Annotated in this window: 48 protein-coding genes and 1 tRNA gene (2 of these 49 cut by a window edge); 26 read left to right on the forward strand and 23 right to left on the reverse strand. The window is 64.0% G+C overall.

Annotation, left to right across the window (positions count from 1 at the left end; all coding sequences use genetic code 11):
* The 7 genes in view from ACE10W_RS40410 to ACE10W_RS40440 are tightly spaced (at most 32 nt apart) and all read left to right on the forward strand, a layout consistent with a single transcriptional unit that may run on beyond the window.
* Positions 1–1178 carry the 3' portion of a NosR/NirI family protein gene (locus tag ACE10W_RS40410; RefSeq protein ID WP_304549475.1) on the forward strand. The gene continues 1123 nt to the left of window position 1, outside the view, so the window shows 1178 of its 2301 coding nt (coding positions 1124–2301); the start codon falls outside the window, past its left edge; its stop codon occupies positions 1176–1178.
* A gap of 22 nt (positions 1179–1200) precedes the next feature.
* On the forward strand, positions 1201–3153 hold the full coding sequence (nosZ, locus tag ACE10W_RS40415; RefSeq protein ID WP_304549477.1) for a TAT-dependent nitrous-oxide reductase: 1953 nt from the start codon (positions 1201–1203) through the stop codon (positions 3151–3153).
* Between the two features lie 32 nt (positions 3154–3185).
* Complete coding sequence (locus ACE10W_RS40420) at positions 3186–4529, forward strand: nitrous oxide reductase family maturation protein NosD (RefSeq protein ID WP_039186341.1); 1344 nt, start codon at positions 3186–3188, stop codon at positions 4527–4529.
* Positions 4526–5434: an ABC transporter ATP-binding protein gene (locus ACE10W_RS40425; RefSeq protein ID WP_161532661.1), complete on the forward strand. Its 909-nt coding sequence runs from the start codon at positions 4526–4528 to the stop codon at positions 5432–5434. The genes ACE10W_RS40420 and ACE10W_RS40425 overlap by 4 nt, the downstream gene beginning before the upstream one ends.
* Entirely contained in the window at positions 5431–6258 is an 828-nt protein-coding gene (locus ACE10W_RS40430) for an ABC transporter permease subunit (protein WP_011083150.1), read from the forward strand. The genes ACE10W_RS40425 and ACE10W_RS40430 overlap by 4 nt, the downstream gene beginning before the upstream one ends.
* On the forward strand, positions 6255–6803 hold the full coding sequence (locus ACE10W_RS40435; RefSeq protein ID WP_304549481.1) for a nitrous oxide reductase accessory protein NosL: 549 nt from the start codon (positions 6255–6257) through the stop codon (positions 6801–6803). Before ACE10W_RS40430 ends, ACE10W_RS40435 begins: the two co-directional genes overlap by 4 nt.
* 11 nt (positions 6804–6814) lie before the next feature.
* On the forward strand, positions 6815–7813 hold the full coding sequence (locus ACE10W_RS40440) for an FAD:protein FMN transferase (RefSeq protein WP_370205008.1): 999 nt from the start codon (positions 6815–6817) through the stop codon (positions 7811–7813).
* 57 nt (positions 7814–7870) lie between these two features.
* On the opposite strand, the gene ACE10W_RS40445 is transcribed toward ACE10W_RS40440, so the two are convergent.
* From ACE10W_RS40445 to ACE10W_RS40455, 3 genes are read right to left on the reverse strand one after another with little or no spacing between them, the layout of a single operon-like run.
* Complete coding sequence (locus ACE10W_RS40445; protein WP_304549485.1) at positions 7871–8842, reverse strand: alpha/beta hydrolase; 972 nt, start codon at positions 8840–8842, stop codon at positions 7871–7873.
* Positions 8843–8858: 16 nt separating this feature from the next.
* The gene (locus tag ACE10W_RS40450; RefSeq protein ID WP_304549487.1) at positions 8859–9731 is read right to left on the reverse strand and encodes an MBL fold metallo-hydrolase; all 873 of its coding nucleotides are present in this window, start codon (positions 9729–9731) and stop codon (positions 8859–8861) included.
* A gap of 42 nt (positions 9732–9773) precedes the next feature.
* A complete protein-coding gene (locus ACE10W_RS40455; RefSeq protein ID WP_304553936.1) occupies positions 9774–11351 on the reverse strand; it encodes an MFS transporter in 1578 nt (525 codons plus the stop codon).
* Between ACE10W_RS40455 and ACE10W_RS40460 the strand changes: the two genes are divergently transcribed.
* Positions 11236–12465: a LysR family transcriptional regulator gene (locus ACE10W_RS40460; RefSeq protein WP_304549489.1), complete on the forward strand. Its 1230-nt coding sequence runs from the start codon at positions 11236–11238 to the stop codon at positions 12463–12465. The genes ACE10W_RS40455 and ACE10W_RS40460 overlap by 116 nt on opposite strands.
* A 224-nt stretch (positions 12466–12689) precedes the next feature.
* On the opposite strand, the gene ACE10W_RS40465 is transcribed toward ACE10W_RS40460, so the two are convergent.
* Positions 12690–12779, reverse strand: a tRNA-Ser gene (locus ACE10W_RS40465).
* 195 nt (positions 12780–12974) lie between these two features.
* Between ACE10W_RS40465 and ACE10W_RS40470 the strand changes: the two genes are divergently transcribed.
* Positions 12975–13316 (forward strand): hypothetical protein, encoded by a 342-nt coding sequence (locus ACE10W_RS40470; protein ID WP_038966690.1) that lies wholly within the window; start codon positions 12975–12977, stop codon positions 13314–13316.
* 58 nt (positions 13317–13374) lie between these two features.
* Here ACE10W_RS40470 and ACE10W_RS40475 read toward each other — a convergent pair whose 3' ends face one another.
* From ACE10W_RS40475 to ACE10W_RS40485, 3 genes are all read right to left on the reverse strand, one after another.
* Positions 13375–14838, reverse strand: coding sequence for a trehalose-6-phosphate synthase (locus ACE10W_RS40475; protein ID WP_028175323.1), 1464 nt, complete (start codon positions 14836–14838; stop codon positions 13375–13377).
* 232 nt (positions 14839–15070) lie between these two features.
* Positions 15071–15892, reverse strand: a complete 822-nt coding sequence (otsB, locus tag ACE10W_RS40480) for a trehalose-phosphatase (protein WP_161532666.1) — start codon at positions 15890–15892, stop codon at positions 15071–15073.
* Between the two features lie 3 nt (positions 15893–15895).
* A complete protein-coding gene (locus ACE10W_RS40485) occupies positions 15896–17380 on the reverse strand; it encodes an MFS transporter (protein WP_028175325.1) in 1485 nt (494 codons plus the stop codon).
* Positions 17381–17562: 182 nt separating this feature from the next.
* Here ACE10W_RS40485 and ACE10W_RS40490 point away from each other — a divergent pair, with 182 nt between their 5' ends.
* Positions 17563–17922 (forward strand): DUF3175 domain-containing protein, encoded by a 360-nt coding sequence (locus tag ACE10W_RS40490; RefSeq protein WP_304549494.1) that lies wholly within the window; start codon positions 17563–17565, stop codon positions 17920–17922.
* A 181-nt stretch (positions 17923–18103) separates the two neighbouring features.
* Here ACE10W_RS40490 and ACE10W_RS40495 read toward each other — a convergent pair whose 3' ends face one another.
* On the reverse strand, positions 18104–20137 hold the full coding sequence (locus ACE10W_RS40495; RefSeq protein ID WP_304549496.1) for a methyl-accepting chemotaxis protein: 2034 nt from the start codon (positions 20135–20137) through the stop codon (positions 18104–18106).
* Between the two features lie 364 nt (positions 20138–20501).
* Positions 20502–22541 (reverse strand): methyl-accepting chemotaxis protein, encoded by a 2040-nt coding sequence (locus tag ACE10W_RS40500; protein ID WP_304549498.1) that lies wholly within the window; start codon positions 22539–22541, stop codon positions 20502–20504.
* 283 nt (positions 22542–22824) lie between these two features.
* Between ACE10W_RS40500 and ACE10W_RS40505 the strand changes: the two genes are divergently transcribed.
* Positions 22825–23991, forward strand: a complete 1167-nt coding sequence (locus ACE10W_RS40505; RefSeq protein ID WP_304549499.1) for an FIST N-terminal domain-containing protein — start codon at positions 22825–22827, stop codon at positions 23989–23991.
* Positions 23992–23996: 5 nt separating this feature from the next.
* Positions 23997–25346, forward strand: a complete 1350-nt coding sequence (locus ACE10W_RS40510; protein ID WP_304553937.1) for a hybrid sensor histidine kinase/response regulator — start codon at positions 23997–23999, stop codon at positions 25344–25346.
* Positions 25347–25527: 181 nt separating this feature from the next.
* Here ACE10W_RS40510 and ACE10W_RS40515 read toward each other — a convergent pair whose 3' ends face one another.
* From ACE10W_RS40515 to ACE10W_RS40535, 5 genes are all read right to left on the reverse strand, one after another.
* A complete protein-coding gene (locus tag ACE10W_RS40515; protein ID WP_049832585.1) occupies positions 25528–26223 on the reverse strand; it encodes a response regulator transcription factor in 696 nt (231 codons plus the stop codon).
* A gap of 124 nt (positions 26224–26347) precedes the next feature.
* On the reverse strand, positions 26348–27031 hold the full coding sequence (locus ACE10W_RS40520; RefSeq protein WP_011083163.1) for a response regulator transcription factor: 684 nt from the start codon (positions 27029–27031) through the stop codon (positions 26348–26350).
* Positions 27032–27169: 138 nt separating this feature from the next.
* Entirely contained in the window at positions 27170–28342 is a 1173-nt protein-coding gene (locus ACE10W_RS40525; RefSeq protein ID WP_375762493.1) for a c-type cytochrome, read from the reverse strand.
* 131 nt (positions 28343–28473) lie between these two features.
* On the reverse strand, positions 28474–30189 hold the full coding sequence (locus ACE10W_RS40530) for a PQQ-dependent methanol/ethanol family dehydrogenase (protein ID WP_039186352.1): 1716 nt from the start codon (positions 30187–30189) through the stop codon (positions 28474–28476).
* A gap of 407 nt (positions 30190–30596) precedes the next feature.
* Positions 30597–30935, reverse strand: a complete 339-nt coding sequence (locus tag ACE10W_RS40535; RefSeq protein WP_375762494.1) for a carbon monoxide dehydrogenase subunit G — start codon at positions 30933–30935, stop codon at positions 30597–30599.
* Between the two features lie 663 nt (positions 30936–31598).
* Between ACE10W_RS40535 and ACE10W_RS40540 the strand changes: the two genes are divergently transcribed.
* The 4 genes from ACE10W_RS40540 (at position 31599) to ACE10W_RS40555 (ending at position 36768) form a co-directional block, all read left to right on the forward strand.
* On the forward strand, positions 31599–32084 hold the full coding sequence (locus ACE10W_RS40540) for a (2Fe-2S)-binding protein (RefSeq protein WP_028175651.1): 486 nt from the start codon (positions 31599–31601) through the stop codon (positions 32082–32084).
* 84 nt (positions 32085–32168) lie between these two features.
* Positions 32169–34511, forward strand: coding sequence for a xanthine dehydrogenase family protein molybdopterin-binding subunit (locus tag ACE10W_RS40545; RefSeq protein ID WP_304549505.1), 2343 nt, complete (start codon positions 32169–32171; stop codon positions 34509–34511).
* Between the two features lie 139 nt (positions 34512–34650).
* On the forward strand, positions 34651–35451 hold the full coding sequence (locus ACE10W_RS40550; RefSeq protein WP_011083169.1) for a xanthine dehydrogenase family protein subunit M: 801 nt from the start codon (positions 34651–34653) through the stop codon (positions 35449–35451).
* 204 nt (positions 35452–35655) lie between these two features.
* The gene (locus tag ACE10W_RS40555) at positions 35656–36768 is read left to right on the forward strand and encodes a CaiB/BaiF CoA-transferase family protein (RefSeq protein WP_304549507.1); all 1113 of its coding nucleotides are present in this window, start codon (positions 35656–35658) and stop codon (positions 36766–36768) included.
* Between the two features lie 244 nt (positions 36769–37012).
* Here the strand turns inward: ACE10W_RS40555 and hppD are convergent, their stop codons facing one another.
* Positions 37013–38131, reverse strand: coding sequence for a 4-hydroxyphenylpyruvate dioxygenase (gene hppD, locus ACE10W_RS40560; RefSeq protein WP_304549508.1), 1119 nt, complete (start codon positions 38129–38131; stop codon positions 37013–37015).
* 121 nt (positions 38132–38252) lie between these two features.
* On the opposite strand from hppD, the gene ACE10W_RS40565 reads away from it, so the two are divergent.
* Both ACE10W_RS40565 and ACE10W_RS40570 read left to right on the forward strand, forming a co-directional pair.
* Positions 38253–38732 (forward strand): Lrp/AsnC family transcriptional regulator, encoded by a 480-nt coding sequence (locus ACE10W_RS40565; protein WP_028175656.1) that lies wholly within the window; start codon positions 38253–38255, stop codon positions 38730–38732.
* A 71-nt stretch (positions 38733–38803) separates the two neighbouring features.
* Positions 38804–39115 carry a DUF1272 domain-containing protein gene (locus ACE10W_RS40570; RefSeq protein WP_304549511.1) on the forward strand — a complete coding sequence of 104 codons (312 nt, stop codon included), beginning with the start codon at positions 38804–38806 and terminating at the stop codon, positions 39113–39115.
* Positions 39116–39211: 96 nt separating this feature from the next.
* On the opposite strand, the gene fahA is transcribed toward ACE10W_RS40570, so the two are convergent.
* The 5 genes from fahA to ACE10W_RS40595 all read right to left on the reverse strand — a co-directional run bounded on the left by fahA (position 39212) and on the right by ACE10W_RS40595 (position 44818).
* Positions 39212–40483: a fumarylacetoacetase gene (gene fahA / locus ACE10W_RS40575; protein WP_304549513.1), complete on the reverse strand. Its 1272-nt coding sequence runs from the start codon at positions 40481–40483 to the stop codon at positions 39212–39214.
* 141 nt (positions 40484–40624) lie between these two features.
* The gene (gene hmgA / locus ACE10W_RS40580; RefSeq protein WP_304549514.1) at positions 40625–41971 is read right to left on the reverse strand and encodes a homogentisate 1,2-dioxygenase; all 1347 of its coding nucleotides are present in this window, start codon (positions 41969–41971) and stop codon (positions 40625–40627) included.
* 2 nt (positions 41972–41973) lie between these two features.
* Entirely contained in the window at positions 41974–42930 is a 957-nt protein-coding gene (locus ACE10W_RS40585; protein ID WP_011083176.1) for an MBL fold metallo-hydrolase, read from the reverse strand.
* A 23-nt stretch (positions 42931–42953) separates the two neighbouring features.
* Positions 42954–43181: a DUF2783 domain-containing protein gene (locus ACE10W_RS40590; RefSeq protein WP_060909790.1), complete on the reverse strand. Its 228-nt coding sequence runs from the start codon at positions 43179–43181 to the stop codon at positions 42954–42956.
* 8 nt (positions 43182–43189) lie between these two features.
* Entirely contained in the window at positions 43190–44818 is a 1629-nt protein-coding gene (locus tag ACE10W_RS40595) for an FAD-dependent oxidoreductase (RefSeq protein ID WP_110115747.1), read from the reverse strand.
* Positions 44819–44928: 110 nt separating this feature from the next.
* Between ACE10W_RS40595 and ACE10W_RS40600 the strand changes: the two genes are divergently transcribed.
* Complete coding sequence (locus ACE10W_RS40600) at positions 44929–45471, forward strand: MarR family winged helix-turn-helix transcriptional regulator (RefSeq protein ID WP_028175661.1); 543 nt, start codon at positions 44929–44931, stop codon at positions 45469–45471.
* Positions 45472–45688: 217 nt separating this feature from the next.
* Here ACE10W_RS40600 and ACE10W_RS40605 read toward each other — a convergent pair whose 3' ends face one another.
* Positions 45689–45988 (reverse strand): hypothetical protein, encoded by a 300-nt coding sequence (locus ACE10W_RS40605; protein ID WP_011083180.1) that lies wholly within the window; start codon positions 45986–45988, stop codon positions 45689–45691.
* A gap of 510 nt (positions 45989–46498) precedes the next feature.
* Here ACE10W_RS40605 and ACE10W_RS40610 point away from each other — a divergent pair.
* Positions 46499–46861 (forward strand): hypothetical protein, encoded by a 363-nt coding sequence (locus ACE10W_RS40610; protein ID WP_060909787.1) that lies wholly within the window; start codon positions 46499–46501, stop codon positions 46859–46861.
* A gap of 29 nt (positions 46862–46890) precedes the next feature.
* Positions 46891–47352, forward strand: coding sequence for a MaoC/PaaZ C-terminal domain-containing protein (locus ACE10W_RS40615; RefSeq protein ID WP_028175664.1), 462 nt, complete (start codon positions 46891–46893; stop codon positions 47350–47352).
* A 416-nt stretch (positions 47353–47768) separates the two neighbouring features.
* On the opposite strand, the gene ACE10W_RS40620 is transcribed toward ACE10W_RS40615, so the two are convergent.
* Positions 47769–48575: an N-acyl homoserine lactonase family protein gene (locus tag ACE10W_RS40620; RefSeq protein ID WP_304549519.1), complete on the reverse strand. Its 807-nt coding sequence runs from the start codon at positions 48573–48575 to the stop codon at positions 47769–47771.
* Positions 48576–48982: 407 nt separating this feature from the next.
* Here ACE10W_RS40620 and ACE10W_RS40625 point away from each other — a divergent pair, with 407 nt between their 5' ends.
* From ACE10W_RS40625 to ACE10W_RS40640, 4 genes are all read left to right on the forward strand, one after another.
* Positions 48983–50500 (forward strand): caspase family protein, encoded by a 1518-nt coding sequence (locus tag ACE10W_RS40625; RefSeq protein ID WP_304549520.1) that lies wholly within the window; start codon positions 48983–48985, stop codon positions 50498–50500.
* 146 nt (positions 50501–50646) lie between these two features.
* Positions 50647–51318: an OmpA family protein gene (locus tag ACE10W_RS40630; RefSeq protein WP_028175667.1), complete on the forward strand. Its 672-nt coding sequence runs from the start codon at positions 50647–50649 to the stop codon at positions 51316–51318.
* Between the two features lie 158 nt (positions 51319–51476).
* Positions 51477–52406: an efflux RND transporter periplasmic adaptor subunit gene (locus ACE10W_RS40635; protein WP_028175668.1), complete on the forward strand. Its 930-nt coding sequence runs from the start codon at positions 51477–51479 to the stop codon at positions 52404–52406.
* On the forward strand, positions 52406–55549 hold the full coding sequence (locus ACE10W_RS40640; protein ID WP_304549522.1) for an efflux RND transporter permease subunit: 3144 nt from the start codon (positions 52406–52408) through the stop codon (positions 55547–55549). The genes ACE10W_RS40635 and ACE10W_RS40640 overlap by 1 nt, the downstream gene beginning before the upstream one ends.
* Positions 55550–55564: 15 nt before the next feature.
* Here ACE10W_RS40640 and ACE10W_RS40645 read toward each other — a convergent pair whose 3' ends face one another.
* Entirely contained in the window at positions 55565–56239 is a 675-nt protein-coding gene (locus ACE10W_RS40645) for a Crp/Fnr family transcriptional regulator (protein ID WP_011083189.1), read from the reverse strand.
* A 236-nt stretch (positions 56240–56475) separates the two neighbouring features.
* Here ACE10W_RS40645 and ACE10W_RS40650 point away from each other — a divergent pair, with 236 nt between their 5' ends.
* Positions 56476–57500, forward strand: the 5' end (the start) of a protein-coding gene (locus tag ACE10W_RS40650; RefSeq protein WP_304549523.1) for an AsmA family protein. It continues 1039 nt past the right edge of the window; 1025 of the gene's 2064 nt are visible here — the first part of the coding sequence; its start codon is at positions 56476–56478; its stop codon lies beyond the right edge, outside the window.

The following is a 57500-nucleotide window of genomic DNA, read 5'->3' on the forward strand; positions in this document are numbered from 1 at the left end:
TGCAGCGCGTCGTCGGCGCACGGGACAAGGCCTGGGTCACCTTCGATCTTGGATACACACTTCCCGAAATCTATCTCAAGCGCGAAGCGCCGGCGCGGCCCGCTGCCGCGGCGCCGGTCGCCAAGTCGGCGCCCGCGGCCGCCCCGGAGGCCGGCGTACCAACGGCCGACGAGGACCCGTTGTGGATGCGGATATGGCGCGCGGACGCCCTCAAGATCGGCACAGCGATGCTGGCGCTCGGCGCGCTGACGCTGATCTTCTTCTTCCAGAATTTTCTGGTCCGTCGTCCGGCGGTGTACACGTGGGTCCGCCGCTTCTATCTGCTGTTCATTCTCGTCTGGCTGGGATGGTATGCGAACGCTCAGCTTTCAGTGGTCAACGTCCTGACCTTCACGAACTCCCTGCTGACCGGGTTCAGTTGGGAGTATTTCCTCTCCGCGCCGCTGATTTTCCTTCTCTGGGCCTCCATCGCGGCGGGACTTCTCTTCTGGGGGCGCGGACCGTTCTGCGGTTGGCTCTGCCCGTTCGGCGCCCTGCAGGAATTACTCAACAACGCCGCCAAGGCGCTCAAGGTCCCGCAGTATCGCGTCCCCTGGGGCCTTCACGAACGGCTGTGGCCGATCAAGTACATCATCTTTCTCGGCCTGTTCGGCATGTCGCTCTACTCGACCGCCTTCGCCGAGCAGCTCGCCGAGGTCGAACCGTTCAAGACTTCGATCGTCCTGAAGTTCGCGCGGGAATGGCCGTTCGTCGTCTACGCCCTGACCCTCCTCGCGGCGGGGTTGTTCGTCGAGCGCTTCTTCTGCCGCTACATGTGCCCGCTCGGCGCGGCGCTGGCGATTCCCGGCCGCATCCGGATGTTCGAATGGCTGCGACGCTGGCCGGAATGCGGCTCGCCCTGCCAGCGCTGCGCCAATGAATGCCCCGTGCAAGCGATCCATCCGGAAGGTCACATCAACGTCAACGAGTGCATCTACTGCATGCACTGCCAGGAACTCTATTTCGATGACCACCGCTGCCCGCACATGATCCAGGTGCGGCTGAAGCGCGAGAAGCGGATGGCCATGTCGTCGCCTTCGATGCGATCAGGCGGCAAAGGACCGAACACAATCATCACAGCCGGGGGAAAACCCGTCGGCGCGTCGCCAGTCGACGCCATCACGCCATCTGCAACCTGAACCGAAAGCCGAGGAGGCAATCATGAGCGACAGCGACAACATCAAGGGCGTCAGCCGGCGAACGCTGCTGGGGACCACGGCGGCCGCTGCGGGCGTGGGACTTGCCGGCGGGGCGGTGGTAACGAAGGACGGCGCGGGCTTCGTCTCGACCGCCGACGCGCAGACCAAATCTGCCGCACCCAAGGCACCGCCGGCACGTCCGGCCGTGCAGAAGACCGAAGTCGCGCCGGGCGAGCTCGACGAATATTACGTCTTCTTTTCGAGTGGCCAATCCGGCGAGATGCGGATCATCGGGCTCCCCTCGATGCGCGAACTGATGCGCGTTCCGGTCTTCAACCGCTGCAGCGCGACCGGCTGGGGCCAGACCAACGAAAGCCTGAAGGTTTTGACAGAAGGGATGCAGCCGGCAACCCGCGAATTCCTCAAGAACCGTGGTGGCACGTTCATGAACGGCGACCTCCACCATCCGCACGTCTCCTTCACGGATGGCACCTACGACGGCCGCTACGCCTTCATGAACGACAAGGCCAACAGCCGCGTGGCGCGGGTGCGGCTCGACGTCATGAAGTGCGACAAGATTATCGAACTGCCGAATCAGCACACCGTCCACGGCCTTCGGCTACAGAAGTATCCACGAACCGGATATGTGTTCTGCAACGGGGAAGACGGCGTTCCGCTGCCGAACGACGGCAAGGTTCTCGACAACCCGAAGGAATATCACTCCATCTTCACGGCGCTCGACGGCGATACCATGAAAGTGGCCTGGCAGGTGATGGTTAGCGGCAATCTCGACAACGTCGATTCCGACTACCAAGGCAAATACTGCTTCTCGACCTGTTACAACGCCGAAGAAGGCGTCACTCTGGCCGAGATGACCGCCAACGAGCAGGACTGGGTCGTCATCTTCAACCTCAAGCGGATCGAGGAGGCAGTGAAGAAGGGTGATTTCAAGGAAATGAACGGCGTGCCCGTGATCGACGGTCGCAAGGGCTCGCCCTACACGCGCTACGTTCCGGTGTCGAACAATCCGCATGGCATGAATACCGCGCCCGACGGCATCCACATCGTCGCGGCAGGCAAGCTGTCGCCGACGGTGACGGTGATGGACGTTCGGCTGTTCGACCAACTGTTCGACGACAAGATCAAACCGCGCGACGTCGTGGTCGCCGAGCCCGAACTCGGCCTCGGGCCGCTGCATACGGCCTACGACGGCAAGGGCAACGCCTACACGACGTTGTTCCTCGACAGCCAGGTCGTCAAATGGAACATCGATCTCGCCAAACGAGCCTTTAAGGGCGAGAAGGTCGATCCCATCATCCAAAAGCTCGACGTCCACTATCAGCCTGGCCACAATCACTCCTCGATGGGTCAGACCAAGGAGGCCGACGGAAAATGGCTGATCTCGCTGAACAAGTTTTCGAAGGACCGCTTCCTCAACGTCGGCCCGCTGAAGCCGGAGAACGATCAGTTGATCGACATCTCGGGCGACCAGATGAAACTGGTCCATGACGGTCCTAGCTTCGCCGAGCCGCATGACGCCACCATCGTACACCGTTCCAAGATCAACCCGATCTCGATCTGGGACCGCGCCGATCCGATGTTTGCCGATGCGGTCAAGCAAGCCAAGGCCGACGGGATCAACCTGGAAGCGGATTCCAAGCTCATCCGCGACGGCAACAAGGTGCGGGTCTATATGACCTCGACCGCTCCGGCGTTCGGGCTCGAGCAGTTCCAGGTCAAGCAGGGCGATCAGGTCACCGTCTACATCACCAACATCGATGCGGTCGAAGACCTGACGCACGGCTTCTGCATCGTGAACTACGGTATCCAGATGGAGGTCGCGCCGATGGCGACCGCGTCGGTGTCGTTCAGCGCCGACAAGGCGGGCGTCTACTGGTACTACTGCACCTGGTTCTGCCACGCCATGCACATGGAGATGAAGGGCCGCATGTTCGTCGAGCCGAAATCGGTCTGATCGGGAGCGACACCGTGCGTCTTCCGTCACGCATGCTTCCGGCGGCGCTCGTCGCCGCCGGATTGTCCGGCTTCGCCAGCGCGGAGACGCTGACTGCTGTGCCGGGGCAACCGCTGCAGGCGTTGCTGGATCGTGCCCGCGACGGTGACGTCGTCGAACTCGCTCCAGGGGACTACAACGGCTCGATCCGCATCGATCGCCCTCTTGCCCTGACCGGACGTCCCGGCGCCGTGCTGGACGGCGGGGGCTCCGGCAATGTCGTCACGGTGACCGCGCCCGATGTAACGGTCCGCGGCGTGACCATCCGGGGGTCGGGGCGCGACCTGCAGGCGATGAATTCCGGGGTCTTTCTCCAGAAGACCGCCGAACGCGCGACCATCGAGAACAACCGCCTGGTGGGAAACCTGTTCGGCGTCTACGTGCACGGAGCGACCGGATCGCGGGTGGCCAACAACTTGATCGAAGGGCTTCGCGGCCATCGCCTCAGCGAGGCCGGCAACGGCGTCTCGCTCTGGAACGCTCCCGAAGTCACCATTGCGGACAACACCTTCCGCTATGGCCGCGACGGTATCTTTACCATTTCCAGCCGCAAGGACCGCTTCGTCGGCAACCGCTTCGAACAGGTCCGCTTCGCGGTCCACTACATGTACACCAACGACAGCGAAGTCAGCGGCAACGTCTCGATCGGAAATCATGTCGGCTACGCCATCATGTACTCGAACCGGCTGATCATCCGCGACAACATCTCCGATCGCGATCGCGATCACGGCCTCCTGTTCAACTACGCCAACTACGCCGAGATCGACGGAAACAGGGTGACGGGCGGGCTATTGGATACGGTGTCCGTCGGGAGCGAAGAGGGGCCGGACGACGAGCGAGGCATGATCCCGGACACGAAGCGCGAGCAGAGCTTGCGAAGCGGCCCGGAGAAGTGCGTGTTCATCTACAACACGAACCACAACCGGTTCCGGAACAACTGGTTCGAACGCTGCGCCATCGGCGTTCATTTCACGGCCGGATCCGAAGGCAACGAGATCACCGGAAACGCCTTCGTCGGCAATCGGAACCAGGTCAAATATGTCGGTACGCGCAACCTCGACTGGTCCAAGGGCGGCCGCGGCAATTATTGGAGCGACAATCCCGCCTTCGATCTCGACGGTGACGGCATCGCCGACACCGCCTACCGACCCAACGATCTCGTCGATCGGGTGCTGTGGACGGCACCCTCCGCCAAGGTGCTGATCAACAGCCCTGCGGTGCAAGTGCTGCGGTGGGCCCAGGCTCAGTTTCCGGCGCTCTACCCGGGCGGCGTCATCGACAGCCACCCCTTGATCGCTCCACCGCCGCGGCCGTCGGGCAAGGAGGGCGGAAGATGAGCCCTACCGTTTCCGTGACTGGTGTCGTGAAGAACTACCGCACGGTGCGCGCACTGCGCGACGTCTCGTTCGATCTCGCCCCGGGACGGCTCAGCGCACTGGTCGGCCACAACGGCGCCGGCAAGACCACACTGATCAAGCTGATGCTGGGATTGATCCGTCCGGATCAGGGCTCCATCCGCGTGCTCGACGAGGATCCGGCCGCCGGTGAATTTTCGGCACGACGGCAGCTTGGATATCTTCCGGAAAACGTTGCCTTCAACGCAGCACTCACCGGGCGAGAAACGCTGACATTTTACGCGCGGCTGAAGCACGTCAAACCGTCGAAAGCGTGGGCCTTTCTCGATCGCGTCGGACTGACCGATGCGGCCGACCGCCGGGTCGGGACCTATTCGAAGGGCATGCGTCAGCGCCTCGGATTGGCGCAGGCGCTGCTCGGCCGGCCCCGGGTGCTCCTGCTCGACGAGCCGACGACGGGACTGGATCCCGCGCTACGGCAGACCTTCTATGAGATCCTGAACGAACTCCGCGACGACGGCGCCACTGTGCTGATCTCGTCCCACGCGCTGAACGAACTCGAGGATCGCGCCGAGCATGTCCTCATCATGAACCGCGGGCTCCTCGCCGCGCAGGGCACCCTGTCGGAACTGCGCTCGATCTCGCAACTCCCGATCCGCGTTTCGGTCGACTTTGCGCCGGGCGCCGGCGTTCCCGCAGCGTGGATGAACGGCGCAAGTGTCGCGACCCCGCGCGGACGCATGCTGCTGGTGCCCGACGAGGCGCGCAAAATGGACGTGCTGCGCGCTGCGGCCAGTGATCCCGGCGTCATCAACATCGAGATCGCGGCGCCGACCCTCGATGAGCTCTATGCGCATTTCCTAAATTCGCAGGAGAGTGCTGCGTGAGAACGATCGTCATCATAGCCGCCAAGGAGATCCAGGAAGGGTTGCGGAACCGCTGGGTCCTGGCAACCACGCTCCTTTTGGCCGCGCTGGCCTTGTCGCTGACGTTCCTGGGAAGCGCACCCACCGGCAATGTCGGCGCGGGGGCGCTCGACGTCGTCGTCGTCAGCCTGTCGAGCCTGACGATCTTCCTGCTTCCGCTGATCGCCCTCTTGATCTCGCACGACGCCGTGGTCGGCGAGATGGAACGCGGCACCATGACGCTGCTCCTGAGTTATCCGGTGGGCCGAGGCCAGGTGATCCTCGGCAAATTCTGCGGCCACGTCCTGATCCTCGCCTTCGCGACCGTGATCGGCTACGGCGCCGCGGCCGCCGCCCTCGCGACGACGGGCGCCTCCGTGCTCGCCGCGAGCTGGTATGCCTTCGCCTCGATGCTCGGAACCTCGGTCATGCTCGGGGCGGTCTTTGTCGCGGTCGGATATCTGATCAGCAGTCTGGTCCGGGACCGCGGCACCGCCGCCGGCATCTCGGTGGGAGTCTGGCTGCTGATGGTGCTGGTATTCGACATGGCACTGCTCGGCGTGCTGGTCGTCGATCAGGGGAACATCGTCTCCGCACCCGTTCTCGAAGCGCTGCTGTTCCTCAATCCGACGGACCTGTACCGGATGACGAACCTGACCGGCTTTAACGTCAGCCAGTTTTCCGGGATGGCAGGGCTCGCCGGCACCGCGACGACCAGCGTCGGCGCGCTGTTGACGGGACTGACCGCCTGGGTCGTCGCGCCGCTCGGGCTTGCGGCCGCCTTCTTCGCTCGGAGGGAGCTATGATCCTGCGGATTCTGTGCATGATCGTCGCGCTGGTCCTCGCCAGCTGCAATCGGGACGGAAGCGATGCCGTCATGCCGCCGCCCGCGGCGCTCAACAGCGATGCAATGGGGGTCTTCTGCGGCATGAACGTGCTCGAACACCCTGGCCCCAAAGGGCAGATCATCACGGCGAGCCGCATCGACCCGTACTGGTTCACCTCGGTGCGCGACACCGTGGCCTTCACTCTGATGCCGGATCAGCCCCGTGATATCCGCGCGATCTACGTGTCCGACATGGCGCGCGCGCCCAGTTGGGAGGAGCCGGGAGCGACCAACTGGATCGACGCCAAAAAGGCGTTCTTCGTCATCGAGAGCCGCAAGCAGGGCGGAATGGGGGCCGCCGAGGCTGTGCCTTTCGGCAATCGTGCCGCGGCGGACGCCTTCACCGCCGCCAATGGCGGCAAGGTCGTCACGTTTACGGACGTTCCGAGCGGCTACGTGCTCGGCAGCGACAGCGCCGCCGTCGATCAAACCGGGCATGAACGCCCCAGCGCCCGGACCAACTGACGAGGCTTCCGATGGCACCAGCAAATCTCACGCGCCGGCGCATGATCACCATCGCAGCCGCGACCGCAGGCTCGGCGTTTCTTTCCGGCGGCGGACACGCGTCCTCGACCGGGGCAGTACGTTGGCGCGGATCGGCGCTCGGCGCGCAGGTGTCGATCGATATCTTCCATCCCGATCGGGAGGAGGCGGAAAGGATCATTCAGGATTGCCTGGCTGAGGTAAGACGACTCGAAGGGCAGTTCAGCCTGTACCGGGCGGATTCCGCCATTTGTGCCCTCAACCGGAGTGGCATCCTTGTCGCACCGGAGCCCGACATGGTCGCGCTGCTCAAGGCCTCGCTGCAATTCTCCGACCTTACCGGCGGCACCTTCGATCCCACCGTCCAGCCGCTCTGGCAGCTCTATGCCGCACACTTTTCGTCGGAGAATCCGGATCCCGGCGGTCCGCCGGCCGGGAAGCTGGCGGAGGCGCTCGCGAAGGTGGGCAGCAGCGGCCTGCGCGTAAGCGAAAAGCTTGTGGCGCTCCTCAGACATGGCGCTGCGATCACCCTGAACGGCATCGCCCAAGGATACGCCACCGACCGTGTCGTGGATGTCTTGCGCGCCCGCGGGTTGTCGACGACCCTCGTCAACATGGGAGAGATACGCGCGCTCGGAGCGCGCGCGGACGGGACGCCGTGGCGCGTCGGCCTTTCCGATCCGGACCGAGCCGGCGCGCTCACGGAAACCATCGACCTCATTGATCGGGCGGTCGCGACCACCGCGGGCGCGGGCTTCCGCTTCGATCCGGCGGGCCGGTTCACGCATCTATTCGATCCGCGGACGGGACGGAGCCCTGCGCTCTATCGGACCGTCAGCGTCATTGCGCCGACCGCCACCGAGGCGGATGCGCTTTCGACCGCCTTTAGCCTGATGCCTGCGTCGCAGATTGGCGACATAGCGGCCACGCGGCCAGATGTGCAGGTCCGGCTGATCACCAATGATGGAAATTTGCGCCTTTACGGCGCCTGAGAGGACGAGTCGCCATGCTTGCCATTTCGGGAGCTGGGCAATCGCGGCATGCCCTCTTTAGGCTGCAGGCCGTTCCCCAAGAAAACCGTCGACAGCAGCGAAGACCTGCCAGCGATTTTTCTCCATGAATACCGAGTGCGTGCCCTCGCCGATCTCGATCCAGCGGCGATATGGCGCCGCCGAGAGCTTGCTGAACACCGTTTGCGCCATATCCATTGGGCAGTCGCGATCCAGGTCGGCATGGACGATCAGGACCGGCACCGTGAGCGAGGAAGGATCATAAAGCGGCTTGCCAGATGCCCAATATTCTCGGCTGTCCTGAACCGTTCCGTTCGGCGCCCGCAGCTTGTCCGGCCCGAGTCCTGTTTTGGCAAAAGTTGCCTCCGCCCACGCATCGAACCAGGCCGGCGGCAATATCGCGTCCTTCTTGTCATCGGGAACGCCGTTGAGCCAACGGCTCTTGGCCGCCGAGCGCTCGACGACGCGATAGGCGCCGAGGGCGCCGCCGGAATCAGCCGCGCTCGGGGTCGTCCGGAGCCACTGCGGTGCGATCAGAACAAGCTTGTTGACGTGCGCCAGGTTCTCCGAGGCGTAGCGTGACATCAGCGTCGTCCCCCACGACCACCCGATCAGGTTGATCTTGTCGACCCCTCGCCGCGACCGGATAAACGTAGCAGCACTGCCGACGTCACGCACAGCGACGGGTGTGCGCACGATTGGCTGATTGTTGGACGCCGGTTCTTCCATTTCAGGGGGACGGGTCGACCCACCATAGCCGCGGACATCGACGAGATAGACGTCATAGCCCTCCTGGGCCAGATGATCCATCCAGGACAAGCCGTCCAGGCGAAGGTCGAACGAAGTCGACGCCGGATAGGTCGATCCCGCGACGAACAAGACCGTCTTGTCGGCAGAGAACCGGACCAAGTCGGACCGTCGCTTGTTGCGAACGAAGAGTTCGATCCCTGCGGTGTCGCTCGGGATCATCATCTCTTCGCTGATGATGGCGTCGGTAATCGATTTATGCATCTCGGTATCCCCTCAGTTACACGAACCGCCAGTCGAACCTGTCGCCGCTACGTGTGACGTGTCCGGCTGACGTGTTGGCGAAATGAGCCGTGAAAACGGTCGAGCGATCTTCCGCAGCCCGTTCGAGAAGCCAGCGGCGCGATGCGCGTGCGCGCTCCGCGTCCTCACAAAACGCGCTGTTCCAGTCCGGACGATAGATCTGAAGCGGCTGATGCATGATGTCGCCGCTGAAGAGCGCCTTCTGTCCTTGGTCAGAAAGCTGGATAGCGACGTGACCAGGGCTGTGCCCCGGGGTCGGATGGAACGTAAGACCGTCCCCGATCGCAGCCTCGCCATCGACGATCTCGGCCTGTCCGCTCTGGATAACAGGAAGAACGCTGTCCTCGAATACGCCGGCGCTGAAGCCTTCCTTGCCAGCCGGGCCGGACCAATGATCGTACTCGGCCTTGGAGAAGACGTACTTGGCATTCGGGAATGTCGGCACCCAGCGGCCGTTGAGGAGCCGCGTGTTCCAGCCGCAATGATCCGCGTGCAGGTGGGTACAGCAGACATAGTCGACCTGTTCAGGTGAGACGCCGGCTTCCGCCAGCCGGGCGAGGAAAGGCAGATTCAACTGATGAAAGCGCGGCAGCATCGGACGGTTCTTGTCGTTGCCTGCGCAACTGTCGATCAGGATCGTATGGTGCTGCGTCTTCAAAATCCAGGTGTGGATGCTCGCGATGAAGCGCCCCTCCGCCTCGTCGAAGCAATCCGGGATCATCAGCGCTCGGTGCTTCGCCAGAACCGACTGATCCCAATCCGGGAAGAGGAAGTCCGGGGTAAAACCCGGACCTCGGATCTCGACAACCTGACGAATGGCGACGTTGCCGATCGCGTGCATTGCGGTCATGTGAACCAGACTTTCTTGCTTGTGCAGACTGAAGCGTGACCGCTAGGCCGTGGCAGTCGCGACTGACTCGACCTTGGCCGCTGCCGGCGCCGATTGCAGCCAGAACAAGCCGAGGAAGAACGAGATCGCCGAAATGACCATCACGTAGTAAAGACCGGCGTATATATCGCCGCTGGAAATCTGGAGTGCCGCGGCGATCGCCGGCAAGAGGCCGCCGAAATAGCCGTTGCCCACGTGATAGCTGAACGAGACCGACGTGTAACGCACCTGGGGCGGAAACAGATCGGTCATCGCCGATGCCAGCGGACCGAAGATCATGCCGGCAACCGTGCTCAGCGCCGCCAACACCACTATGATCATTCCGAAATTCATCGCACTTGGATCGGCACGGCTCGGATATCCGGCCTCCTCAAGCGCATGCTTCAACTTGGCGGTGAACGCCGCGACATCCGGAGCCTGCCCTGCGGCGCCAACCGGGATTGGCTTGCTGCCAACGAAAACCGTCGCGACCGCCCCTTTTGCTTCGGACCTAGTCAAATAGGGAGCGCCGAACCGGATCAAGGCGTTCTTGGCCATATCGCACCCTGTGGTGAACTTCGCCGTTCCGATCGGGTTGAATTGGAAGGAGCACTCCGATGAATCCACCGCGACGGTTACGGGTACGGCCGCCTGCGCGGCATGGAGCGCAGGGTTGGCATAGAAGATGAGTGCCTTGTAGAGCGGGAGGTAGGTGAACGTGCCAATGACGCAGGCAGCCAGGATGAATATCTTGGTGCCGTAGCGGTCGCTCAACCAGCCGAAGAAGATCATCACCGGCAGCGTCAACATCAGTGCCGCACCGACCAAGAGACTCGCGATCTGCGGATCGACCTTGGCCGTACCGGTGAGAAACACCAGGGAATAGATCTGTGCACCGACCAGCAGCACGCTCTGGGGGACGACCATCGCAAACATCGCGATCAGCACGCGTTTCAGGTTCGGCAGCGCCCGGAGCGTGTCGTAGATCGGAGACTTCGAGAGCGTCCCCTCATTCTTCATTTTGAGGAAGAGCGGCGATTCCTGCAACTTCAACCGAATCCAGACCGAGATCGCGAGCGGCAACACCGAACTGATGAACAAGATCCGCCAGCCCCAGTCATTGAATGCCTCGGGCGTCATGCTGGAGCGCATGAGATACACGGATAGCATCGAGAGAGCGAAGCCGATCGGTGCAGAGGTTTGCAGCCAGGACGTTAACCAGCCGCGGCGGCCTTGCGGTGCATGCTCTGCGATGTAGGTCGCAGCACCGCCATACTCGCCGCCAAGAGCCAATCCCTGGATCATTCGCAGCAAGATCAAGATCGAAGGCGCCCACAGGCCGATCGACGCATAGCTCGGCACCAGACCGACGGCGACCGTCGAAGATCCCATCATCAGGATCGTGGTGAGAAAGGTTTGCTTGCGTCCGATCATGTCGCCGATGCGACCGAACACCAGCGCTCCAAACGGCCGAACGAGATAGCCCGTGCCGAAGGTGAGAAGCGCGAAGACATTGGCCCAAACAGGATTGTCGGCCGAGAAGAAATTAACCGAGATGGCCGAAGCCACCGAGATATACATGAAGAAATCGTACCACTCGATGACCGTACCGACGGTCGCTGCGATCATGACCCTTCGCTGCAACTCGATGGTGGGCTCCGCCGCAGCAGGACCGGCGTTTGGCAGCTTCCTCATCTGTCCCCCAACTATCTTGTCCGCTTTCGCGGCCCATATGATCCGGCTTGCATTGATGTCCTCCGTCATGGGATATTTGAAATCGATAGATGAGATATGTGGTATAAACTGGATGAATATCAGGGCTCATGACATGCCTCTGCTCGCATCGCTCAAGGTGATGCTCGATGAGAGGAACATCACCCGTGCGGCAGCGCGGCTTGGCATTAGCCAACCGGCACTTTCCGCCCAACTGGCCAGGCTTCGCGATATCTTCAAGGATCAGTTGCTGACACCTGCCGCCTCGGGAAAAGGCATGGTCCTCACCCCGCGGGGAATCGAGCTCAAGGAGCCTCTGCGACTGGCACTGCAGAATCTGCAAGATGTTATCGGTGCACCAGCTGGCTTCGACCCGAAGAAATCGGATCGAACTTTCACAATCGGTGCGAACGACAACGCGACCGCTATTGTTGGATCGCGGCTGGTCGCGTTCTCGCGACGGGATGGCTTATCGGGAATCCGGTTCGCCTTCCGCTCGATCGATTTGATGAAATTGGCTGGCCAGCTCGAGGCGGGAGATCTCGACGTTGCGCTGGTTTCGAAAGATGCGGTCCCAAGCGGAATGCCGTCCCAGCCGCTGCTCGATGAACGGTTCATGATGGCCCAGCGCAAGGATCATCCGCGCGGATTGCGGCGGCCCACGATGAGAGAGTATTCGCGCCTGGAGCATATTATCGTTTCGGGAGAAGGCGGCGGCTTTCGCGGCTTCATCGACGATGTCCTGGCGAAGGACGGGCTGACGCGTTGCGTCGCCGTGTCAGTTCAGCACTACAGCGTCGTGCCGCTCTTGCTACAGTCGACCGACCTCGTTTGCACTCTTCCGCAGCGTTTCCTCAACCGCTACCGTGATGTGCTGCAATCCCTGCCGCTGCCGTTCAATACGAGGCCCTTTACGCTGCACGCCACTTGGCACGCCCGATTCGATAACGATCGCGGTCATCAATGGCTTCGGCAGCAACTCAAGGACTGCGCCACCGGCTAGCAACGCGAGCTGAAGTGAAACCACTTGCTCATTATTTCATCGACATTTCAGCCAACTCCGGGCCGCCTGTGTGTCGCGGTCTGGCCGTAACCGACGAGTTGGAAGAGAGGCCCTCATCCTTGTCGATGGCAACGATGATATTGGACTCCGTCAGGCCAGCCATTTCGTACATTCGGCCAAGCTAACGAATTCAAACGAGCCAAATCGTGGTTTGGCGTAGAAAATGGCGGAGAGAGTGGGATTCGAACCCACGGTACGGTTTCCCGCACACACGCTTTCCAAGCGTGCGCCTTAAGCCACTCGGCCATCTCTCCGGAGCGCCCTCTCTTGAAGGGGCGCCGGCGATTTTGCAAGAGACCGCGAGAAAATCGGGTGAATTTTCCGTAAGATGTTGTATTTAAACGACAATATCTGGCGTCGGCGGCTGTTTTGGAACCGCCTGCCGGCTGAACCCAGGACGGGTTTGGCGCGACGATTCATTTGAGAATGCCAAACACGACCGGGGGCGCATGACCATCCGCAAGACCATCGCCGCACTGGGCCTGATTTCGGCCCTTGGCTCCGCCTTTGCCGGGCCGGCCCTGGCTCAGGTCTGCACCCGCCAAGGGGTTGACGTCAGCTGCGACGACGGGCGGCGCGGGGTGCTTTCGGGCGATGCCATCATCTGGCCGGACGGGACGCGCTCGAGCTCGTCGCCGCATCCGAGCGTGATCATCGGCAACAAGAGCTCGGTGCATGTCGGGCCCGGCGTGTTCGTCGGCCAGGGCAAGGGCATGGTGCCGCTGGACGATCCCAACGCGCCGAACAAGCGGCAATGCGCGATTCTGGATGGCGTGTCGTATTGCTATTGACGATCTCTTCCTTCCCCCCTCGTGGGAGAGGGGAAGATCAGAGCGAGCTTCACGGAAGCTAAATCAACCGCACGCCCGAGATCGCCGACTTCAACCAGCGCAGCGCTTGCGGGGGCTGGGCTGCGAGCGGGGCGACGGCGGCCTTCTCGATCCGGCACTTTTCGAGCTCGGCGACGAAATCGGCGGACCATTGCTGGATGGTGTGGCCGCGCAGCTTCTTCATCATCGCGTCCCAGCGCATCTTGCGCTCGGTGAGCGGCATCGCGGCGGCGATCGCGATCGCGCGCGCCATGGCGTCGATGTCGTGCGGATTGACCAGCAGCGCCGTGTCGAGCTCATTCGCCGCGCCGGCGAATTTCGACAGCACCAGCACGCCGGGGTCGGCCGGGTTCTGCGCGGCGACATACTCCTTTGCGACCAGGTTCATGCCGTCATGCAGCGGCGTCACCACACCGATCTGCGCGGTGCGATAGAGGCCCGCGAGCACGGCCTGGCTGAAGCCCTTGTTGAGATAGCGGATCGGCGTCCAGTCCACCTCGCCGTGGCGGCCGTTGACGTCGGTGACGAGACGCGCGACCTCGTTCTGAAGATTGCCATAGGCCTCGATGGCACCGCGCGAAGGGTTGGCGATCTGGAGCAGCGAGATGCTGCGCAAGAATTGCGGCTGCTCGGTCCAGAGCCGGTCGAACGCGCTGATACGGTTGACGAGGCCCTTGGAATAGTCGAGCCGGTCGACACCGATCGCCAGACGCTCGCCGTTGAGGCTGCGGCGCAGCCGCGACACATCCGGATGCGAGGCGGACTTGGCGGCATACTGCGCGAACTTCTCCGCATCGATGCCGATGGGGAAGACTTCACAGCGGGTGCGGCCGTGCTGCGACAGCACAACACCATCATCGATGACGAGACCGAGCTCGCCGGCGACATAACCAAGGAAATTCTGGCGATCCTCCTCGGTCTGGAAGCCAATGAGATCGTAGGCGAGCATCGCCGTGATCAGTTCGCGATGATTGGGTACGCCCTGCGTCACCGCGGCCACCGGCCACGGCGTGTGCAGGAAGAAGCCGATCGGATCGTCGACGCCGAGATCGCGCAGCTCCGCACCGAGTGCGAGGAAATGATAGTCCTGCACCCAGAATGCGGTCCGGGGCTTGCGGAAGCGCATCAAGGCGCGCGCCATGAAGGCGTTGACCTCGCGATAGCTGACATAGTCTTCGCGCGAAACGCGGATCAGATCGCTGCGCGAATGCAGCGCCGGCCACAACGCCGAATTGGCAAAACCTTCGTAATAGCCGCCGTAATGCGCCGCCGGCAGATCCAGCGTCGCAATCGCGCCCGAACCCAGCGCCTCGATCTCGGCAAACGGCTCCTTCTGATGGCCGTCACGCACGCGGCCGGAAGACCCCACCCAGATGGCACCCGAATGTTCCACAACGGGAAGCAATGCCGCAGCCAAGCCGCCCGTCATGGGCTCGTTGGGTTTGCCGCGCGCAACACGATTCGAAACGACGACTAAGTTCACAGGTCGTCCCCTCCTGTTCATTCCACCCCGTTTAACTGGCGTTCATCAATATGGTTCCTGTCATCATTTCCACGAAATGAAACCAAAGTCAGGCGCGCACGTTGGAACTGGTTTCGCTTGCGGAACCTACTGCAAAGACAGTCATTTTGGTACTATTGCACGGCATGCATCGCTGCACGCTAGGGCGCTGCGCCGACGGCCTTTATGTCTGCAGCGTGGCGCTGCCTTTGTTTCACCTCGGATCGAGCAGGCGCGCCAGGAACGCGCGCACATCGCTCGGCGCATCGAAGTGACCGTTCACACCCATGGCACGGCGGCCCACCGAAAAAGCGAGCCCGTTCATGTCAGGCATGATCGCGAACACGGTCTCGTCGGTGACGTCGTCGCCGATGAACAGTGGACGCCGTCCCCTGAACGGTTCGTGCTTCATCAACTCGTGCACGCCGGTCGCCTTGGTGAAGCCGGAATGCTTGATCTCGCAGACGAACTTTCCGGGCAGCACCTCGATCGGCGCATTGGGCAGATCGGCGCGGATCAGCGAGACAGCCTCGAAGATCGCCTTCTCCGCATGCGGTGCGAGGCGATAGTGCAGCGCGAGCGAATAGCCCTTGTCCTCGAGCAGAATGCCCGGACTGAGCTTTGCGATCGCAGCGAGCCGCCGCTTCAACTCCTTGTCCAGCGGCGGCGCGTGCACGTCATCCGCTTCATTGTCCACCGACAGCCGCATCTCCGCGCCGTGGCCGGCGACGGCGCGATAGACGTCGGGCGCGAAGATCAAGTCGATGTCGTTGAGCGAGCGGCCGCTGACCAGCGCCAACGCCCCGGAGGTGCGTTCCACCAGCCGCTTGAGCGTCTCCGACAGGCCCGGCGGCACCCACACTTCGCGCGGCGTCGGCATCAGGTCGAGCAGCGTGCCGTCGATGTCGAGCAGGATCGCGGTCTCGTCGAGATGTGGCACGAGCGCATGCGGCACCGGCACCGTTTCCGGCACATCGTCGTCAACGGGCATGGTGCGCTTCTGGTCCACCGCCATTTCCGCAAGTTCCGATTTCATAGTCTACTCCATAAAGGCCAGCGGCCGCGCTATTTGTTCGAGCGATTTGCGTTCCGCGGAGACGGCGTAGCGCCACGCCACGATCGCGGCCGCGATCATGAGGAATGCCCCCAGCAAATAGCCGGCGAACACGCTTGTGCGTGATCCCGTGTCGATCAGCGCGCCGAACAGCGCCGGGCCGATGACGCCGCCAATACCGGTGCCGACCGCGTAAAACACCGCGATCGCCAGCGCGCGGACTTCCAAAGGAAACGTCTCGCTGACCGTGAGATAGGCCGCGCTCGCGGCGGGCGAGGCAAAGAAGAAGATCACCATCCAGGCGATGGTCTGTCCTTGCGCACTGAGCGCCCCGATCGAGAACAGATAGCCCGACAGCGCCAGCAGCAGGCCCGACGCGCCATAGGTGAACATGATCATCGCGCGCCGTCCGAGCGTGTCGAACAGGCGGCCGAGCAGCAGCGGGCCGAGGAAATTGCCGGCGGCGAAGGGAAGCAGATACCATCCGACATGATCGGCGCTGATGCCGTAGAAATCGGTCAGCACCAGCGCGAAGGTGAAGAAGATGGCGTTGTAGAAGAAAGCCTGCGCGCCCATCAGGACGAGGCCGACCAGCGCGCGCTGGCGATAGACCGTGAACAGCGTGTGCATGACCTCGCGAATCGGCGTGTGATCGCGCATCTTCAGCCGGATCCTGGTGAAGCGTCGGTCGCTCGCATCCTGGTCGTGTCCGATCACCGAACGCTCGATCTCGTCGACGATGGCGTGGGCCTGATCGGGCCGCCCGTGGATCATCAGCCAGCGCGGACTTTCCGGGATCCACATCCGCATCAACAGCACGACGAGGCCGATGCTCGCGCCGATGAGATAAGCGAGGCGCCAGCCGAGATCGGGGCCGATCAAGGCGGGATCCAGCAGAACGATGGCCGCCACCGCGCCCATGGCCGCGCCGATCCAGAAGCTGCCGTTGATGACGAGATCGGTCCAGCCGCGATAGCGCGCCGGCACCAGCTCCTGGATGGTCGAATTGATCGCGGTATATTCGCCGCCGATGCCGGCGCCGGTGAGAAAACGGAACAGCGCGTAGCTCGCGATATCCCACGACAGTGCGGTCGCAGCGGTGGCGGAGAGATAAAGCGCGAGCGTGATGAAGAACAGTTTCTTGCGGCCGATGCGGTCGGTCAGCCAACCGAAACCGAGCGCGCCGAGCACCGCGCCGGCGAGATAGGCTGAATTGGCAATGCCGAGATCGAGATTGGAGAATTGCAACGAGGGACTTTGCTTCAGCGCGCCGGAAAGCGCACCGGCGAGTGTCACCTCGAGCCCGTCGAGGATCCAGGTGATGCCGAGCGCCAGCACGACCCGGGTGTGAAAGCCGCTCCACGGCAGCGCGTCGAGACGTGAGGGAATACTGGTCTCGATGATGCGATCGGTCGCGACCGCCGAGACAGCAGGTCCATAATTCAGCGCTTGGCTTTGCTGCAATTCCATCGCGTTGCTGGGTCTGACCAATAGAAGCGACCCCGGTTCACATGATGTGGCCAGGGGCGAACCGATCATCAGGGTGCGGCATTCCGCCTGCCACCTGCGACAACGTCTGCGGCAAGCGCCGGTTCCCGCAGGAACGGCCTCCAACGCCGTCCGTTTCCGAAGGAGCCGCAGGGAGTTGACGCATGGCTCACGTCAGAAAGACGACACATTCTCGCAAAACAGCTGCGCGCAGCAGGAAGACCAGCGTGCGCAAGAGCGCGAAACGCGCGACGCCGAAGCGCTGGTCGCAACGTGTGACCAAGGAGAGCGACGCGCTCGATCTCAAGCGCGGCGTATTCACGCTCACGAGTCCGAAGAAGATCGCAGCCTCGCTGAAGCGCTCGGCCGAGCACAGTTCGCGCCGCAAGACCGGCGCCTATCGTTCGGCGCTGTCGATGCTGACGTTCTATATCAACCGTGCCGGCAAGACGCTGCCGAAAACACAGCGAGCGCGGCTGGAGCAGGCGAAGGTGGAATTGAAGTGGGCGTTTGGAAGAGCGTGAGGCTTAGACGGCACAGCGAAAAATCAGCCGTCGTCCTGGACAAGCGAGCGGAGCGAGCGCTGATCCAGGACCCATTACCACAGGACGTGGTTTGGCGAAGACTTGTGGTTGCCGGTCTTCGCTCAACTGGCTCCCGGGATAATGGGTCCTGGCTTTCGCCAGGACGACAGCGGAGAGAGCGCTACGCCGCCCGGATATTCCCCATGAACCGGTCGAGCTCGGCGCGGAGGCGGGTGCTTTCGCTGGAGAGGGTCTTGGCCGAGTTCAGCACCTCCTCCGAGGCCGAGCCGGTCTCGGCGGCGCCGCGGTTGACCTGGCCGATGTCGGTGGCTGCGGTCTGGGTGCCCTGGGCGACCGTCTGGACGCTGCGCGCGATCTCCTGCGTCGCGGCGCCCTGCTGCTCCACCGCGCTCGCGATCGACGTCGAGATCGACGAGATCTGGCCGATGGTGGCGCCGATCTCCTTGATCGCGGCGACCGACTCGGCGGTGGCGCCCTGCATGCCCGTGATGTGGGAGGAAATCTCGTCGGTGGCCTTCGCCGTCTGGCTGGCCAGCGACTTCACTTCGCTGGCAACCACCGCAAAGCCGCGGCCGGCTTCACCGGCGCGCGCCGCCTCGATGGTCGCATTGAGCGCCAGCAGGTTGGTCTGCTCGGCGATCGCGGTGATGAGCTTGACGACCTCGCCGATCTGCTGGGCGGCATGCGAGAGCTTGCCGATGCGGCCGTCGGTCTCCTTGGCCTGCACCACCGCAGCTTCTGCAATGCGGCTGGAATCGCGCACCTGGCGGCCGATCTCCTCGACCGAGGCCGAGAGCTCTTCCGTCGCGGTGGCGACCGACTGCATGTTGCTGGAGGCCTGCTCGGAGACGCCGGCGACCTGGCTCGACAGGCTCTGCGTGGTCTCGGCGGTACGGGTCAGCGTGGACGCGGCCGATTCGAGCTGCACGGCCGAGGCCGAGACGTTGGAGACGATGGCGCCGACGGCGTTCTCGAAATCGTCGGCAAAGCGGATCAGTTCGGAGCGGCGGCTTGCGGCCTGCTCCCGGCTCTGGGCTTCGCTGGCGGCGGCATCGCGCTCGGCCTTGGCGACGGCCTGAACCTTGAACTCCTCGACCGCGCCGGCCATCTCGCCGATCTCGTCCTTGCGGCCGAGGCCCGGCAGCACGACGTCGAAATTGCCCGAGGCGAGTTCGCGCATCGCCTTGCACATCGCGATCATCGGACGCGAGATGCCGTTGCCGAGCATCAGGGCGAGCACGGCGCCGATGGCCAGGCCGCCCAGCGCCAGCATCAGCATCAGCCGTTCGGTCTCTCCGATCGTTGCATTGGCGCTGGCCTCGATGCGCTGCTGATCGGCGGTCAGGTCCGATCGCAGCTCACTCGAAAGCTTGAGGATGGACGCGGCCGTCTTGGTCATCTCGCCGTTCGACTTGACGATGACCTTCACGTTCTCGGTCAGCTTGGCAAAGGAGGTGCGGTACTGCTTCAGCAGGTTGCTGATCTCGGTGACGCGGTCGGTGATCTTCTGGTCGTTGGCATAGATCGAGACCAGCAGGGTCTCCAGGAACTTGATGCGGGCGATCACGCCGTCGGCGGTCTTCGGTTCGGGCTTGGCGACGAAGGCGCCGACAGAGGTGGAGACCGCAAGATATTGCGAGGTGACGTCCTTGGCCGTGGTCTGGACCGAGGCGAGCCCGGCGAGCGCCGCGGTATCGGCAAGGTCGTCGAACTTGAAGCGGATCTTGTTGCCGACGCTGTTGAGCTCATCGGCCGCGATCTTGTTGTTCTCGCGCGTCAGGGTGATGATCTCACCGAATACTTTCGTAAAGCGCTGGAACTCCGCCTCGAGCTTGCCGACCTGCTCGCGACGCGCGGCGCCGGTCGTGGCGGACGTCGATTTGGCGATCGCCGCCTTCAGATTCTCTTCGGCCGCCTTGGCCGCGGTCTCGTCGTCTGTCGCCCCGGTCAGCGTATAGGCCCGCGCCAGCCCCTGATAGGCGATCAGCTCGCGGTCGACGGTTCGCGCGAGATCCGCTTCCGCCACGCTGGTCCGGTAGGAGGCCACGGCGGCCTGGATCCGCTCGAAGCCGAAATAGGCGAAAGCCATGCTGACCGCGAGGATGGCCAGCACCGCCACGAAGCCGAGGACGATTTTTGCGCGAAAACGCAAGGTTGGCAGTTTCGATGTGTTCGGCTTGGATTTGACGGACATTCCCCCACCCCATTCCATTCGCGGAAAACCAGGCGCAGCCCGGAAGCAGCCCGCTTCCCGACTCGTGTGCACGGTAATTGGCAAAGGATAAGCGGCGGTAAATTTGCGGCGTCGCAACTTGCGGTTCGGTGACGCGGGCAAATGTTAAGGCGCGCTTTCTCGCGCCGTTACAAATTGAAGGCCGGCGCCAATCTCCGCTGTCGTCCCGGACAAGCGAGCGGAGCGAGCGCTGATCCAGACCCATTACCACAGGGCGTGGTTTGGCGATGACCCGTAGTTGCCGGTCTTTGCCCAACTGGCTCCCGGGATAATGGGTCCTGGCTTTCGCCAGGACGACGGTGGAGAGAGGGGAGAAGTCCGAGCCTCACGCCGCCCGGATATTTGCCATGAAGCGGTCGAGCTCGGCGCGAAGACGCGTGCTTTCGGATGACAGCGTCTTGGCCGAATTCAACACCTCCTCCGAAGCCGAGCCGGTTTCGGCGGCGCCGCGGTTGACCTCGCCGATGTCGGTGGCTGCAGCGTGGGTGCCCTGGGCGACCGTCTGGACGCTGCGCGCGATCTCCTGCGTCGCGGCGCCCTGCTGCTCGACCGCGCTCGCGATCGACGTCGAGATCGACGAGATCTGGCCGATGGTGGCGCCGATCTCCTTGATCGCGGCGACCGACTCGGCGGTGGCGCCCTGCATGCCCGTGATGTGGGAGGAAATCTCGTCGGTTGCTTTCGCCGTCTGGCTGGCCAGCGACTTCACTTCGCTGGCAACCACCGCAAAGCCGCGGCCGGCTTCACCGGCGCGCGCCGCCTCGATGGTCGCATTGAGCGCCAGCAGGTTGGTCTGCTCGGCGATCGCCGTGATGAGCTTGACGACCTCGCCGATCTGCTGGGCAGCATGCGAGAGCTTGCCGATGCGGCCGTCGGTCTCCTTGGCCTGCACCACCGCAGCTTCCGCAATGCGGCTGGAATCGCGCACCTGGCGACCGATCTCCTCGACCGAGGCCGAGAGCTCTTCCGTCGCGGTGGCGACCGACTGCATGTTACTGGAGGCCTGCTCGGAGACGCCGGCGACCTGGCTCGACAGGCTCTGCGTGGTCTCGGCGGTACGGGTCAGCGTGGACGCCGCCGATTCGAGCTGCACGGCCGAGGCCGAGACGTTGGAGACGATGGCGCCGACGGCGCTCTCGAAATCGTCGGCAAAGCGAATCAGCTCGGAGCGGCGGGCGGTGGCCAGTTCCTTGTTCTGGGCTTCGCTGGCAGCGGCATCGCGCTCGGCCTTGGCGACGGCCTGAACCTTGAACTCCTCGACCGCGCCGGCCATCTCGCCGATCTCGTCCTTGCGGCCGAGGCCCGGCAGCACGACGTCGAAATTGCCCGAGGCGAGTTCGCGCATCGCCTTGCACATCGCGATCATCGGACGCGAGATGCCGGTGCCGAGCAGGAAGGCGAGGATCGCACCTAACAGCGTGCCACCGACGGCCAGCATCAGCACCAGCTGCTCGGTCTGCCCGATGGTCGCTTCCGATTCCGTATCCAGCCGCTGCTGCTCGGCGACGAGGTCCGCCTTCATGGCGGTCGCGCCTTGCAGGATCGCACCGGCCGAGCCGCTCATCTCGGTCACGAGCTCATCGACCATCTTGGCGTTGGCGATCAGCTTCTCCAGCGCGTCGCGATAGGCCGCGAGCAGCACCTTCGCATCCTTCAGGCCGGCGACGATCTTGTCGTCCATGGAATAGACCGCGCCCAGCGAGTTCTCGACGAACTTCAGTCGCGCCAGCGCGCTTGTCGCCACCGCCTGATCGGAGTTGAGGATGAAATTGCTCGCTGCCGAACTCGCAGTCTGGAACTGGGCATTGACCTGCTTGGTGCCGAACTCGATCGCCTGCGCCTCTGCGTCGGAGGCGTTGTTGCCGATGTCGTCGAGCTTGTACTTCAGGAGGTTGGCATTGCGCTGGAGCTGGTTCTGGACCAGCAGGGCGCTGTCGCGCTTGGCCTGCAGGATCTTTGCAAACGTCGCGGAGAAGTTGGAGAACTCCTTGGCGAGCTTGTTGAGACTCTCCTGCCGCGCCGGCCGCTTGGCGCCCTTGATCGCCTGGTCGATGGCGTTCTTCAGGCTGGCCTCGGCTTCCAGCGCCGCCTTGGCGTCATCTTCCTTGCCGGTGACGACGAAGTAGCGGGCGGACGAACGATAGGCGAGCAGCTCGCGGTCGATGTTGCGGGCGAGGTCGGCCTCCGAAACGCTGGTGCGGTAGGACCCGACCCCGGAGGAGACCCGCTCGAAGCCGAAATAGGCGAAAGCCATGCTGCCGGCGGAGATCACCAGCACTGCGGCAAAGCCCAGGATGATTTTGGCGCGGAACCTGAGGGTCGGAAATATGGTGCGCTTAGACGGCGACGCGATACGCCCGGACATTCCCACCCCCAACCTTATGTTCTTGCAACGATCACGCGGCCCGGAAGCAGCCCTTTCCGAACGCGTGCGGAAAATTAAGGCAGAAACGTCAAGGGGTGGTAAATCCGTCCGGCCTGCACCCCGGGTGGAGAGAGTTTCCGGCCCCTCGGGCGCGTCCAGCCTTGCCGGGCCGAGCGGCGCCGTGTTGCGGCTAACCGGAAAACGCCTTATTCTTTGAACACTTGTCGGGCACTTATCAGGCACTTGGCGTCAGACCAGGCTGGTCCTCGAGGGGAGAAACGGAGTGGGGCAAACCGATTTTCGGTTTGGCGGTGCGTCTGGCGTTGCCGTTGCCAAATCGAAGGCTGCGAGCGTCGATGAAGCCGTGGCCGAGCTCGCCGCCCAGCTCCCATCCGACGAGCTGGCGCTGATCCTGGTCTTCCTCTCGCCCAGCTACGACCCTCATCACTTCATCGCCGAGATCACCCGGCAATTCGACGAGACTCAGGTCTGCGGTTGCACGACCGCGGGCGAGCTCGCCCCTGACGGCTGGGACGAGAACAGCGTCGTGGCGCTGGCGTTCAGCCGTGCCGACTTCTCGGCCGCGGTGCGGCCCATTCTCAACCTCGACAGCTTCCGCGTCGAGGACGGCCGTAGGATCGGCGGCGAGCTCCGGCACGAGCTGTTGCGGATCACCCCGCAAGTCGATCGCGGCAATCCCTTCGGCCTGGTGTTGATCGACGGCCTGTGCCGCCGCGAGGAGGCGGTGATGTCCGCGATCTATGCCTCGCTCGACGACATCCCGGTCGTCGGCGGGTCCGCAGGCGACGGGATGCGCTTCGAGAAGACCTGGGTGTTCTGCGACGGCAAGGCACACACCAACGCCGCCCTCCTGATCCTGTTGAACACCTCGCTGCCGTTCCGGGCTTTCAAGTGCGACAATTTCGAGCCGAGCCCGCAGAAGATGGTGGTCACCGAAGCTGACATCGAAAATCGAACGGTCAGGGAGCTGAACGCGGAGCCCGCGGCCGAGGAATATTCGCGCATGGTCGGGATCCTGGACGCCAAGCTCGATCCATTTTCCTTCGCGTCCCACCCCGTGCTGGTGCGCGTCGGCGGCGCCTATTACGCGCGGTCGATCCAGCGCGTCGAGCCGGACGGATCCTTACATTTCTTCTGCGCCATCGACGAGGGCATGGTGCTGACGGCGGCGACGTCGCGCAGCCTGGTCGGCTCGACCCGCGACACCTTCGCCGATATCCGCGACCAGATCGGAGACGTCTCGCTCTATATCGGCTTCGAGTGCCTGCTTCGCCGGCTCGACGCCGAGCAGCATCAGCTCGCCCGCGACATGTCCGACCTGTACCGGCAGAACCGTGTCGTCGGCTTTCATACCTATGGCGAGCAGTTCGGCTCCATGCATGTGAACCAGACCTTCACCGGCGTTGCGATCGGAAGGCGCCCGTCGTGACGGACATGTTGCAGGGCCCTGATGCGGTCGACCAGCTGCGGCGCGAGGCGGCGAAGCTGAAGAAGATCAATGCCGCGCTGATGTCGCGCGTCGAACGCTCGATGGACCAGCAGCTCAACGCCTTTTCATTGTTCGAAACCGCCATTGCGCTCGACCACAAGGTTCGCGACCGGACTCACCAGCTGCGCGAAGCGCTGCATTCGGTCGAGCGCGCCAATGAAGGGCTCTACCGCGCCAAGCAGCAGGCCGAAGCCGCAAGCTCGCTGAAATCATCGGTGCTGATCTCGGTCACCCACGACCTGTTGCAGCCGCTGAACGCCGCGCGCCTGACGCTGTCGGCGCTGACCGAAATGATGGAATCGCAGGAGGCGGGCCTGCTCATCGACCAGGCCGACCGCTCGCTGCTGATGCTGGAGGATTTGCTGCGGTCGCTGCTGGAGATCGCAAAGCTCGACGCCGGCGCGCTCAAGCCCGACGTGCGCGCGATTGCGCTGGCGCCCCTGTTCGAACAGCTCCGCAACGAATTCGAGCCGGTCGCGGCGCGGCAGGGTCTTTCCCTGCGCATCCGCACCTCGCCGCGCGCGGTGAGGTCGGATGCGATGATGCTGCGGCGGATCCTGCAGAACCTGCTTGCCAATGCCATCCGCTATACCCGCAACGGCGGCGTCGTCATGGGATGCCGGCTGAGGGGCGACCACATCTGCATCCAGGTCTCCGACACCGGGCCTGGAATTGCACAGGCGCAGCAGCAGGCAATCTTCCGCGAATTCCAGCGCGGCGAGGCGACCGCGACCGACCAGGCCGGCTTCGGTCTCGGCCTCTCCATCGTCCGCCGTTTCGCAACCGTGCTCGGGCACGAGGTGCGGCTGTCGTCGCAGGTCGGCCGGGGATCGACCTTCACCCTGGAGCTGGAGCCCGCCGACCTCGCCGAGGTCAGCGACGAGGTGCACGAGGTCAAGCTCGCCGAGCGGCGCTATAGCGGGCTCGAAGGCGCCAAGATCCTGCTGATCGAGAACGACCCGAACGGCTCGGAGGCGATGGCCGCGCTGCTGGAAGGATGGGGCTGCGACGTCGCGACCACGCGCTCGGCCGCGGATGCGCTGCTGCGCCTCAGCGAGCTCGGCGGCGCACCCGATGCCGTGATCGCCGACCTCCATCTCGATCACGGCGAGAGCGGCTTGTCGGCCATCGCCGACGTCCGCCAGCATCTGAAGCTCGACACGCCGGCCATGATCATCACGGCCGATTACTCCGAAAAGGCCGCGAAGGACGCGAGCCGCCACGGCCTCGAAGTGCTGAAGAAGCCGATCAAGCCCGCCGAGATGCGGGCGCTGCTGTCGTTCCTGCTGAGCTAGCCCGCGCGGATGGCCTTCGCCCCGCCTGCGCGGCAAGCGCGCATGGCTCCCAACAAAATGGCGAAAACAACCCCATGCACAGTAGCGGTAATATCTTACATTCCCCTCAAGGCAATGATTTACAATTGAAATCAGAAACATAGCGCTCTCAATCTGGAGGGCAAACCAGGCGCGGATCGCCTCACTGCTGGTCCGGCCGTGGCCGCTCGCGCTCGGCGGCGGTGCCCCCGCCTGCCAGCGTCGCGAAATCGATCCTGGACATTTCGACGATGGCCTTGGTGCGGCTGATCACGTTGAGCTTGCGCAGGATGTCGGAGACGTGGACCTTCACCGTGGTCTCCGAGATCTTCAGCTCAAAGGCGATCTGCTTGTTTTGCAGGCCGCGCTTGAGCATTTCGAGCACGCGCAATTGCTGCGGCGTCAGCTCGTGCAGGCGCTTCAGGAGATCCTGCGCGGGGCCGGCCGCGCGCTGCGGGCGGACCTGCCCGCGATACGCGGCGGGAACACAGACCGCGCCGCGCAGCACCTCGCCGATCGATTGCGCCAGATCCTGCTTGGACGACGATTTGAGGATGTAGCCGGACACGCCGAGCGACAATGCGCCGGAGATGATCTGCCGATCCTGATATCCGGATACGATGACGACGGGAATTTTGGGGAACGCCTTGCGGATGCGGATGATGCCCGAAAGACCCGTGGTGCCCGGCATCGACAGATCGAGCAGGATCAGGTCGAGCTCGGTGGTCGCCGCGACCTGCTCCAGCGCGCCGTCGATCGAGGTCGCCTGAAGAATATCGGCCGCGGGCGCCACCATCCGGAGCGCGCCCTCGAGCGCCTCGCGAAACAGCGGATGGTCCTCGACGATCAGAAATCGCATCACGTATGAGCCATTCTGAAGACCTTGCCCAAGATGCCGCCGGGGCCGACGTTGAATTGCACATGCTGAGAATGGCTCAGCAGGGCCGCGCCGGCTTGATCCAGGTCAAGGACGACAGCGCGCGTCATTGCGGCCTGCCGCGATCGACCCGTGCATGAGGCCGGCTGCGCGGATCGGGCAGCTCCATCTTGCCGATCTCGATGATCGCCTTGTTGCGGCTGAACAGGCCGAGCTTGCGCAGGATCTCGGTGATATGCGCCTTCACCGTGGATTCGGCGAGCTGAAGCTCCTGGGCGATCTGCCGGTTCGGATAGCCGCGACGCAGGAGGTCGAGCACGCGAAGCTGCTGCGGCGTGAGCTCGCGCAGCTTGACCTCGAGCGCCTTGCTGGCATCGGCCCGCCGCCGCGGCGTCGCCACGAAATCCTTCGGCACCGACACCGATCCGCTCAGCACACCCTCGATCGATTGCGCCAGCTCACGCTTCGACGTAGACTTGGGCAGATAGCCGGCGGCGCCCAGCGCCAACGCCTCGCGGACGACGTGCTGATCCTCCTCGCTCGACACGATAGCGACGGGCAGGCGCGGATAGGCCTCGCGCAAGCGCAGGAAGCCGGAGAAGCCGGTCGCATCCGGCAGCGAGAGGTCGAGCAGCGCGAGGTCGATGCCCTCCCCGGCCGACAGGATATGCAGGGCATCCCCGATCGACATCGCTTCGAAGATCCGCGCCTCCGGCAAGGCCAGCCGCACCGCATTGCCGAGCGCCTCGCGAAACAGCGGATGATCGTCGATGATCAGGAAGCTGGTCATGGGGCCTTCCCAACACTGCACCGCACCCGCATCGACCGCAGCAGCGGAAGCGGCACATCCATGCGATAGCCGTCCGGCGCCGGGATGATGCCGGACGGACGCTACCACATCCTCCCGATCGCGTTCGGTCAAGATCGTTCAGTCGTTCGATTCGGACTGGACCGTCAGCAGGAAGGAAAAGATGTGGTCGAACTGCTCGTCGGTGAAGACCTCTTTCCAGGCCGGCATGCCCTTGGTCGGCCGTCCCTCATGCACGGTCGTCCAGAACTTCTCGCGCATCTCGTCGCCGTAGCGGTGACGCAGCAGCCGCAGGTCGATCTTCCGCTCGCTCTGGATCGCGTCGGGGCCGTGGCAGTGCGCACAGGTTCCGTTGAAGATCTCCTTGCCCGAGCCGACGGCCTCGGCGGCCGGCGCGGCCGCGTCCCCCTTGGTCTCGGTCGCCACCACATTGGCGGTCTGCGTCACGCCGGGTCCGGTCCCGGTCGTCGTTCCCGCCGGCATCGCCCGGGTCGCACCGAAGCGCGCCGGCTGGCCGGTCGGCAGGCCATATTTCACCGCGAGCGCGCCGATCGTGCCCTGAAGCTGCGGCAGGACGGCATCGACGCGATCACGCAGCTCGGTGGACGTCTTCGCAAAGCCGATCGCCGCATCCCATGACAGGCCTTCACCCTCGGTGAGCTGGATCTGATAGCGATCGCCGTAGCTGGTCTTGTTCAGCCAGCCGGCGACCGGCCCCCAGATGAAGGCGACGTCGACCTCGCCCTGATCGAGCGCCTGCATGCCTTGCTCGGGCGACAGCACCGTCACCTTCTGGATATCGTCGCGGCTCGCGAGCAGGTTCTGCGGCGTGCTGGCGAACTGCACGGCAACGCGCTTGCCCTTGAGGCCGTCGATGCCATCGAGCGCCTGCCCCTTGGCGGCCACGAGGGCATAGCCCTGCTTCGCGAACGCGTTGGAGAAGATCACGGCCGGTCCCATGAAATCCTCGGACCGCGGCAGCCCGATCATGGCGTCGCATTGCTTGCCGAGCAGGGTGACGCGCACGGTGCGCTTGCCGAAATAGGATTTGTACCAGTCATAGGCGATCGGCCGGCCGAGCGCCTGCGCCAGGGCCTGCCCGATCTCGACATAGAAGCCCGGTTGCGACGGACTATCGCTCGAGAATGGAAGATTGGTCGGATCGGCGCAGAGGCGGAGCGGCTGCGCCTCGTCTGCGCGCAGCGAGACCGGAACGATCAGCGCGGCACATGTGAGCAGGCCTGCGATGGCGCGATTTCGGCTCGCACCGATGCCAGAATGATTCGGACGCATCCTCGTCTCCCATAGCTTTGTTGAGCCGGAGCTCGTTGAGCCAAGCGCAGCGGCACCAGGCATCGGCCGATGCCGCAACCAAAGTCTGGAAAAAGCGCGCGCGTATCCCGCGGGGATACGCGCGCGAGTGGTCACTGGACGGAGAACACGAAGAGCGAACCGCCCTCGGGAGCTGCGGCCGTCATCTTCTTTCCTACCTCGCCCAGGAACGCAGGCAGCGCAGCCGTGCGGCCGACGACGATGGCGACATATTGCTTGCCGTCGACCTGGTAGGTCACCGGACCTGCGCCGATGCCGGAGCCGAGATTCCTGCTCCACAACACCTTGCCGGACTTCGCATCGATGGCGCGGAAATCGCCGTGGATGTTGCCGGCAAACACGAGGCCACCGCCGGTGGTCAGCGTGCCGCCGTTGAACGGCAGGTCTTCCTTGATCGACCAGACCTTCTTCTGCGCGACCGGATCCCAGGCCACGAGCTCGCCGAGGAAACCGCCGGGGCCTTCCTTGGTCGGGAATTCGGCGCCGAGATAGAACACACCGCGCTTGTAGGCGACGTCGGAGACCGACCAGTCCATGCAGACATTGTTGGACGGGATGTAGACGAGGCCGGTCTGCGGGTTGAACGACATCGGCTGCCAGTTCTTGCCGCCGATCAGGTTCGGGCAGATGTCCTTGGCGGGATGGTTCGGCCCGGGACGCTTGTCGGGATCCTCGACCGCGCGCATCGTGGCGACGTCCCACTTCTTGGCCCAGTTGGAGAACACGTATTTCTCCGCCGAAAGCACCTTGCCGGTCTCGCGATTGGCGACGAAGAAGTAGCCGTTGCGATCCGCCTTCATCAGCGCCGGCACGGTGCTGCCGCCGATCTTCAGATCCGCGAGCACGGCTTCGTTGACGCCGTCATAGTCCCAGGCATCGGCCGGCGTGGTCTGGATGTGCCACTTGATCTTGCCGGTGTTGGGATCGAACGCCACCGTCGAGGCGGTGTAGAGGTTGGTCAGCTTGCCGAAATTGCCGTCGCCGGTCGAGCGTACCGCCGTGTTCCAGGGACCGGGATTGCTGGTACCCCAATAGACCGTGTCGGTCTTCGGATCGTAGGAGCCGACCAGCCAGGCCGCACCGCCGCCATGCTGGGCGGAGTCGCCCTTCCAGGTGTCGCCGCCGGGCTCATCCGGCGACGGAACGGTGTAGGTCTGCCACAGCTGCTTGCCGGTGTTGATGTCGAAGGCCTGGAGCGAGCCGCGCACGCCGTACTCGCCGCCGCCGAAACCGGTGATGACCTTGTCGCGCACGACGAGCGGCGGCGAGGTGATGACCGAACCCTGCTTGTAATCGACCACCTTCGCCGTCCAGAGCGCCTTGCCGGTCGCGGCATCGAGCGCCGTCAGCTTGCCGTCGAGGCGGCCGACGAAGATCTTGCCGTCGGCATAGGAGACGCCGCGATTGTTCACGTCGCAGCAGGCGTATTGCAGCACGTCCTCGGGAATATCGGGTTCGTAGGTCCATTTGCGCACGCCGGTGGCGGCATCGAGCGCGTAGACGTATTTCGGGCCCCAGGAGCTCGAAACGTAGAGCGTGTTGCCGACGACGATCGGCGAGGATTCGTTCGAACGGAGCGAGGCGAGCGAGAACGAATAGGCGAGCGTCAGCTTGCCGGCGTTCTCGGTGTTGATCTGCTTCAGCGGGCTGAAGCGCGTGTTGCCGTAGTCGTGGCCGGCAACGGCCCACTGGTTCGAGTCGGATTGCGCCTTGAGCAGGGAGTCGTTGGCGCGAACGCCCGACGTAGCGGTAGCCAGCATCGCAACCATCGAGATGCCAGCCAAGAAGCCCTTCGTTCCAAAGGTCATGTATTCCCTCCACGATGTTGTTGTGCACGCCATGTTAGGCGCCTGAGCGCGCCGCGCCCGTGATGCGCAGTTCGTCTGCGAGCCATCGTTCGAAATTACAGCATCGCCTTGTCGCGCTTAGTATAGGCGGAAGGTAGTAGTGCAAATCATTGGCGGCTTTTGCCGCTCATCTCGTTGTCCGGGCTTGCGTCTTGCCCTTATTTTACAGCTCGAAAAGCGCCATCGGATTTGGGCAGCATCGCGCCGTAATCCGCTTCGTCCGCCCAATCAGCGCAGTAGGTTTGGCAAAGCGAAGCGTGCCCATCTCTTCTCTCGCAATCGTGGATTGGTTAAGTGGTGGGCACGGCGCAAGAGCGCCTTTGCCCACCCTACAAGTTCGCGTCAGGGCGCCGAGGACGACGCGCTGATCACGATGATGGCGCTACCACAGCCGCGAAGCTTTCGAAGAAATTCGCGGCAAGCTTTCGCGACGTCGAATCGATCAGCCGCGAGCCGAGCTGTGCGAGCTTGCCGCCGATCTGCGCGTCGGCCTCGTAGTGCAGGACGGTGACGCCAGGCGATTCTTCTTCCAGCCTGACCTTCGCGCCGCCCTTGGCAAAGCCGGCGACGCCGCCGGCGCCTTCGCCGACGATGCGGTAGCCGTTGGGCGCATCGATATCGGTCAGCGTCACCTTGCCGCTGAACGTCGCCTTCACCGGGCCGACCTTCAGCACCACGGTCGCAATCATCTCCGTCGGCGATGCCATCTCCAGCGATTGGCAGCCGGGAATGCAGCGCCTGAGAATATCGGGATCGTTGATTGTCGTTCATCTGCATCGCTTCCACCCCTTTTGACCGTTGCTTGTATGGCACGACTAGGGCGGCGCCCGGCTGCGATCAATCGCCAGGAAGTACTAGGGGTGCTTTTTCTGGCGTCTCATTCACTCAATGCCACTCTGCGGCCCGATGGATTCCGGGCTCCCTCGCTCCGCTCGGGCCCCGGAGTGACGGAATGGACTGTCCGGCGAGGAACGCCAAGGTCAACATCAATAGAATCAATGACTTAACCTGCCGCCGTCTACTACCAAGATCGCGATTACAACGGCGTGGGCGCGTGCTCCTATTCGCAACAACGAACACGACATCAAAGGGAGAAACGACGCGCCAAGGGCGCCGACATCCAGGGCCAGCGCCTCGCGCCGGCGGCTGAACCCAGCCGCCATCGACGAAGCGGAGATCGTTTTCGAAAGCTCCCTGCAAGGTCGCGCCACGCACTGGCGGCGGCACGGAACATCGTGGCCGAATCGCGCACCTGCGACAACCGCCACGATGACCTTTCCATGACGCGCAGTCCCCAAAATCCCAGTTGCAAAGTTCCGTTCGCGCTGTCTCTAATTGGAATAACTACAAACATTCGGGAGGACTTCACCGTGTCTACAGTCAAACTGACAGTGAACGGCAAGGCCGTTGCTGTCGACGTCGAGGATCGCACGCTGCTGGTCCATCTCCTGCGCGATCACCTCAACCTCACCGGCACCCATGTCGGCTGCGACACCAGCCAGTGCGGTGCCTGCGTCGTGCACATGGACGGCCGCGCCGTGAAATCCTGCACCATGCTGGCGGGACAGGCCGACGGCGCCAGCGTCACCACCATCGAAGGCATCGCCAAGGGCGACGAGCTGCATCCGATGCAGGCCGCCTTCCGCGACAATCACGGCCTGCAGTGCGGCTATTGCACGCCGGGCATGATCATGTCGGCGATCGACATCGTGCACCGCCATGGTGGCGAGCTCGACGAGGCCACCGTCCGCCAGGAGCTCGAAGGCAATATCTGCCGCTGCACCGGCTACCACAACATCGTCAAGGCCGTGCTGGATGCAGCCGGACGCATGAAGGTTGCGCAGGCGGCCGAGTAAGGCCGCCCGCCTCGAACAAAGACCACCACTTGCTGCTTTCGATGGAAAGCGCAGTCAAAATAATTCCGGTCGGGAGGACCAGACATGGGTGTTGAAGGCATCGGCGCGCGAGTCGTGCGCAAGGAAGACAAGCGTTTCATTACCGGCAAGGGCCGCTACGTCGACGACATCAAATTGGTGGGCATGACCCATGCCCATTTCATCAGAAGCCCGCACGCGCACGCCAAGGTGAAGAAGATCGACCCTTCCGCCGCGCTGAAGATGCCGGGCGTGGTCGCGGTGCTCACGGGGCAGCAGATCGTCGACGACAAGGTCGGCAACCTGATTTGCGGCTGGGCCATCACCTCCAAGGACGGCAGCCCGATGAAGATGGGCGCATGGCCGGCGATGGCGCCGGAGACGGTGCGCTTCGTCGGTCAGGCCGTCGCGGTCGTGATCGCCGACAGCAAGAATCTGGCGCGCGACGCGGCGGAAGCTGTCGTGGTCGATTACGAGGAACTTCCCGCGGTCGCCGACGTCCACGCCGCGATCAAGGCCGGCGCGCCGCAGCTTCATCCCGAGGCTCCCGGCAACCAGGTCTATGACTGGGTGATCGGCGACGAGGGCGCCACCGATGCGGCCTTCGCCAAGGCCGCCAATGTCGTGAAGCTCGACGTTACCAACAACCGCCTCGCGCCGAACGCGATGGAGCCGCGCGCGGCGATCGCCGATTACGACGCCGCGGAGGAGCATTTCACGCTCTACACGACGTCGCAGAACCCGCACGTCGCCCGCCTCGTGCTGTCGGCGTTCTACAACATCGCGCCCGAGCACAAGCTGCGGGTGATCGCGCCCGACGTCGGCGGCGGCTTCGGCTCCAAGATCTTCATCTATCCGGAGGAGATGGTGGCGCTGTGGGCCTCGAAGAAGGTCGGCCGTCCCGTGAAATGGACCGGCGACCGCACCGAGGCCTTCCTCACCGACGCGCATGGCCGCGACCATGTGACCCATGCCGAGATGGCGTTCGACGCCAGCAACAAGATCACCGGCCTCAAGGTGAAGACCTACGCCAATTTCGGCGCCTACATGTCGCTGTTCTCCTCGTCGGTACCGACCTATCTCTACGCGACGCTGCTGTCGGGCCAGTACAACATCCCGGCGATCCATGCCGAGGTGATCGGGGTCTACACCAACACCACGCCGGTCGACGCCTATCGTGGCGCGGGCCGCCCCGAGGCGAGCTATTTGATCGAGCGGCTGATGGAGACGGCGGCGCGGCAGTTGAAGGTCGATCCGGCCGCGCTGCGCCGGACCAACTTCATCACCCAGTTCCCGCACCAGACGCCCGTGATCATGGCCTATGACACCGGCGACTTTAACGCTTCGCTCGACGCCGCGATGAAGGCGATCGACTATGCCGGCTTCGCCGCGCGCAAGGCCAAGGCCAAGGCGGACGGCAAGCTGCGCGGCATCGGCGTGTCCTGCTACATCGAGGCCTGCGGCATCGCACCGTCGAAGGCCGTCGGCAGCCTGGGGGCCGGCGTCGGTCTTTGGGAATCCGCCGAGGTGCGCGTCAACCCGGTCGGCACCATCGAGATCCTCACGGGCTCGCACAGCCACGGCCAGGGTCACGAGACGACGTTCTGCCAACTCGTCGCGGAGCGCCTGGGGGTTCCCATCAGCCAGGTCTCGATCGTTCATGGCGACACCGACAAGGTGCAGTTCGGCATGGGCACCTACGGCTCGCGCTCGGCGGCCGTCGGCCTCACCGCGATCCTGAAGGCCATGGAGAAGATGGAGTCCAAGGCCAAGAAGATCGCCGCGCATGCGCTGGAAGCGTCGGAAGCCGACATCGTCATCGAGAACGGCGAGTTCAAGGTGACGGGCACCGACAAGGCGATCGCCTTCCCGATGGTCGCGCTCGCAGCCTACACCGCGCACAATCTGCCTGACGGGATGGAGCCGGGCCTGAAGGAGAGCGCCTTCTACGATCCGACCAACTTCACCTTCCCGGCCGGTACCTATATTTGCGAGCTCGAGGTCGATCCCGGCACCGGCAAGACCTCCTTCGTCAACTTCGTCGCGGCCGACGATTTCGGCCGGCTGATCAACCCGATGATCGTCGAGGGCCAGGTCCATGGCGGCCTGGTTCAAGGCATCGGACAGGCGCTGCTCGAGCACGCGATCTACGACGCCAACGGCCAGCCGGTCACGGCCTCGTTCATGGACTATGCCATGCCGCGCGCCGACGATGTGCCCTCGTTCAACCTCTCCCACACCACGACGCTGTGCCCGGGCAATCCGCTCGGCATCAAGGGTTGCGGTGAGGCCGGCGCGATCGGGGCGTCAGCGGCCGTGATCAACGCGATCACGGATGCGATCGGCAAGAACAATCTGGAAATGCCCGCAACCCCTGATCGGGTGTGGCGCACGATCCACGCGGCTTAACCGCCTCATCATCGTCATTCCGGGGCGACGCGAAGCGTCGAACCCGGAATCTGGAGCCACGAATTCAACCTCGAGATTCCGGGTCTGCGCCTGCGGCGCATCCCGGAATGACAGAGAAAAGATTTCAGGAGCAACCAAGATGTACCAGACCACCTATCATCGCGCCTCCTCGGTCGACGAAGCGGCCAGCCTGTTCGGCAAGAGCAGCGAGGCGAAATTCCTGTCCGGCGGCCAGACGCTGCTGCCGGTGATGAAGCAGCGCCTCGCCAGCCCGTCCGACGTGATCGACCTCGGCAAGATCAAGGACATGATCGGCATCGAGGCCGCCGGCGACACGCTGACCATCAAGGCCGCCACGCCGCATTACGACGTGGCGACCAGCGATGCCGCGAAGAAGGCGATCCCCGCGCTCGCCTATCTCGCGTCGCTGATCGGCGACCCCGCCGTGCGCTACCGCGGCACGATCGGCGGCTCGCTCGCCAACAACGACCCTGCCGCGGATTATCCGGCCGCGACGCTGGCGCTCGGTGCCACCGTGAAGACCAACAAGCGTTCGATCTCGGCGGAGGATTTCTTCAAGGGCCTGTTCACCACCGCGCTTGAAGACGGCGAGATCATCACCGCCGTGTCGTTCCCGGTTCCGGGGAAAGCGGGCTACGCGAAATTCCCGCATCCGGCCTCGCGCTTTGCGCTGACCGGCGTGTTCGTCGCGCAGACGAAGTCGGGCGATGTCCGCGTTGCCGCCACGGGCGCCTCGCAGAGCGGCGTGGTGCGCATTCCCGCCATCGAAGCCGCGCTCAAGGCCAACTGGTCGCCGTCGGCGATCGACAGCGTGACTATTTCGGCGAGCGGACTTCTGTCCGACATCCACGGCACGTCGGAGTATCGTGCGAACCTCATCAAGGTGATGGCGCAGCGTGCGGTGGCCGCCGCAGGCTGACGATCCCGCTCTAGCGACTGAACACAAATTTTCCGCGGCGCGCAGAAATGCGCGCCGCTTTTATTATGCGCCCATGCATGAAAACCGCTTGCCTCGCTGGCGGGAAGGCGAGAAAAGTTAATCAGCCGATTAACTCGCCCCCAAGAGCAACGTGAGGCGTTTGCCGGATCACCGGCACTGCCCGCGACCCGAGGAAACAACAACGTGCTCGACAAATCAGCCCCCACCTCGTCCGTCCGCGCCTCCGGCCCGCTCTCGGGCTTCCGCATCGTCGAATTCGCCGGCATCGGGCCCGGCCCGTTCGCCTGCATGATGCTGGCCGACATGGGCGCCGACGTCGTCACGCTCGACCGGGTCGGCGCCAAGAAGAGCATGAAGTCGGTGGCGGGCCGCGGCCGCAAGGTGATCGAGCTTGACCTCAAGGACAAGGCGGCGATCGCACAGGTGCTCGACCTGCTTGCGAGCGCCGATGCGCTGGTCGAAGGTTTTCGTCCCGGCGTGATGGAACGGCTCGGACTGGGCCCCGACGTGGTGCTCGCGCGCAACCCAAAGCTCGTCTACGGCCGCATGACCGGCTGGGGCCAGGAAGGCCCGCTCGCGAATGCCGCCGGCCACGACATCAACTACATCTCCATCACCGGCGCGCTCGCCGCGATCGGCACGAAGGAGGCGCCGGTGCCGCCGCTCAACCTGGTCGGCGATTTCGGCGGCGGTGCACTCTATCTCGTCGTCGGCGTGCTCGCGGCCCTGCTCGAAGCCTCGAGGTCCGGCAAGGGCCAGGTGGTCGATGCCGCGATGTGCGACGGCGCCGCATCGCTGATGTCGTTCTTCTTCGACATGACCACGATCGGCCGCTGGACCGAAGGGCGCAACCAGAACTTCCTCGACGGCGGCGCGCATTTCTACGGCGTCTACGAATGCGCCTGCGGCCATTTCGTCTCGATCGGCTCGATCGAGCCGCAGTTCTACGCGCTGCTGCGCGAGCACGCGGGCCTCTCCGACGCCGATTTCGACGCGCAGATGGACCGCAAGGCCTGGCCGGCGCTGAAGGAAAAGCTGAAAGCCGTGTTCAAGAGCAAGACGCGCGAGGACTGGTGCAAGATCATGGAAGGCACCGACATCTGCTTCGCGCCGGTGCTGACCATGTCGGAGGCCACGCAACATCCGCACATGGTCGCCCGACAGGTGTTCGTCGAGCGCCACGGCGTGAAACAACCTGCGCCCGCACCAAGGTTCTCACGGACGCCATCAGCGGTGCGCGAGCCGGAGGGCGCGGAGATCGCGGCGGTGACGAAGGCGTGGCAGGCGGCGAAATAATCTCCGCCGTCGCAACACGCTCCGCTGTCGTCCCGGACAAGCGCAACTCTCGACAACGCGTAGCGTTGCCTAGAGCGGAGCGCTGATCCGGGATCCATAACCACAGGCCGTTGTGGTTACGGAACTCGGAGTTACCGCTTTCGCGCCGCAACTCCTCCCTGTGGCTATGGGTCCCGGATCTGCGCTTGCGCTTGTCCGGGACGACACCTGTTATGAGGCGGCAAATGCAGGCAATAGCGACGAGCTACGCCGCGTCATCCACCTTCAGCACCCCGCGCCGGATCTGGTCCTCCTCGATCGATTCGAACAGGGCCTTGAAGTTGCCCTCGCCGAAGCCGTCATCGCCCTTGCGCTGGATGAACTCGAAGAAGATCGGGCCGATCGCGTTGGCCGAGAAGATCTGGAGCAGCACCTTGGTCTGGCCGCCGTCCACCACGCCTTCGCCGTCGATCAGGATGCCGTTCTTCTGAAGCCGTGCGATGTCCTCGCCATGCTTCGGCAGGCGCGCGTCGATCCGCGCGAAATAGGTCTCGGGCGGCGAGGGCATGAAGGGCAGGCCGGCTTCGCGCAGGCCTTCGATGGTCTGGTGGATGTCGCGGCAGCCGCAGGCGATGTGCTGGATGCCTTCGCCGCGATAGATCTTCAGATATTCCTCGATCTGGCCGGAATCGCCGGCGTCCTCGTTGATCGGAATCCGGATCTTGCCGTCGGGGCTGGTCAGCGCGCGCGAGAACAGGCCGGAGGCGCGCCCCTCGATGTCGAAGAAGCGGATCTGGCGGAAGTTGAACAGCCTTTCGTAGAAGCCGGTCCAGACATCCATGCGGCCGCGATGGACGTTGTGGGTGAGGTGGTCGAGATAGAACAGGCCGGCACCGACCGGCTTGGGATCGCGCGCGCCCATCCACTCGTACTCGGAATCATAGGCCGAGCCCTTGGCGCCGTAGCGATCGACGAAATAGAGCAGGCTGCCGCCGATGCCCTTGATCGCGGGCACGTCGAGCGTCTTCTGCGCGGATGACACGTTGGCGGGCTCTGCGCCGAGCGCAATCGCGCGGTCGTAGGCCGCCTTCGCATCGACGACGCGAAACGCCATCGACGGCGCACAGGGACCGTGCGCGGCGACGAAATCGTAGCCGTGGGTGCCGGGCTGCTCGTTGACGAGATAGTTGATGTCGCCCTGGCGATAGACCGTGATGGCCTTGGTCTTGTGGCGCGCGACGGGCACATAGCCCATCAGCTTGAACAGCGCGTGCAGCTGTTCCGGATTGGGATGCGCATATTCGACGCACTCGAAGCCGTCGGTGCCCATCGGATTGTCGGCGCTGATCGTGGCCGGCGGTGCATCGTGCGGAAACGGACCCATGCTGCTCTCCCAAATGGCTGCTGGCAGGAACTATCCTTCATGGGACGCGCAAGGGGCGTGCAAACGGGACGACATTTGACTATCATATGCACGATCCGTGCATCAAATGGACAAAACCCGCATGATTTCGGTGGACGCCTTCGACCTCAGGATTCTCGGCGCGCTCCAGGACGACGGCCGCCTCACCAACCAGGAGCTTGCGGAGCTCGCAGGTCTCTCGGCCTCGCAATGCTCGCGGCGGCGGATGCGGCTGGAGGAGGAGAAGGTGATCGCGGGCTATCACGCCGATCTCTCCAGCGAGGCGCTCGGCTTCGGCGTGATCGCCTTCATCCAGGTGGGGCTCGCGACCCACTCGCCGGACAATTCCAAGCGTTTTCGCGCGCTGGTGAACCGGATCGACGAGATCCAGGAAGCCTACTCGCTGACGGGCGATGCCGATTACGTGCTGAAAGCCGTGCTGCGCGACCTGAAGGGCCTCTCCAACCTCGTCAACGACGTTCTGATGCCGCACCAGAGCGTGGCGCATGTGCGTTCCTCGATCGTGCTGGACAGGCTGAAGGAAAGCACGCGGCTGCCGCTGAGGGATTTGAAGGCTGGCTGAAATCGAGGGAACTACGGCATTCGCGCGTCACGCGCCGTCTGCGATGATCCGGCCGATCCGGAGATTCGACCATGGCCCTCCAGCTTCGACCGAACTGCGAATATTGCGACCGCGACCTGCCGCCTGACGCAACGGATGCGCGGATCTGCTCCTATGAATGCACATTCTGTGCGGACTGCGTCGAGACCAAGCTCTCCAACGTCTGCCCGAACTGCGGCGGCGGCTTCGCCCCGCGCCCGATCCGCCCCACGCAGGAATGGCGGCCGGGCGTGTGCACGACCAGGCAGACGCCGTCGGACAAGCGGGTGCATCTGAAATACAGCGTGGAGGATGTCGCGGCACATTGCGCGCGGATACGCGACGTGCCGCCGGAGAGGCGTTGAATTTCTAACTCGTCGTTCCGGGGCGCGCGAAGCGCGAACCCGGAACCTCGAGATTCCGGGTTCGATGCTTCGCATCGCCCCGGAATGACGACCATCTCACTCCGCCGGCAAAATCGTCCCCTCGACCTGGCCGAACCCGACGCGATAGCCGGCGCCCTGGCACCAGCCGCGCATGACGAGGCTGTCGCCGTCCTCCAGGAACGAGCGCTTGATGCCGCCGGGGAGTTCGACCGGCTCGGTGCCGTTCCAGCTGATCTCGAGCAGGCTGCCGCGCTGGTTCTTCTCCGGGCCGGAGATGGTGCCGCTCCCCAAGAGATCGCCAACATTCATGGCGCAGCCAGAGGAGGCGTGATGCATGAGCTGCTGCACCGACGACCAGTACATGTACTTGAAATTGGTGCGGCTGATGCTGGTGGGCGCGTTGGCGCCGCCGGGCCGCAGCGAGACGTCGAGCTCGATGCTGTAATTCTGCGGCTTGGCCTGCTTGAGATAATCGAGCGGCACCGGCTCCTGCTCCGGCCCCTTCAGCCGGAACGGCTCCAGCGCCTCGCGCGTCACCACCCACGGGCTGATCGAGGTCGCAAACGCCTTTGCCAGGAACGGACCGAGCGGCACGTACTCCCACTGCTGGATGTCGCGCGCGCTCCAGTCGTTGAGCAGCACGAAACCGAAGATCATCTCTTCGGCCTGCTGCTCGGTGAGCATGCCGCCCATGGCTGAAGGCTGGCCGACCACGACGCCCATCTCCAGCTCGAAATCGAGCCGCTTGCAGGGACCAAAGCTCGGCACGTCGACATTCGGCGGCTTCAACTGCCCGCGCGGGCGCTTCACGTTAGTACCTGACACCACGACCGTGGACGCGCGGCCGTTATAGGCGATCGGCATATGCAGCCAGTTCGGCTGCAACGCATTGTCCTTGCCGCGGAACATCACGCCGACATTGGTGGCGTGCTCCCTGGACGAATAAAAGTCGGTGTAGCCGGAGACCGCGAACGGCATGTGCAGTTTGGCGTCGCGCATCGGCACCAAGGCCTGCTTGCGCAGCTCCTCATTGTCGCGCAGCTCCGGATGATCCGCGCGCAGGAGCTCGCTGATCCGCGCCCGCGTCCTTGCCCAGACCTTCGGCCCCAGCGCCATGAACGGATTGAGCGAGGCGCCCGAGAACACGCCGAGCGCGCCGACATCGAGACGCGAGTCCTGCTCGAGCTCCCAGAGATCGAGCACGTAATTGCCGATCGCGACGCCGACGCGCGGCGTCGGGTTGGCCGCGGTCGAGAACACGCCATAGGGCAGGTTCTGGATCGGGAAGTCGGAGGCCGGATCGACGTCGATGAAGGAGCGGAGGCTGGGATCGTTGGGGTGGGGCATTGGTTTCCTGCCGGATGTTCTGAGACGGTTTCTCCGCCGTCATTCCGGGGCGCGCGGAGCGCGAGCCCGGAATCCATAGCCACGATCGTGAGTATGGATTCCGGGCCTGCGCCTCTGGCGCATCCCGGAATGACGAAGTCACTACGGCCTGTTCGGATCGAACCGCTTCTCCAGGCCCTTCCAGCAATCCGCGTAATCGTCCTGGAGCGTGGACGCGTTCGCGGCATGCGCGGTGACGCGCTGCGGGTAGCGGGTCTCGAACATGAAGGCCATGGTGCCGGTCAGCTTCACCGGCTTCAATTCGCCGTTGCTGGCGTGCTCGAAGGCATCACGATCCGGCCCGTGCGGCAGCATGCAATTGTGCAGGCTCATGCCGCCGGGGACGAAGCCCTGCGGCTTGGCGTCGTAGACGCCGTAGATCAGGCCCATGAACTCGCTCATGATGTTCATGTGGTACCACGGCGGCCGGAAGGTGTTGTCGGCGACCATCCAGCGCTCCGGGAAGATCACGAAATCGATGTTCGCAGTACCCGCGGTCTCCGACGGCGAGGTCAGCACCGTGAAGATCGACGGATCGGGATGGTCGAAGCCGATCGCGCCGACCGGAGAGAAGGTGCGCAGATCGTATTTATAGGGCGCGTAATTGCCGTGCCAGGCGACGACGTCGATCGGCGAATGCGGCAAGGTGGTGTTGAACAGCGACCCGCCCCATTTCACGAACAACTCGGTCGGCGTGTCCTTGTCCTCGTAATTCGCGACCGGCGTCAGGAAGTCGCGCGCATTGGCGAGACAGTTGGCGCCGATCGGCCCGCGCTCCGGCAGCGTGAAGGCGCCGCCGTAGTTCTCGCAGAGATAACCGCGCGCCGGCCCGTTCGGAATCTCGACGCGGAACTTGACGCCGCGCGGGATCACCACGATCTCGCCGGGCTCGGCGTCGATGCGGCCGAACTCGGTGACGAGGCGCAGGTTACCCTGCTGGAGCACGAACATCAGCTCGCCATCGGCATTGTAGAAGTGCTGATCCACCATCGACTTGGTGATGAGATAGACATGCGCGGCCATGCCGGCCTGCGTATTGACGTCGCCGGCGGTCGTCATGGTCTGCACGCCCTGAACGAAGGTCACCTCCTCCTTCGGCACCGGCGTCGGGTCCCAGCGCATCTGGGCGATGGGCAGATCGTATTCATGGCACGGCGCCGAGCGCCACAGGCCCGCATCGGCCTTCTCGAAGCGCCCCGAATGCTTCACCGAGGGACGGATGCGGTAGAGCCAGGAGCGCTCATTGGTGCCGCGCGGCGCGGTGAAGGGCGAACCCGAGAGCTGCTCGGCATAGAGCCCGTAGGCGCAGCGCTGCGGCGAGTTGCGCCCGATCGGCAGCGCGCCAGGCAGGGCTTCCGTCTCAAAGCTGTTCCCGAAGCCGGACATGTAGCCCGGCGTGACCTGGGCCGAGCTTCGGATGATCTGATCGGGCGAGGTATTGATGTTCATGACTATCCTCCTCCTTGCAAGGCAGCCCACATCTCCTGATCGCGCTTGTCGGTCCAGATCACGGGATCGTCGATCCCCGACGCTTCGTCATAGGCGCGCGACACGTTGAACGGCAGGCAGTGCTCGTAGATGGCGAAGCTGTGGAATTTCGGATCCATCACCTCGCGCGTCGCCGCCATCGATTCCTTCAGCGTGCGTCCTTTGGCGACCGAGATTTCGGCGGCGCCATAGAGCGAGGTGACGAAGTCGCGCGTCATCGCGATGGCCTCGCGCACGGTGGCTGCGCCCTTCAGCGCATCGCCGCGGCCCGGCGCAATCGCCTTGGGATTGAAGTTGCGGATCTCGTTCAGCGTCAGCGGCCATTCGCGCAAATGCGCATCGCCGCAATAGCAGGCCGAGTGATATTCGATGAGGTCGCCGGAGAACATCACTTCGGCATCCGGCACCCAGGCGACGATGTCGCCCGAGGTGTGGCCGGCACCGAGCTGCATCAAGCGCACCTCGCGCTTGCCGAGATAGATCGACATCTCGCCTTCGAAGGTCAGCGTCGGCCAGGTCAGGCCGGGAATGCTTTGCGCGTCCTGGAACAGGCGCGGGAAGCGGCCGTATTCGGAATCCCAATCCTGCTTGCCGCGCTCCTCGATGAGACGATAGGTCTCCTGCGAGGCGACGATACCTTGCGCCTTGTAGGCGGAGGCCCCGAGCACGCGCACGGCGTGATAGTGCGACAGCACGACATATTTGATCGGCTTGTCGGTGACGGTACGGACGCGCTCGATCACCTTGTTCGCCATCGCGGGCGTTGCCTGCGCGTCGAACACGAGGCAGCCGTCGTCGCCGACGATCACGGCCGTGTTCGGATCGCCCTCCGCGGTAAAAGCATAGAGATCGGCGCCGATCTCGGAGAAGGTGATCTTCTTCTCGGCGAGATCGCCGGTGGACGCGAAGTTCTTCGCCATCAATTCATCCTTAGGTCACAGGGTTATTGTTGTTGCTGTTGTTGCTGCTGCTGGCCGTCGATCATGCGGCGCTTGGCGAGCCCGATCGCTTCCCGCAGCACATCGATGTCGCCGATATGGTTGGCGAGGATCAGCACCAATGCCGCGTCGAAATCGGCGCTCTGCTCCTCCGTGAGGCCGCGATGCGCCTCGACGATGGCGCGAAAGGCGTCGTCCGGGCGTGCGAAGTTGGAACTGGTGGACAGCGGCATACCAAACCTCAATTCAAGCCTTCGGCGCGCGACAGCGCCGCAGCAATGGTCTCGCGCGTCGGATGACGGAACCGCGCAGCAACGTAACCATCGGGCCTGAGCAGATAGGCAGCACCCGCGTCGGCGTCGTAGCGCCTTGCGACGAGGCCCGAGGGATCGGCAAGGCCGCCCTCGCCGCCGATGCGGATATCCTTCACGCCTTCGGGCACGCCGAGCTCCGTGCCATTGCTGAACGACAGCAAGGTGAAGTCTGTTCCGCCCTTGCGGAATACATCCGTCAGATAGGCCTGCTCACCCGCGCTTGTGGCAACCGGCGCATCCAACATGGAACAGCCGGGCCGCGGGCCAGCGCCCCACATATCCGCATCGGGCGACGACAGCGACGTATCATAGCTGCACGGCACCGAGAGCCGGCCGCCATTGACCATGCGCTTGCCGAATTCGGTCTCCTTGGCGAGCGACAGCACCGCCTTGCGCAGCCGCGCCTCCTGGTGCGAGTTCGGCGCCATGAAATCGGTCGAGCGGGTGGATTCGCGGATGTTCTCATCCGCCGCCATGCTGCGCTCGGCGTGGTAGCTCTCCAGCAGGCTCGCGGGCGAGGTGCCGCGCAGGACGCGGTCGAGCTTCCAGGACAGGTTTTCCGCGTCCTCGAGTCCCGAATTGGCGCCGCGCGCACCGAAGGGCGAGACCTGATGCGCGGAGTCGCCGGCGAAGATCACGCGGCCATGGATGAAGCGGTCCATGCGCCGGCACTGGAATTTGTAGAGCGAGATCCACTCGAACTCGAACTTGTCGTGGCCCAGCATGCGCGCGATCCGCGGCCGCACGTTTTCCGGCTTCTTCTCGACGACCGGATCGGCGTAGCGATTGAGCTGGAGATCGATGCGCCAGACATCGTCGGGCTGCCGGTGCAGCAGCGCCGAGCGTCCCGCATGGAACGGCGGATCGAACCAGAACCAGCGCTCGGTCGGGAATTCCGCCGTCATCTTGACGTCGGCGATCAGGAACTGGTCCTCGAACACCTGGCCGGCGAACTCGGCGCCAACCATCTGCCGCAGCGACGACCGCGCGCCGTCGCAGGCGACGACATATTGCGCGTGCAGGCGGTAGGCGCCCTCCGGCGTCTCGATCGTCAGCGCGACGGAATCGTTGCGCTGCTCCAGCGCGGTCACCTTGTTGCGCCAGCGCAGGTCGACCTCAGGCAGATCGCTGATGCGATCGACCAGATAGGCCTCGGCGTAATATTGCTGGAGATTGATGAAGGCCGGCCGCTTGTGACCGTCTTCCGGCAGCAGGTTGAACTGGTAGAGCTGGGACTCGCCATGGAAGATGCGACCGACGCTCCACACCACGCCCTTCCCGACCATGCGGTCGCCGACGCCAAGCCGGTCCCAGTACTCCAGCGAGCGCTTCGAGAAGCAGATCGCGCGCGAGCCTTCGCCGATGCGGTCGGCATCATCCAGAAGGACGACGCTCTGGCCGCGCTGCGCGAGGTCGATCGCGAGCGACAGTCCGACCGGGCCCGCGCCGACAACCACAACCGGATGCTCGGCCGGGCTTTGCCCGGGACGGTCCTGATCGGGGTGGCGGCGATAGCCGAATTGGGTCTTGGTCTGATGCACATTGACCTGCGCCATGCGCTAACCTCGGCTCTGGTCAGGAGAGGGCTGATCTGCTAGATAGTCTCACGTGCAACTATTTTGGACCGGAGCCGGCCGGCCGTCAACTGGAATTCGGAGCGCAAGCCTTGGCGAGGACATCCAGCGATGCGGCACTCAAGAGACAAGAGGCGGGCGAGGCGTCGCCGCGGCAAAAAACGCGGCTCGATCTGTTCAAGTTCGTGCCGTTCCGCCTCAACCGGCTTGCCGCGGAGGTGAGTTCCGCGCTCGCGGTCGAATATCAGGAGCGTCACGGCCTCGACATTCCGGCCTGGCGCGTGATCGCGACGCTCGGTTTCCGCAACGATGCCTGTAGCGCGCAGTACATCTCGCAATGCACCCGCACGCACAAATCCACCATCAGCCGCGCCGTCACCATGCTGTTGCATGAAGGGCTGATCGAGCGGGTCGAGAACGAGGCCGACCGCCGCGAATTCCGCCTGCAACTGACCAAGAAAGGCCGCGCGCTCTACGAGGAGCTGTTCCCGCAATTGCTGCGGCGGGAGGACGAGATCCTCGCCTGCCTCTCGGCGCAGGAGCGCAAGCAGCTCTCGGCTCTGCTCGGCAAGATCGAGCAGAGTCTCGACCTGATCCAGACCAGCGAAGAGGCGGATGCCAAGCAGGCGTATTAGGGTGCGGAAATAGACGCTCCAGCATGTAGTTGCTGAGCCGTCTTTGTCGCGACTTTCCGCTCGGCCGACGGCGGCCCGATGCCGAAGCGACGACGCGGTCAAGACAACTGCGCTTGGCGGCGTCGGCACATTGCGGCCGGTCAGGGCCGCCGCGCGGCCGATGCGGCTCACAGAACCTCAATACTCTAACGCTACGCCCGCAACTCTCAGCGGAGTCTCAGAGATCGATGCCGACCGCGATGTTACGGCCCTTCAATTCGGCAAAGGTTAGTGTGTGCGCGTACAGCTTTGTGAATGCTTCATCCTTTGCCAATGCCTCCTGCACCTTTCCGTACACTTCCCAACTGGAATAGCGCGTAGCGATAAGAAACTCCCCAGCCCACATACCAGTGTGAAATCGGGAAAGTCGAAGAAATTCAGCGCCGTGCTTTTCGAAGATTGCCTTCGCCTGCTTGGCGGTCTTGATCATTTCCTCAGGTTTGTCGCTCTTGAAGCGTGTGAATTGTACAATAGCCATGACCTAGTCCCTCCATTGACCCTCCCATGGGTAAGTCTAGGAGTGGCCGCGGAGGTTCACAGGAAGCCCCTATGATGCGAGGTCCGGGTGTTGGGCAAAAACGCCGGTCGAGAGCCGTGCGGCCAAAGACCGGTCTAGGGTGCAGCGAACCCATGCGGCTTCCCGAACCTCTTCGCGTCGGGCCACAAGGAGCTGTCTCCGCATTTCAGAGAGACGCGCACGACAAAATTCGCGGTACAGAAAATCGAATATCGAGGGCATGGTCAAACCCCCTTGTTTGATCTTCGCTATGCACGTCCCACTTGCACTAGCTCTTGGTGTGCAACAGGCGAACTAGAACACACGAGGCTACCAAACTTTGTCGGATACTTCGCGACGTTCGGCCTCACCCCAATTTGTGAACCTCCCTTAGCCGAAAGATACCTACTCACAAGCGGTTACAGTTCGCCCGGAGGCACCATGGGGCGGCACTGCACAGCGTTGATCAAACGCGGGATTTCGCAAATCGCCATGAGCGCGGCTATCGCGATGGTGATGTCGCCGGCGCCGGCGCCGGGGCGCGATCTCGACGGACGCTACAGGAATTCACCACTTCTCGAATGGTTTGAGAGTTTGGCAAGCGGCAAAGGCCTCTGCTGTTCGCACGCCGACGGTCATGCCGTCGAAGACGTAGACTGGGAAGCCAGAGACGGCCACTACCGTGTGCGACTGCCGAAAACCGCCGACTCCAAAGTGATGATCTGGGTCGATGTGCCTGACGATGCCATCATCACCGTACCGAACAAAGTCGGACGCACCATGGTCTGGCCGATCTACAACGACCTCTATCCAGAGATATCGATCCGGTGCTTCTTGCCAGGGAGCATGACCTAGATTGGCGGGCGCTTGTAAAGGATTGACCGATGACCAGCGGCTATTTTGAAGACACCGAGATTGGCGATAGCCGCAAGGCCGGCCCCTATTTTGTCTCCAAGGACGAAATTATTCAGTTCGCCAAGCAATATGACGCACGGCCCTTCCACATCGATGAGGAAGCTGCTGCGCGCTCAGTTTTTGCGGGACTGACGGCATCCGGTGCCCACACGTTCGCGATCTTCATCTCGCTAACGAGCAAACTACAGCCTCCGCTCCGTGTCCTTGCCGGGCTCGGCTGGGATGAGGTGAGGCTGCCGAACGCGGTACGCCCCGGAGACCACCTTGATCTTGAATCGATCGTTCTGGAGAAGCGCGAGTCGAGGTCGAGCTCCGATAGGGGAATCCTTCGCAACCAAATCCACTTGCGCAACCAAAGACGCGAGACGGTGCTACAGTGCATCGGCAATGTTCTCGTTGCGAGGCGACCGGATGCGAAAGCATCGATGTAAGCCATCCAATAAGCTGCCGTCGGTTGGTTTCGCTCTGATGTCTCTTGTGCGTCACAAGGCGACATTCCGGGTTCGGGGCTGGGTGTCCGCTTTACCCTAGAAAGCAAACATCCCGGATTTACGAAGTACACGCCCCTGCATTCCTGACGACTAGTTGACCCTCATGGCGAGGAGGCGCGACGCGCGGCGCCGTCCAAAACTCAATCGTCGTCCCGGACAAGCAGTGCTCTAGACAACGCGAAGCGTTGTCTAGAGCGAAGCGCAGATCCGGGATCCATAACCACAGGACGCAGTGATCACGAAGACTCGCGGTTGCAGTGTCGCGCCAAACTCTTCCCTGGGATTATGGGTCCCGGATCTACGCGCGCTTTGGGCGCGCTTGTCCGGGACGACGAGCGTGGGGCAGGTCTCAACCGCTATTTCACGAACGACCGCGACGGCGGCAAATGCAGCGCCCAGGCGTCGACCTTGTCGCTCGCACGCGGATAGATCTCCGTCACGATCGGATCGTGGCCGGGGATGAATCTGTCAGGATGGCCGGCGAGGCGCTCGATCGTCTCCCAGCCTACCGCCATGTCACCGACATTGTAGACGATCGGGAACGGGCTGCGGCGCTGGAGATTGGCGTAGTAGTGCGCGGCATCGGACGCCAGCACCACCGGCCCGCGCGCGGTCTCGACCTTGACCACCTGCAAGCCGTCGGAATGGCCGCCGACACGGTGCACGGTGATTCCGGGCGCGATCTCGCCGTCGCCGGAATAGAAATTGACGCGCTCGCCATAGACATGGCGCACCATCTGCGTGACGTGCTCGACCGAGAACGGATGTCGCAACAGTCCGTTGCACATGCAGCGGCCGGTCGCGTAAGCCATCTCGCGCTCCTGAAGATGGAAGCGCGCGTTCGCAAAACGATCGAGATTGCCGGCATGGTCGTAATGCAAATGCGTCACGATGATGTCGCGAATCGCCGACGCCTTGACGCCAAAGCGCTCCAGCGCATCGACCGGATTGAGCGTCAGCTTGCGCGCGCGTGCGCTCGCCTCCTCGGCATTGAAGCCGGTATCGACCAGGATGTCGCGGCCGCCGCCGCGGATCAGCCAGACGAAGTAGTCGAGGTCCTGCGCCGCGCTGTCATGCGGATCCGGCGCCAGGAAGTTCATGCTGGGAGTGCGCGGCGACATGGTCGCATAGCGCAGTGCGTAGATTTCGTAGGCGTTTCCCATGATTTTTCTTTTGGTCTTGCTTCTTGTGTGGACCTTCGGGGAGGTACGAGCGCACCAAGCCATTGTCCGCCGGAAAGGTCAAACGCCATGCGTGATGCGCGGAGGCCCCCTCCAATGTGAGACCAATCACATTTTCGGCGCCAAGATTCCCCTAAAAAAGACTCCCCTAACAGGGGTGCCCCGAGATGGGCGCTGCAATGCCCAACCGGATCGCGTCGAGCACGACCATGATGGCCCGTTTATTCCCCTCGCGGCGCGCCCCTGCGTTGCGGTCAATCGTCGCGATAATGCCGAATCTCCAAGCGGTTGACGCCCCCTCTCCCCGGTTTGATAATGCACATTGCGTAAGTTAAGGTCGCCGCGGCGCAAGCTGGGAACGGCGCCCTTTTGGCTGGACCGCGCTGATTATGAAAATTCGCTTCCTTTTCCTTCTTGCCATGCTCGTTTCGCTCGTCCCGACCGCACCGTCGCTTGCGGCCGGTGACCGTTATGCGCTGGTCATCGGCAACGCCAAATATCCGGATGCAGACGCCCCGCTGAAGGAGCCGCTCAACGACGCACGTGACGTCGCCGACGAGCTCAAGCGCGACGGCTTTTCGGTCGAGATCGGCGAGAACCTGACCGGCGACGGCATGCGCCGCGCCTTCGACAAGCTCTACGGCAAGATCAAGCCGGGCTCGGTGGCGCTGGTGTTCTTCAGCGGTTTCGGCATCCAGTCGGCGCGCCAGAGCTACATGCTGCCGATCGACGCGCAAATCTGGACCGAATCCGACGTACGCCGCGACGGTTTCAGCCTGGAAGCCGTCCTCGGCGAGCTCAACACCCGCGGCGCCGGCGTCAAGATCGCGCTGATCGATGCCTCCAGGCGCAACCCGTTCGAGCGCCGGTTCCGCAGCTTCTCGGCCGGCCTGACCCCGGTCATCGCGCCGAACGGCACGCTGGTGATGTATTCGGCGGCGCTGGCCTCGGTGGTGTCGGACGCCGGCGGCGAGCACAGCCTGTTCGTCCAGGAACTGCTGAAGGAAATCCGCGTCCCCGACCTGATGGCCGAGGAGACGCTGAACCGCACCAAGATGGGCGTCACCCGCGCCTCGCGCGGCGAGCAGGTGCCGTGGATATCCTCTTCATTGGCCGAAGATTTCTCGTTCATTCCGGGAGCCGGCGGATCGCGTCCGACAATGGCGCCGCCGCCCGCGCCCCCCGCGCCGCCACCCGTCGTCGCCAATAACCCGCCGCCGGCGCCGCCATCACCGCCTCCGCCGCCGAAGCCGGCCGACACGGCGGCCGCACCGGCTCCCGCGCCCGTCCCGGCCCCATCACCGAAGCCGCAGGTCGAGGCCGCCTTGCCCCCGCCGCCACCGCCGGTGAAACCGGCCGACCCCGCTCCCGCGCCGAACGCGGACGCCGGGCCTAGCGCGGCCGCCCTGGCGGAGGACCCCACCATCAAGGGCCTGACGGCCAAGATCGCGGCCAATCCTGACGACGTGAACGCGCTGTACCGCCGCGGCCAGGTCTATGCCAGCAAGGGCGCCTACAACCTCGCCATCAAGGATTTCGACGACACGCTCCGGATCAACTCGAAGGACGTCGAGGCGCTCAACAACCGCTGCTGGACCCGCACGGTGGTCGGCGATCTCCAGGGCGCGCTGAAGGATTGCAACGAAGCGCTGCGGCTGCGTCCGAACTTCGTCGATGCGCTGGACAGCCGGGGGCTGGTCAATCTGAAATCGGGAGCGGTGAAGAACGCGATCGCCGATTTCGATGCGGCCCTGAGGATCAATCCCCGCCTCACCTCCTCGCTGTACGGACGGGGCATTGCGAAGCAGCGCAACGGCTCCGCCCAGGAAGGGGCGCTGGATATTGCCAATGCCAAGGCGATGGATCCGAACATCGTTCAGGAATTCGCAAGCTACGGAGTACGCTAGTATTTTTTTGAATTGAGGCGACCGACGCCTCGAACCTCGGCGGCCCAGGCAAGACTAATGGACGGATGCCGCAGGCGGCCTTTCCCGGGGGGCCTATTGCAGGAATTTTGGAACCACGCAGCTCGGCTGCGCAGGAGGGACTGGCAATGAGATCGGCTGCAAAAGGACTTACCGCAATCCTGTCCATCATGGCCATTGGTGCCGCGCTGTCGCTGCCGGCCTCCCCCGCATTCGCCGGCGACGACGGCAACAGCAAAAACGTCACCGAGGACGAGATCGTCCGCGCGCTGGCGCCGCCGCAGAAGAAGCCGCTGACCCGCGGCCTCTCGATCGCGCCGCAGGCCGACCCCGCGCCGAGCGCATCGGAGACCAAGCTGATCCAGTCCGTGCGCGGCCGCTCGACGCGCTCGCTGTCGTCGACCGAGCGCGAGGAAATCGCGTCAGTTGCCAAGGACAAGCCGAACATCGATCTCGAGATCACCTTCGACTACAACTCCGCCAACATCAGCACCAAGTCGCTGGCTTCGGTGCAGGCGCTCGGTCGCGCGCTGACCAGCCCCGACCTGAAGGGCTCGACCTTCGTGGTCGCCGGCCACACCGACGCCGCCGGTGGCGAGAGCTACAACCAGGACCTCTCTGAACGCCGCGCGGATGCGATCAAGCGCTACCTCGTCGAGAAGTACAGCATCTCCGCGACCGACCTCGTCACCGTCGGTTACGGCAAGAGCAAGCTGAAGGACCCGAGCCAGCCGATGGCCGAGGTCAACCGCCGCGTGCAGGTCGTCAACATGGAAAACAAGACCACCGCATCGAAGTGAGCACGACGCAATCCGTTGAAGTGACCGTGCGTGATGTGGTGTAAAGTCTCGCTTCCAAAGCGCGTCCCGCAGCCTTGCGGGACGCCGCTTTGTTTCAGGGAAACGCTCTCAGCAGGCCTCGTGCGGATGGCCGTGAGCCAGGCCAGGACAATCCGGCGATGAACGTCTCCGACTATCTCAAGCCTGCCGGAACCGTGGCGTTCATCGTCGCGCTCGGCATCGGCTATTATCTGTTCGAGCATCGGCGTCGCCCCGAGGCGAAGGAAACGCCGGGCGAGGCGCTCGTCATCGTGACGAAGTCGACCAATGCCTGCTTCTCCGACCTCGTCCGGGTGACCGGCTTTTTCGTGCCGCGCCGCGAGGCCGTGGTCGTCGCCGACCAGGAAGGCTCCCGGGTCACCGACCTCTTCGTCACCGAAGGCACCATGGTCACCGACAACCAGGAGCTGGCGCGCCTGACGGCGCCGCCGCAGATCCCGGGCCAGCCGCAGCGACCCGGCGCGCAAGGCCCGATCTCGCTGAAGGCGCCGGCGCCGGGCCTCGTCACCGAAGTTCGCACCATCGTCGGCGCGCCGGCCTCGCCGCAGGCCGGCCCGATGTTCCGCATCGCCGTCAACAACGAGATCGAGCTCGACGCCCAGGTCCCGGCCGTGCACATGCCCAAGCTCAGCGCCGGCGCGACCGTGCGCATCAGCCGCGACGACGCGCCCGATCTGATCGGCCGGGTGCGGCTGGTTGCGCCCGAAATCGACCGCGCCACCCAGCTCGGCCGCGTCCGCATCAGCGTCACCAACAATCCCTCGCTGAAGGTCGGCGTGTTCGCCCGCGCCTCGATCGACGCCAAGCGAAGCTGCGGCGTCGCGGTGCCCAAGACCGCGATCGACCATCTCACCGTGCAGGTCGTCAAGGGCAACACGATCGAGACGCGCAAGGTGCGGGTCGGGCTGTCGTCCGACACCGCGACGGAAATCCTGGATGGGCTCGACGTCGGCGAAATCGTCGTGGCCGACGCCGGCTCCTCACTGCATGACGGCGACCAGATCAAGACCATGTTCGCCGATGAACTCGATCGCACGCGGGTACGCTGATGGCTCTCAATATCTCGGCATGGTCGATCCGGAATCCGCTGCCGTCGGTCGTCTTTTCGATCATCCTGCTGATCCTCGGCTGGACCTCCTTCGCCAAGCTCGCGGTGACGCGGCTGCCCTCGGCCGACATTCCCGTGATCTCGGTCGCGGTGTCGCAGTTCGGTGCTGCGCCCGCCGAGCTCGAATCCCAGATCACCAAGACCATTGAAGACGCGGTCTCCGGCGTCGAGGGTGTGCGGCACATCACCTCCTCGATCACCGACGGCCTGTCGCTGACCACCATCCAGTTCGCACTCGAGACCAATACCGACCGCGCGCTCAACGACGTCAAGGACGCAGTGACGCGGGTGCGCTCCAACCTGCCGCAGAACGTCACCGAGCCGCTGATCCAGCGCGTCGACGTCATCGGCCTGCCGATCGTGACCTATGCCGCGATCTCGCCCGGCAAGACGCCTGAGCAGCTCTCCTATTTCGTCGACGACGTGGTCAAGCGCGCGCTCCAGGGCGTGCGCGGCGTCGCCCAGGTCGAGCGCATCGGCGGTGTCGAGCGCGAGATCCTGGTCTCGCTCGATCCCGACCGCCTGCAGGCGATGGGCCTGACCGCCGTCAACGTCAGCCAGAGCCTGCGCGGCACCAATGTCGACGTCGCCGGCGGCCGCGCCGAGATCGGCAAGAACGACCAGGCGATCCGCACCCTGGCCGGCGCCAAGACGCTGAGCGACCTCGCCGGCACCATGGTCCCGCTGTTCGGCGGCGGCGAGGTCCGGCTCGACGATCTCGGCACCGTCACCGACACCATCGCCGACCGCCGCACCTTCGCCCGCTTCAACGGCGAGCCGGTGGTCGCGCTCGGCATCAAGCGCTCCAAGGGCGCCAGCGACGTGAAGGTCGCCGACGCCGTGCAGAAGCGCATCGACGCGCTCAAGGCCGCCTATCCCGACGTCGACCTCAAGCTGATCGACACCTCGGTCGAATACACCAACGGCAATTACGAAGCGGCGATCTCGACCCTGTTCGAGGGCGCCATCCTCGCCGTCGTCATCGTGCTATTGTTCCTGCGCGATCTGCGCGCCACCATCATCGCCGCGATCTCGCTGCCGCTGTCGATCTTCCCGGCGTTCTGGGCGATGGACCTCCTCGGCTTCTCGCTCAACCTCGTCAGCTTCCTCGCCATCACGCTGTCGACAGGTATTCTTGTCGACGACGCCATCGTCGAGATCGAGAACATCGTGCGGCACATGAACATGGGCAAATCGCCCTATCGTGCCGCGCTGGAAGCCGCCGACGAGATCGGCCTCGCGGTGATCGCGATCTCGCTCACCATCATCGCGATCTTCGCCCCCGCGAGCTTCATGTCGGGCATCGCCGGACAGTTCTTCAAGCAGTTCGGCATCACCGTCTCGGTGCAGGTGTTCTTCTCGCTGCTCGCGGCGCGCTTCGTCACGCCGGTGCTGGCCGCCTACTTCCTCAAACACGGCCATCACGAGGAGCCGCCGCCCGGGCGCGTGCTGCGGTCCTATCACCGGATCGTGGCCTGGTCGGTGAAGCACTATTTCATCACGGTGCTCATCGGCTTCGGCATCTTCGCCGCCTCGATCTGGAGCATCACGCTGCTGCCGCAGGGCTTCCTGCCGGCGCAGGACAGCGCGCGCTCGCTGCTTGCCCTCGAGCTGCCGCCGGGCACCCAGCTCGCCTACACCGAAAAGGTCACCGAGGATATCGTCGCGCGGCTGCGCAAGCGGCCCGAGGTGAAGAGCATCTTCGTCGACGGCGGTCGCGTCCCACCCGGCACCCAGGAAGTCAGGCGCGCCGCCCTCATCATCAACTATACGCCCAAGGGCGATCGCGACATCACCCAGCGCGAGCTGGAATTCTCGATCAGCCAGGAGCTGGAGAACATTCCCGACATCCGCTTCTGGTTCCTCGACGAAAACGGCCTGCGCGCGATCTCGCTGGTCGTGACCGGCGTCGACGCCAACATCGTCAACAACGTCGCCAGCGAGCTCGCGACGCAGATGAAGCGGATCCCGACCATCTCCAACGTGATCTCGGAAACCACGCTGGAGCGGCCCGAGCTGCGCATCGAGCCGCGCGCCGATCTCGCCGCACGCCTCGGTGTCTCCACGGAAAGCCTGTCGCAGACCATCCGCGTCGCCACCATCGGCGACGTCGGGCCCGCGCTCGCCAAATTCGACGTCGGCGACCGCCTGGTGCCGATCCGGGTGCAGCTCGAGGACGCCGCGCGCGGCAACCTCAAGACGCTCGAGCAGTTGCGCGTGCCGCTCGGTGAGCACGGCGAGAAGGGCGGCGTGCCGCTCTCGGTCATCGCCGACGTCAAGCTCGACCAGGGTCCGACCAGCATCAACCGTTACGACCGGGACCGCCAGGCCACCGTTGCCGCCGACCTCGTCGGCTCCGCGGCGCTCGGCGATGCCACCAAGAAGATCAACGAGCTGCCGGTGATGAAGAGCCTGCCGAAGGGCGTGAAGGTCTCACCGTCCGGCGACGCCGAAAGCCTGAACGAGCTGTCCGACGGTTTCGCCACCGCGATCACCGCGGGCCTGATGATGGTCTATGCCGTGCTGGTGCTGCTGTTCGGCACCTTCCTGCAGCCGATCACCATCCTGTTCTCGCTGCCGCTGTCGATCGGCGGCGCCATCGCGGCCCTGCTCGTCACCGGCAAGCAGCTCACCACGCCGGTCTGGATCGGCATCCTGATGCTGATGGGCATCGTCACCAAGAACGCGATCATGCTGGTGGAGTTCGCCATCGAGGCGATCCGCGACGGCAAGCCGCGCGACGAGGCCATGATCGACGCCGGCATGAAGCGCGCCCGCCCGATCGTGATGACCACGATCGCGATGGCCGCCGGCATGATGCCGAGCGCGCTCGCGGTCGGCGCCGGCGGTGAGTTCCGCTCGCCGATGGCGCTCGCGGTGATCGGCGGCCTGATCTTCTCGACCATCCTGTCGCTGGTGTTCGTGCCCGCGATGTTCATGGTGATGGACGATCTCGGCGCCCTGATCTGGCGCTTCGGCAAGCGGCTGATCGTGCACAGCGAGGATACCGAGGCCCCCGGTCATCACGAAGCTTCGCCGGCACAGCCGGCACCGAAGAGCATCGTGCATCCGGCGGCGGAGTAAGATTCGCGAGAGCCCCTACTCGTTCCGCGCGATCGCCGTCAGCTTGGTCATGTTCCTCAGCAGGATACGGCCACGCTGGAGATCGAGGATCGCGTCCTTGCGCCAGGCCTGAAGCTGGCGGTTGACGCTTTCGCGGGCGGCGCCGACGAAGACGCCGAGCTGCTCCTGCGAGATGTGCACCTCCGAGCCGAAATCGGCGGCGAGCGCGCAGAGCCGCCGCGCGAGGCGAACCGGCAGCGGCTGCAGCATGGACTCTTCCATGCGCTCGCTCTGCCAGCGGATGCGCTGGCACAGCAGCGCGATGATCTTGATCGCGACCTTCGGCTCGCGCTCGAGGAAGGCGAGAAAGTCTTCGCGCCGCAGCACGAACAATTCGCTGGCTTCGCCCGCGGTCGCGTCCGCGGTGCGGTTCTGGCCGTCCAGCACCGCGACCTCGCCGAACAGGTCGCCCGGCCCCATGAAATTCAGCGTCAGCCGGCTGCCGTCGGCGGCGCCGGTCTCGATACGGACCTGGCCGCGGCGCATGCCGAACAGCGCGTCTCCGGCATCGCCCTTCTGGAACAGCACCTCGCCGTTCGCCAGATGCTGGGTGTGGCAGAGATTGGACAGCCGCTGGAGCTCGTCTGCGCCGAGATCGGCGAACATCGGGTTCATCTTCAGGATGACCGCAAATTCGGCCTGCTTGCTCATTTCAACTTCCTTGTGAATTTACTTGTCAATTTCGCTGGCAAATCGGCTGGAACCATCAACGTCCAGAATCGCGTAAAACCGCGCCGGAGAAGTGTGTCATAAGTCACATAACTTTGCAGCACCCCCTGACTATTTTTGACCGCTTGGAGCGGCTTCCCGTCCCGGGATAAACTCACGCGCATAGGACGGGTGAGCGGCCGGGTTCGGCACCGTTCGTCCGTCGTTGGAAAGTCGACATGAGAGCAGTGAAATTCGCCGGCGCCGCGGTCGCCGCTGTCGTCATCGTGATCGCGCTTCTCCTCGTGGTCGGGATCCCATCGGGCTTCCTGACCTCGACGATTGCGTCGCGGGTCGAGAGCGCGACGGGCTATCGCCTGTCGATCGACGGCACCACCAGGATCAGCCTGTGGCCGACGCTGAACGTCACCTTGAACGATCTCACGCTTCAGGATCCGAAGGACCGCAGCGGCATTACGCGCCTCACCATCGACAGCGTGCAGGCCGACATGTCGCTCTCCAGCGTCTGGTCGGGCCGCCCGAAGATCAGCGAACTCATCGTCACCCGCCCCGTGCTCTACCAGCCGCTGCTGCGCGAGCGCCTGCCGAATGCCGGCACCTCGTCGAAGCCGCTGGCGCTCGACACGGACGGCGCGACCATCGACCGCGTCAAGGTCACCGACGGCGAGGTCGCATTCGCGCGCGTGCGCGATCGCGTCGAGAGCCGCATCAGCGCCATCAATGCCGATGCCGTCGTTGGCCGCGACCGCAACGTCAGCATCACCGGCACCGCGCGCGTCGGCGAGCACCCGACCAAATTCGACATCAAGGCGACGACGCCCGCGCCGCCAACCGACCGGCCGACGATCCCGGTGGAGTTCGCCATCGACATGCCTGATGTGCTGAAGTCCCGGCTCGCAGGTCACGCCGAGATGCGGCTGAGCGGCGATCTCGTGATGATCAACGGCGTAAACGGCACGCTCGGCGACGGCGCGTTCAACGGCTGGGCCTCGGTCGACATCGCGAGCAAGCCTCTGGTCAAGGTCGATCTCGACTTCCAGCGGCTCACGATTCCGCTGGCGAAATCGCCGGACGGTGCGTCCGGACAGCCCTGGAGCAATGCGCCGATCGACGTGTCCGGGCTCAATTATGTCGATGCACAAATCAGGATCTCCGCGAACGACGCCGTGATCGGCGATGCGCGTCTTGCGCCGCTGGCGCTCGATGCAAAGCTCGCCGGCGGCGTGCTGAAGGCCGGCACCGC

Origin of the sequence: Bradyrhizobium sp. B025 (assembly GCF_042257955.1) — a bacterium.
GTDB lineage: Bacteria > Pseudomonadota > Alphaproteobacteria > Rhizobiales > Xanthobacteraceae > Bradyrhizobium > Bradyrhizobium diazoefficiens.

What these genes read in the sequence shown, in the direction of transcription:
- nosZ (WP_304549477.1), top strand. Translation starts at nt 1,201, where the DNA reads ATGAGCGACAGCGACAACATCAAGGGCGTCAGCCGGCGAACGCTGCTG.
- ACE10W_RS40420 (WP_039186341.1), top strand. Translation starts at nt 3,186, where the DNA reads ATGCTTCCGGCGGCGCTCGTCGCCGCCGGATTGTCCGGCTTCGCCAGC.
- ACE10W_RS40425 (WP_161532661.1), top strand. Translation starts at nt 4,526, where the DNA reads ATGAGCCCTACCGTTTCCGTGACTGGTGTCGTGAAGAACTACCGCACG.
- ACE10W_RS40435 (WP_304549481.1), top strand. Translation starts at nt 6,255, where the DNA reads ATGATCCTGCGGATTCTGTGCATGATCGTCGCGCTGGTCCTCGCCAGC.
- ACE10W_RS40440 (WP_370205008.1), top strand. Translation starts at nt 6,815, where the DNA reads ATGGCACCAGCAAATCTCACGCGCCGGCGCATGATCACCATCGCAGCC.
- ACE10W_RS40445 (WP_304549485.1), bottom strand. Translation starts at nt 8,842, where the DNA reads ATGCATAAATCGATTACCGACGCCATCATCAGCGAAGAGATGATGATC.
- ACE10W_RS40450 (WP_304549487.1), bottom strand. Translation starts at nt 9,731, where the DNA reads ATGACCGCAATGCACGCGATCGGCAACGTCGCCATTCGTCAGGTTGTC.
- ACE10W_RS40470 (WP_038966690.1), top strand. Translation starts at nt 12,975, where the DNA reads ATGACCATCCGCAAGACCATCGCCGCACTGGGCCTGATTTCGGCCCTT.
- otsB (WP_161532666.1), bottom strand. Translation starts at nt 15,892, where the DNA reads ATGAAATCGGAACTTGCGGAAATGGCGGTGGACCAGAAGCGCACCATG.
- ACE10W_RS40485 (WP_028175325.1), bottom strand. Translation starts at nt 17,380, where the DNA reads ATGGAATTGCAGCAAAGCCAAGCGCTGAATTATGGACCTGCTGTCTCG.
- ACE10W_RS40490 (WP_304549494.1), top strand. Translation starts at nt 17,563, where the DNA reads ATGGCTCACGTCAGAAAGACGACACATTCTCGCAAAACAGCTGCGCGC.
- ACE10W_RS40495 (WP_304549496.1), bottom strand. Translation starts at nt 20,137, where the DNA reads ATGTCCGTCAAATCCAAGCCGAACACATCGAAACTGCCAACCTTGCGT.
- ACE10W_RS40500 (WP_304549498.1), bottom strand. Translation starts at nt 22,541, where the DNA reads ATGTCCGGGCGTATCGCGTCGCCGTCTAAGCGCACCATATTTCCGACC.
- ACE10W_RS40510 (WP_304553937.1), top strand. Translation starts at nt 23,997, where the DNA reads ATGTTGCAGGGCCCTGATGCGGTCGACCAGCTGCGGCGCGAGGCGGCG.
- ACE10W_RS40515 (WP_049832585.1), bottom strand. Translation starts at nt 26,223, where the DNA reads ATGCGATTTCTGATCGTCGAGGACCATCCGCTGTTTCGCGAGGCGCTC.
- ACE10W_RS40520 (WP_011083163.1), bottom strand. Translation starts at nt 27,031, where the DNA reads ATGACCAGCTTCCTGATCATCGACGATCATCCGCTGTTTCGCGAGGCG.
- ACE10W_RS40525 (WP_375762493.1), bottom strand. Translation starts at nt 28,342, where the DNA reads ATGCGTCCGAATCATTCTGGCATCGGTGCGAGCCGAAATCGCGCCATC.
- ACE10W_RS40530 (WP_039186352.1), bottom strand. Translation starts at nt 30,189, where the DNA reads ATGACCTTTGGAACGAAGGGCTTCTTGGCTGGCATCTCGATGGTTGCG.
- ACE10W_RS40535 (WP_375762494.1), bottom strand. Translation starts at nt 30,935, where the DNA reads ATGGCATCGCCGACGGAGATGATTGCGACCGTGGTGCTGAAGGTCGGC.
- ACE10W_RS40545 (WP_304549505.1), top strand. Translation starts at nt 32,169, where the DNA reads ATGGGTGTTGAAGGCATCGGCGCGCGAGTCGTGCGCAAGGAAGACAAG.
- ACE10W_RS40550 (WP_011083169.1), top strand. Translation starts at nt 34,651, where the DNA reads ATGTACCAGACCACCTATCATCGCGCCTCCTCGGTCGACGAAGCGGCC.
- hppD (WP_304549508.1), bottom strand. Translation starts at nt 38,131, where the DNA reads ATGGGTCCGTTTCCGCACGATGCACCGCCGGCCACGATCAGCGCCGAC.
- ACE10W_RS40565 (WP_028175656.1), top strand. Translation starts at nt 38,253, where the DNA reads ATGATTTCGGTGGACGCCTTCGACCTCAGGATTCTCGGCGCGCTCCAG.
- ACE10W_RS40570 (WP_304549511.1), top strand. Translation starts at nt 38,804, where the DNA reads ATGGCCCTCCAGCTTCGACCGAACTGCGAATATTGCGACCGCGACCTG.
- fahA (WP_304549513.1), bottom strand. Translation starts at nt 40,483, where the DNA reads ATGCCCCACCCCAACGATCCCAGCCTCCGCTCCTTCATCGACGTCGAT.
- hmgA (WP_304549514.1), bottom strand. Translation starts at nt 41,971, where the DNA reads ATGAACATCAATACCTCGCCCGATCAGATCATCCGAAGCTCGGCCCAG.
- ACE10W_RS40585 (WP_011083176.1), bottom strand. Translation starts at nt 42,930, where the DNA reads ATGGCGAAGAACTTCGCGTCCACCGGCGATCTCGCCGAGAAGAAGATC.
- ACE10W_RS40590 (WP_060909790.1), bottom strand. Translation starts at nt 43,181, where the DNA reads ATGCCGCTGTCCACCAGTTCCAACTTCGCACGCCCGGACGACGCCTTT.
- ACE10W_RS40595 (WP_110115747.1), bottom strand. Translation starts at nt 44,818, where the DNA reads ATGGCGCAGGTCAATGTGCATCAGACCAAGACCCAATTCGGCTATCGC.
- ACE10W_RS40605 (WP_011083180.1), bottom strand. Translation starts at nt 45,988, where the DNA reads ATGGCTATTGTACAATTCACACGCTTCAAGAGCGACAAACCTGAGGAA.
- ACE10W_RS40610 (WP_060909787.1), top strand. Translation starts at nt 46,499, where the DNA reads ATGAGCGCGGCTATCGCGATGGTGATGTCGCCGGCGCCGGCGCCGGGG.
- ACE10W_RS40615 (WP_028175664.1), top strand. Translation starts at nt 46,891, where the DNA reads ATGACCAGCGGCTATTTTGAAGACACCGAGATTGGCGATAGCCGCAAG.
- ACE10W_RS40620 (WP_304549519.1), bottom strand. Translation starts at nt 48,575, where the DNA reads ATGGGAAACGCCTACGAAATCTACGCACTGCGCTATGCGACCATGTCG.
- ACE10W_RS40625 (WP_304549520.1), top strand. Translation starts at nt 48,983, where the DNA reads ATGAAAATTCGCTTCCTTTTCCTTCTTGCCATGCTCGTTTCGCTCGTC.
- ACE10W_RS40630 (WP_028175667.1), top strand. Translation starts at nt 50,647, where the DNA reads ATGAGATCGGCTGCAAAAGGACTTACCGCAATCCTGTCCATCATGGCC.
- ACE10W_RS40635 (WP_028175668.1), top strand. Translation starts at nt 51,477, where the DNA reads ATGAACGTCTCCGACTATCTCAAGCCTGCCGGAACCGTGGCGTTCATC.
- ACE10W_RS40640 (WP_304549522.1), top strand. Translation starts at nt 52,406, where the DNA reads ATGGCTCTCAATATCTCGGCATGGTCGATCCGGAATCCGCTGCCGTCG.
- ACE10W_RS40645 (WP_011083189.1), bottom strand. Translation starts at nt 56,239, where the DNA reads ATGAGCAAGCAGGCCGAATTTGCGGTCATCCTGAAGATGAACCCGATG.